The sequence below is a fragment of the Corynebacterium casei LMG S-19264 genome (assembly GCF_000550785.1).
Taxonomy (GTDB): Bacteria; Actinomycetota; Actinomycetes; order Mycobacteriales; family Mycobacteriaceae; genus Corynebacterium; species Corynebacterium casei.
The window spans coordinates 3,041,503-3,099,173 of the sequence record NZ_CP004350.1 but is presented as its reverse complement, the minus strand read 5'-3'; the positions used below and the strand labels follow the sequence as shown (position 1 = coordinate 3,099,173).

Genomic DNA, 57,671 nt, shown 5'->3' with positions numbered 1-57,671 from the left:
CCGCGAACCGCGTTGCTGAGTTCCTAAGCGTTGAAGAAGACAAAGAGACTAATCCTGAGAATCTTGATGTTTCTGGGTCCACCTTCATCGTGGCCAATCCTGACTGTCTCACTCTGCCGGAGCAGCATGAGGGCGCGCTTATCGTGCCGCATGCCGCGGACGTGTTTGAAGGAACCATCCGTTCCAATATCGCCATGAACCATGATCCGGCAGCAGTAGTTGATGATTCCGTCCTGGCCGCCTCTGGTGCCACCGATATTGTGGCCGCACTACCCGACGGCTTGGACGCCCAAGTGCGGGATTCCGGCAGCAACCTTTCCGGTGGACAACGCCAACGCATTGCACTAGCACGTGCCCTGCACGCTGATCCTGATGTTCTGGTTCTCGTTGATCCGACCAGCGCGGTGGATTCGGTGACTGAAGTCAACATCGCGCAGGGAATCCGCAAGTACCGCGCGGGTAAAACCACCATGGTGCTCAGCACCTCCCCAGCTTTCCGCCACATCGCAGATCGGGTGATTGAATGAGTATCGTATTGCCCTCCGCACGCCCCAAGCGCGCGTTTTCAGTAGCTCTCGCGGAGCTCAAACCCCATCGCTTAAAGCTTGTCGGCGTGCTTATCCTGGGCCTGCTCACTGCGGTCGCAGGTCTGATTGGCCCGTGGGCTGTTGGCATTGTGGTGGACAAGCTGCTGGTCAGTCCGGACTTTGGGCAGGTTGTCATCTATGCAGTACTTATTGTCACCGGTGGCGTGGTTGCGAGTGCCGGCACCTGGTGGGGTGCGGTGCTCCTGGCACGCGTGCTGGAACCTGCGATCGCTTCCTTGCGTGAATCCGTGCTGGATGCAGCGTTGAGCTTGGACGCGCACACCGTGGAACGCGCTGGGCGTGGTGACTTAGTCTCCCGCGTCGCAGATGACTCCCGTGAGGTATCGACCGCGGCAAGCACCGTGATGCCATTGGTGGTGCAGGCAGGTTTTACCGTCATCGTCTCCGCTATCGGTATGACCGCGGTGGATTGGCGCCTGGGGCTGGTTGGCCTGATTGCCATTCCTTTGTATTGGACTACCCTGCGGGTTTACTTGCCGCGCTCTGGGCCGATGTACACCAAAGAACGCGAAGCTTTTGGCGTTCGCACGCAGCGGTTGATCGGTGCCGTTGAAGGTGCGCAGACTCTTCGCGTTTACCGCGCGGAACAGCTGGAGCTCAAGCGCGTTGATGACGCTTCTGCCCAAGCCCGCGATATTTCAATCTCGGTATTCAAGTTCTTGACTTGGGCGTTCTCGCGCAATAACCGCGCGGAGTGCATCACGCTCATTGCCATCATGGCCACGGGTTTTTACCTGGTCAATGAAGACCTGGTCACCGTCGGTGCGGTATCCACCGCCGCGCTTATCTTCCACCGCCTGTTTGGTCCCATCGGTGTCTTGGTGGGCATGTTCGCTGATATTCAATCAGCAGGTGCATCTCTTATCCGCATGGTTGGTGTCATTGACACCGCAGGCGAGCAGGTCCGTGGTGAATCCCCTGCCCCGCAGAACCCGACGTTGGTGCTGGACAGTGTCCACCACACCTTCGATCAGAACCCCGTCATTCATGATGTCTCACTGGCTATCAAACCCGGTGAGCACATCGCCTTGGTTGGCGCGACTGGCGCCGGAAAAAGCACGCTTGCGTTGATCGCAGCAGGGCTCTTACGCCCGACTGCTGGGCGGGTGCATCTTTCTGAAACCGCGATTGATGATGTTGATCCGCAGCAACTACGCGGTTCTATCGCCATGGTCAGCCAGGAGATGCACTGCTTCCGCGGCACTGTCTTAGACAATGTGCGCATGGCCAAGCCGGAGGCTGGTGATGATGAGATTTTCGCAGCATTGGACACGGTCGGTGATTCCTGGATTGAGCGCCTCCCCCAAGGAATCAATACGATGATCGGTGATGGTGAGTTCCGTCTGCCAGCTGTGGAAAGCCAGATGTTGTCGCTCGCGCGTGTGGAACTCGCGGACCCTGACTTGGTGGTGTTGGATGAGGCCACGGCTGAAGCCGGCTCTGATCACGCGCAACGTCTCGAACGCGCCGCGAATGCAGTGGTCGAAGACCGCGCTTCCCTGATTGTCGCGCATCGTCTCGATCAAGCAGCCCGCGCCGACCGCATCATCGTTATGGAGGCTGGAGCTATCAAAGAATCTGGAACCCACGAAGAACTCCGCGCACTCGGCGGCACCTACGAAAAGCTCTGGCAGGCCTGGTCTGCATAGTCTCGGGGAAACAAAGCGAGGGCCTGAAACCGAAATGATTCGGAATCAGGCCCTCAATTTTATGAAGTTATTGCGGTGAGAGATTCACCGCGAGGAGAACTTAAGCGTTCTTGATTGCAGAACCCTCGATCTCGATCGTGACCTTCTCGGAAACCAGAACGCCGCCGGTGTTCAGTGGAGCGTTGAAGTTCAGGCCGAACTCGGTGCGGTCGATCTTGGTGGAAGCCTCGAAGCCAACGCGGGTGTTTCCGAATGGGTCCTCAGCGATGCCCTCGGTCTCAACGTCCAGGGTGACAGACTTGGTGGTCTCGCGGATGGTCAGGTCGCCGGTCAGGGTGCCGTTGCCGTTCTCGTCGATGTTGAAGTCGGTTGCCTTGAAGACCATGTCTGGGAATGCTTCAGAGTTGAAGAAGTCATCAGCGCGAACGTGGCCGTCACGGTCAGCGTTGCCGGTGTCAACGGAAGCGGTCTTAACTACAACCTCGACGTTGGATTCTGCTGGAGTCTCAGCAATCTCAATCTTTGCGTCCCACTCGTTGAACTTGCCGCGAACCTTGGTAACCATTGCGTGGCGAGCTACGAAACCGATGACGGTGTGGGTTGGGTCCAGGGTGTAAGAACCAGTGAAGTTAGACATTGGGTACTCCTAAGTAGTTGTTTGAGATGTTCTCAAGTTTAGCTTCGGCATCAACCTTTGTTGACGCAACAACAATGATTATGGCACCAGTTGCCTGTTACGTCAACCTTTAACTAAAAATACTTTGAAATTGCAGGTAGAACGGCTATCAATATTATATTTTGACCGAAAACTGCAATGGCACCAGTCGGAATCTGTCGTTTACTTAGTGAATTTCGCTCGCGTTGATGCGCTGCACGGCAGCATGGCGGCTCAAGCGATCTTCACACGGCTTGCCCGGGTGCGGGAAGCCGTGCCACCTAGCCTAGTGGCGCAGACCTCAAGTTTCAGTGCGGGACAGATTCTCACAGCAAACATAAAGGCCGGCTCCAAGCTCGAGTTTTTCTCGTGTGCTTGGAGCCGGCCTTTGTCGCTTTTGGTTTCTTCAGCGACCTTTGGATCTATTCTTCTTCGCTGACGGCCTCTTCAGGGTTGTCGGTGGAGGCGGTGCCGGTGATGACACCGGTGAGTTGGACTTCGGTCAGGTCGACTTTATCGCTTTTTGGAAGTTCTTTGACCCAGATGATGACGGAGTCAAAAGAGGTTGGGTCTTCGTCCAGATCGATGGCGGTGCGGCCACGGGACAAGGTGCCTTTACCCAATTGGGTGAGCTCCTCAGCGTTGAACTGGGCGGGCACGAAGTCGGCGGCGTTAGCGCCGTAGATAACAACTTCAGCGCCGTTGGAGCCCTGGTGAGAGATAAGAACATCGCGCAGCTGCGCGGAGTTCTCAGAAGTGACAACAATGCCCACGCTGGTCTCATCGGCGGTCCATTCGGTGTCACGGTCTTCGTCGACAGCCTCCGGCACAATCTTGCCGGAAGGAACCTCAATCGCAGCCTTCATTGGCAACATCACCGGTGGTGCAGTCGCAAGCGTCGGAGCCTCAGCGGTGGTACTTTCCTGAGAACCTGTTGTCACTGGATTGGCCGTCGAATCCTGACCAATCAAAGAAGTTACCCAAGTGGTCAACGCGGCCATGAGAACCACGAAGAAGATGACAGAGATACCAATGATGATGGCAGAAGAACTGGAATAGTTCCGGGCGCCGAAGCCCGCGGTTTCCTCAGGGATGTCCTCACGTGCCAGGGGTTCTTCAGTGACTGGCAGTGCCTCAATTGGCTCCTGCTCCTCTTCCTCATCGGTCTCCAGTGGTGCGTAAGCACGAAGGCCAGCGGCGATATCTTCGAGGGACTTGTCAGAATCCTTAGCCGCAAGTTCTTCAAGGACTTGTGGGGTTGGCAAGGTGGCATCGACAAGCAAGCGAAGTGCTGAAGACAGTGACTTACGGTCGGTCTCTTCCGTGGCCTCATTGAGCACCGCCGGGAAAGCCAGTACAGCGACACCATCGGTGGAAATGCGGATGCGTGAACGGTTATCAATACCCACGGCCAAGCCCTGGGTGTGCGCGGTGGTGGAATCTTCCATCAGCGGAGCTAGTGCGCGCGCCACAGCATGTGGATCCAAGCTGCCAGATTCGGCCACGGTTGCAAGGTCTGAGCCCTCCACCCAGTCAGCTACAACTAAGCAACCGGAACGGTAGCCCAGGATTTCCACGCGCGTTGGCATGGTGTCCAAGTTGAGCTCAGCGAGCTTGCGGGTATTGCGGGAGACCAGCGCCGAACGACGCGCGGCCTCAGCTGGTGGTGCTGGCGCTAGTGGTGCCTGGGAAGTAGTGTCCACGAACGTCAATGCCACTGTACGGCCTGTGTCTTGCTCACGGGCCTGCCAGAAGCGCGCGCCCGGCACGGAACCGCAGTCACTCAGTAGACGGAAACGACCATCAGAAACTGGTGCGCCTGGAACCAAGCGTGGGCCACGGACGATACCCGCGGACATCGGTGGTGGCACCGGTGAAGAGTTAAACGCGTCCAGGCCGTAGATTGGCTGGATTTCTGCAACCTCTGGCGCTTCGACGTTGATGCCGTCTTCGGTGCGCACGCGGATGACGCGGCTGACACCAGGAATGCGCTGCAGCGCACGGCCCAGGTTGACCACCTCAGGCAGGTTAGAACGGCCAAGAACTATGCCGGTGACGGCTACGAACACGACGCCAATGACAGCGATCATCACTAGATAAGCCACGGTTGGCGCTGGATCTGGCAGCAGCATGTTCATGACCCACATCAACAATGTAGCCGGGATTAAACCAACCACAGACGCGCCCACGGCCCAGTAGGTGGTGGCCATGACTTCTTTGCCACCCAGGTTGCCCAGCTTGCGGCGCAGCAAGAAAGCACCAATAACGGCACCAGCGATAAAGCCGAAACCATTGGAAGCAGCGAGCAGAATAACCACACGTTCCGGCGAGCCTGCTACGAGCGGCGACAGCATGGTCAGCACAACCTTGGTGAAGATGGTGCCGGCAATGATGTAGGTAGGAATCCAGGCCTCTTCACGCGCGTAGAACACGCGCAAGTGCAGCAGTACCAAGGCATAGGGGATCAGGGTGAACGCGGAGAAGGACAGCGTAAGGCCGAGCAGTTCAGCATTCTCAGCGGAGAACTCGTTGTACTGGAACAGACCGCGCGCGATAGGAACACCGAAAGCGGTCATGAAAATGACGATTGGAATCAGCGCAATAAACGTCAGCTTGGTGCCCAACGTCAGGTCACGCACCACAGCTTTGACGTCACCGTCTGCGGCATTGCGCGACAGGCGCGGCATAATCGCCGTGAGCAAGGTGACGCCGATGATGCCATAAGGCACCTGCAGTAACAGCCATGCCTGCTGGTACGTAAACGGTGCGGCTTCATCAGCCAAAGCACCAATACGTGAGGTGACAACGTAGCCGAACTGCGAGATTGCCACGTAAGCGACAATGGCTACGGCCATGCTGCCGAACTGCTTCAAACGTGCATCCACGCCCCACAGCGGCTTGAGGTTGATGCCGGCCTTTTTGATAAACGGCAGCAAGATTGCACACTGCACAATTACACCGAGGGTGGTGCCCACGCCGAGCAACAGCACATGCGGGTCTACAACTGGTGAAGGTTCCGCCGGATGAAGCTGGCCGGGAACAAACTGGTAGGCAAGCAAAACCGCGATGGAAATGAAGTTGTTGATCACCGGCGCCCAGGCGGCGGGGCCAAAGATGTGCTTGGTATTGAGCACCGCTTGGAACAGCGCGAACAGGCCGTAGAAGAAGATTTGTGGCAGCAGCAGATAGGCAAAACTGGTGGCCTGAGTGGTGTTGACTTGGCCGGTTTCGGGCAGCATCATTTCTGTCAGCTGCGGCGCGAAGATAATAGATAGTAACGTAATACCGCCCAGTAGGGTCACTGCCAGGGTGAACAGTCTTCGTACGAAGGCTTCGCCGTGGTCAGCGTCTTCCTTTTCAGCGCGCACCAGCACCGGTACCACCAGTGAGGTCAGCACGGCGCCCAGCACGATTTCCGTAATCAGGTTCGGCAACTGGTTGGCGGTAGTAAACGCTGACGCTATGGCCGCACCCAAAGAGGAGCCGATCAGCACGTTGCGGATAAAGCCCGTGATGCGCGAGAGCAACGTCGCTACAGCCATGGAGCCCGTTGCGCGCACAACGTCGCGGTCGCTGGCGTTCTCCGCCTGGGCTGACTTTAACGTGGACTTGTCTTCCACCGCCGGTGGCACCGGCACAGGCTTCTTCAGCGCCGGCACGGGTGCCGGCGGAGAAGGTTTCACAATGCGCTGGCGTAAGCCAACAGAGCCAGCACCAGATTCGGCGCCGTTGGAAGCCTCGCTTTCCGATGCTTCCTGCTCCGCCTGAGAAGCATCCTCAAGGCCGGGTTCAGGTACAACCTCGGGCCGGGGGATAGGCCGGCTGTCGAGCTGGCCGTTGAGGGCTGGCAAATCAGCAGCCGCTGCCGCAGTGGCGGCTGCCTGCTCCTCATTGAGAGAAGGGCTGACAGGATTCGACGGAGAAACAGGTTGATCCTGCTTCTCCGTCGAGCTCAGAGATTTAGGTTTGTCGTCCACGTTTCTTCTTCCGACTAGTCTTCACTACCAAAGCGAAGACAAAGACCAATGCAGCAGCGATGGCTGCGCCATAGATGTTCACGATACCGCCTCGCGTCTGCACAGCAATGTTGACAGGCTCAGATATCGTTGCGCCGTCTTCGGTGGCAAGCCACATAGAAATATTTGTTCGCTCCTGCCTCTCCGGCATGGAAGCAGTCAGTGACACCGTAATCGAACCCTCCGCTGGAATGACAATGTCATCAGATGTGTTGAGCCGAACTGCATCGATGCTGTCATATTCCAGCTTGGCGCGCACCGGCAATGGTAGCGAGTTTTCCGCCACTACCAGCAACGGTGATGCATCTGAGGTGCGCGTGTACACATTGCCCGGTGGGATCAAGGTCACTGCATCACGTAAAGTGCGTAGCACCACGTTATCTTCTTGCAGGCGATGATTAGCGGTCTCTGTTGCCTCATCGTGGCTATGCAACGACACCCGGTCGGTCATCGACAACGCCGCCAAAAGATCCCGGCGCAGCGGAAGTGTGAAGCCATAACGCGTCATGGCGATGTCTTCACTGTTTTCCATCATCAACGTTAGCTCATCCGTGTAGCGGGCCTGCTGCGCGATGCGCTGGACCTCTGGGTCTGTAAACGCCGTCGGATCAGACAACATTTGCTCGCCCCTATTATCCAGCGGCAAGCCTGGCTCCTGATCGGTGGTTTCCAATTCGACGTCTGTAATCGGGCGCAGCTGCGGAAGCTTATCCACCGCATCCAGCACTGCCTCAGCTGTCGACGGCTCCAGATAGTTCGGCAGCTTAATCACGGTCGGGCTGGCTTCAGCGCGGTTGCTGCCCGTGCTTCCGGTGTCGCTGTCAGCATCATCTTGTTTGCTGTCACCCGCGCCGTTGGACAGGAAGACTGCAGCGGCGGCGGTGAGATCGCGGGCATGTATGGAATCGGTGTTGAAGTCATATCGCAACCACGGGTCGGTATAGGCCGTGGTCTGTGGCTTTCTACCGGTTTGGGCTAGCAGCGCCGCTTGGTTGGCATCGAAAGTCGCGGCATTGCCTTCCCAACCGGTGTTATCCGCCAAAAGTAAAGGCATCTCCGACTCGGATGTCTGATCGGAGTAACCCGAAGCCGGCACCACAATGTCAGAGGCGACCTCTTTGCCCGTAATGCTGCGGATGGTTTCCGCACCACGCTCAATGGCCTCTACCTCGAGCCAATTATTGCTCACGCGCGAGACCGCATTCGGATCACTGTTTGCCCATGGCATAGCGATGATGCAATCCAGATCAGAAACCCGCTCTACCCACCGCTCTGCGTCCTCAGCACCTGTGCCAGGCACGCCCGAGTCATAATCATTGCCGCGGAACCAGGAATCACGCAGACGCTTACGTTCCTTCACAATCGGCGGATGCTCCGCCGCCACGTTGTAGCCCGCGCTCATGCGCTCCACAGTGTCCAACAACGCCGGATCCAGCGCCACGCACGCGCCCTCGCCCAGATTATGGCCTTCGTACACGTCTAAGAGGCGGTCCAACCGGCCACCATCGGCAAGCTGCTCTGCCAACGACTCATCGCTGAGCACCAGCGGGTTATCGCCAACCTCACCCGGGGCAATATTTGTTTGCGCGGTGATCGGATAAACCAACGTCGAGGCCGTAGCCGCCCCACTGTCTTCCGGCATCTGGCCATTGGCCTCGGTTACGGTGAGCAAAAAGCGATCATCGGCAAGAGCAACCGGTTCCCCATTCACCGTGCCCGTCAATGACAACATGATGGGATAAAATCCCGGCTTATCAATCGCCAACGTCGCCGAATCATCCAAACTCGTGGCGATATCAATATCCCCAGTGGTCTCCTCCCCCGGTGCCAAAGAATCCGGGAACAAGGTTGCGCCATAAAACGGGAAGTCGCCGTGCGCGAGCTGCTGCTGCGCTTGCTCTGCATCCGTGACCTCTACGCCGCGGCGTGCAGTGACCTGCACATTCTCGATCGCGTCTTCCGTGCTGTTGGTAATTTTTAGGCCAACATTGAAGCGATCATTCACGCTCACACTGCCTGGATTACCAGTTAGCTCAAAGCCCACCCGATCGGTACGACGGCTGGAATTGGCCTCCCAACCAGGATGCTGTGCTTCCTCGGCCTCTTGAGCAGATGCTTCTTGCGCCGCTGCCTCCTGGGCTTGTGCTGCCGGAGTCAACACTGCTTGCGCACCAAAAGCTAGCGGCACCGTGAGCGCTGCGGCGGCAGTAATACTTGCCGTGCGCATCATCCGGGGCCGCCACGCGGACTGCTTGAATGTCACCGCGGGGTTGCCTTTCCTGCCGCGGCTTCCTTTCGTGCGAGATCGGGAAGCTGATCATGAGCAATACGTGCTAGCTTGCGTTCATCTGCATAGGCCAAATGTTCAATCAGCGTGGCCACTGGAATCCAAGACACTTCCGTAACCTCTGGATCTTCATCATTCAAAATGCCGTCAACAAAGCGCAGCAAGAAATGATGGACAGTCTTGTGAATACGTACGCCATCAGAAACAAACCAGTAATCAATAACGCCCAGTTCGGAGAACACCTCACCGTGAATGCCGGTCTCTTCCCACACCTCACGCTGCGCGGTCAGATCCTTGGGCTCACCGTTTTCAACGTGGCCCTTCGGCATGGACCACAGCAGGCGGCCACGGCGATCAAGCCTGCCGATGAGGGCCACATAGATGCGGGTCAGATCCACTTCCCCGTCTTCGCCCACTGCTTCAGCTAATCCGGACACAACCAAGCCACCCGCTGAGGTTTCATCGCGGGTTACCATCTTATTTGTCGAGCGCGTCTGGCGTTGCGGCCGTTGCGCTGGGCGGCGTTTGCGCCGCTTCCGGTTAGCGTGGTTAGTCATCCCTGCTTATCGTAGTAGACTCCAAGGCGTGGATTTACAGGACACTCAGCTAATGGGGCTTCTCGCCCGTGCAGACTCGACCGTTGCAGGCTTAAGTGATCTTTTATCCGGATTAATATCTGAATTTTCGCACCGTGGACACTCCCTTTACTTAGTAGGCGGCTCCGTTCGTGATGCCCTCTTGGGACGTTTGGGCAATGACCTGGATTTCACCACTGATGCTCGGCCCGAGGTAGTTCATGAGATCTTGGACGGCTGGGCTGAAACTACGTGGGATACCGGCATTGAATTCGGCACGGTCTCTGCGGTGTATAAGGGCCAGCAGATTGAAATCACTACCTTCCGCGCTGATCTTTATGACGGGGATAGCCGTAACCCGGAGGTCACGTTTGGCAATACGCTTGACGATGATTTGATTCGCCGCGACTTCAAAGTCAACGCGATGGCCATCGAGCTGCGTGCTGATGGCACCCGTGAATTTTTCGATCCGATGGAAGGCTTAAAAGATTTACGGGCCGGGATCATGGACACCCCGGACGCCCCAGAGCTTTCTTTCCGCGATGACCCACTGCGCATGCTGCGCGCCGCACGCTTTGTCTCCCAGCTGCAATTTAGTGTGAGCGACCGCGTGCGCAAAGCCATGACAGATATGGCAGAAGAGATCCGCCGCATCACTGTTGAGCGCATCCAGGTAGAGATGGACAAGATGATCCTCGGTGCGGCGCCGTGGGATGGCATCGACCTGCTGGTGGAGACCGGCCTGGCGCAGATCATCTTCCCCGAAATCCCTGCGATGGCCATGGAGCCGGATGAGCACGCGCAGCATAAGGATGTCTATGCGCACTCGCTCACGGTTCTTCGCCAAGCGATGGAACAAGAAGAAGACGGCCCCGATCTGGTATTGCGGTGGGCCGCGCTGCTGCATGACATCGGCAAGCCTGATACCCGGGATGTTACTGACGGCAAGGTTAGCTTCCACCAGCATGAGATCGTCGGTGCCAAATTAGCTCGCCGGCGCCTGCGTCAGCTGAAGTACCCAAAAGCTACTATTTCGGAGATCTCCGAGCTAGTGCGCTTGCACATGCGTTTCCATGGCTTTGGTGAAGGTCAGTGGACGGATTCTGCGGTACGTCGCTACGTCAACGATGCCGGTGAATTGCTCCCGCGGCTCCACAAGCTAGTGCGCGCGGACTGCACCACGCGCAACGAACGTAAGGCGCGGCGCCTGCAACGCACCTATGATCATTTAGTAGAACGCATTGCCGAGATTCAAGAAAAAGAAGGCATCGCTGCAGTCCGTCCAGATTTGGACGGCAATGAGATCATGGAAATCCTCGATCTCAAGCCTGGCCCCGAAGTTGGTCAAGCCTGGGCGTTTATGAAAGATTTGCGACTCGAGGTCGGCCCGCTGTCGCGGGACGAAGCTATTGCGGAGTTGCTGAAATGGTGGGAGTCTAAGAAATGATGTACGCCGATAGATTATTCAACGCCTTAGAGCGCAACGAGCCGGGCCCTGGCCAACTGCTGGTCTCTGCGCCCGGCACGATGTCCCCGCACTTTAACCGCACCGTTTTGCTCGTCGTTGAGCACACCGATTCTATGAGTTTCGGCGTGGACCTGACTTCCCGCAGCGAGGTCGCGGTATTTAACGTGCTTCCGGACTGGCTGCCGGTCATCGCTAAGCCGCAAGCTCTTTATATCGGTGGTCCACTCAACCAGCAATCCGTAGTCGGATTGGCCATGACCAAGACGGGCGTGAATATAGATGCTCAACCGCATCTCAACCGCCTTGCGCCTCGCCTTGCGCACGTGGATATGCGCACTGATCCGGAAGAGCTCGCCAACTACGTCGACGGTGTGCGCCTTTTTGCAGGCTACGCGGAATGGGGTCCGGGACAGCTTAACGATGAGATTGATCGCGGCGACTGGTTTGTCACCCCTGCCCTGCCACAAGACGTAATTACGCCGGGTTCGGCGGACCTGTGGGGCGATGTCATGCGCCGCCAAGACATGCCGCTTCCGCTCTATGCCACCTTCCCGGAAGATCTCGAGGTCAACTAGCCCTCAACGCCCGCCCTTTTCTGCTGGAAAACGGCACGTCAGCGCACGGAATCCCGAGGTGAATTCTGCGGTGAATTCCGGTGCGCTGAATTAGTTTTGCGCTGATAAGGTATCTGCATGCACGTTGAGGAGATAAAGAAGGGAATCAAGGATTCCTGGGCGGTGGGCATCGGCCTAGTTCCGCTGGGCCTAGCTTTTGGCCTGTTGATGGTCCAAACTGGTTTTGACTGGTGGTGGACCCCAATTTTTCCATCGTGGTGTATGCCGGATCGATGGAATTTTTGGCCATTCCCATGGTGCTGCAAGGAACAAGCGTTGCGGCGTCTGTGATTACCGGCTTCATGGTGAACTTCCGCCACCTCTTTTATGGGCTCACATTCCCGCGTCACCGCGTGCACTCCGCTGCCGGCAAGATGTACTCCACCTATGCTTTAACGGATGAATCATATGCCATCGTCTCGTCTATGCCGCGCGATGTGCAGCTATCCGGACCTCGTATCGTTGCCATTCAGCTGTTGTGCCAATTCTCATGGGTTGCCGGCGGTATGGTCGGCGCCCTTGCTGGGCAAGTGATCCCGCCGAATGTAGAGGGTTTGGAATTTGCGCTCGTCGCGCTCTTTGTCGTGCTGACGATGGACTCTTTCAAGAACAATCCGGATTACTCCCTGCCACTGACCGCCGTGGTTTTGGCATTATCGCCGCGATCAACTTTCCCAACCAGATCTTGATGGTGGCGCTGACGGCCTACCTCGCGGTACTGCTGCTGCGCTTCTATTCGCCACAGATCGATGAAAAAATGGAATGGCGAAGGGGGTCGAAGGATGCCTAATGGTGTTGATTTAGGGATGATCCTCGCGGTCATCAGCCCTCTGTTTATCGTGACGGTCGCCCTGCGCGCTCTTCCCTTTAACTTGCTGCGTTATCTCAAAAACAGTGAGTTTATGACCGTCTTGGGTCGCACCATGCCCGTGGGAGTAATGACGGTACTGGTGGTTTACACCTGGTACGGGCAGCGTGAGTCTCCCGGTGGTTTCGTGGCGGTGGCCATCGCAGTGGCTGCTACTTATCTGTTGCACAAGTGGCGCCGCGATGTTGGTTTATCCATTTTGGGCGGAACTATTACCTATATGTTGTTGGTCAACCTGGTCTTCTGAATAATGCCCCTGCAAAGTTTCACGTGAAACCTTGCAGAGGCATTCTGTTGCTTTGAGGGCGACGCTTTCGTGTCGTGCTTACAGGCGTGGGAAAAGCGCCTGCGCTTCCGACCACAAACCTTCGAATTCCTGCGAATCGATGTAAGTCGCTTCAATATCTGGGAATTGGTCATAGGTTTCCGGGTGTGGAACCTGCTTGGTGGGCATATCAATGTTGCCTTCACGTGCATCGCCAGCTGCTGCGCCCACGATGGAATTATTGGGGTTCAAAGCAATCAAGCGCAACATCTCGCACACTTGGCTATTGAGCTCCTTGAGCTCGGCGATGTGGATGGCCATGCCTGCGCCGGGAATCGACAAGGTGGTGCGTACATAGTGAATGGTGTCCATGGTCTGACAGTCTATCTAAGCCGCTGGCTCGGTTTCTTCCTTGCCATAGTGCGCGGCGAGCCATGAGCAGATCATCAACTGAATTTGGTGGTAAATCATCAGTGGCAAAATCAGCAGACCTAGTGCGGCGCCCGAGCCAAACATGACCGATGCCATGGGCAAGCCTGTTGCTAGAGACTTCTTGGAACCACAAAACTCCGCCGCGATGGTATCGCCCCGATTAAAGCCTAAGCGCTTGCTGATTACGCGGGTAAGAAAGAGCATGAAGCAGACCAGCACGGCGGAGAAGACAACGAGGAAGATAACTTCTCCGACAGAGATTTGCCCCCACACTCCGGAGACCACGCCCGAGGAAAAGGCTGAGTAGACGACCATGGCAATGGAGCCGCGGTCGACTACTTTGGTGGCTTTATTCGCTGCGAAATTCTTCACCCACGGGCGCACGAGCTGGCCCAAGATAAACGGTGCGAGAAGTTGAAGCGCAATCTCGCCGAAGACCGAGGCATCGATGTGAATTCCGCCGGCGGAATTCATCAAGAGCATCACCAGCACTGGGGTGGCGATAACGCCGACGAGGTTGGAAGCAGATGCCGCCACGATGGCTCCGGCTACATTGCCGCGACCTATGGAAGTAAAAGCCACCGAGGACTGCACGGTTGAAGGAACCAGGGTGAGGAATAAAATACCTAGGTACATCTCATCGGTAATAAATAACGTCAGTGGCCGCAGGGCTAGTCCGACGATGGGAAAGAGCACGAAAGTAAACATCAAGATGGTCAGATGCAGCTTCCAGTGCTTTAGGCCATTGAGCGCTTCTTGCGTGGATAAACGTGCCCCATAGAGAAAGAACAACACCGCGATCGCGATACTGACCAGTGTTGAAAACACTTCGGCGAACTGCCCCCGGGCCGGGAAGATAATGGCGATGATGACCGCCGAGACAATCAAAACAATAAGTGGGTCGACCTTTTTCAAGCGCTCAAGCATGAGTGTTAGCTTACGCAGTGCACTCGCTTGGGGCGAGAATTAAGGACAAGGGGCAATACATTTGCCCCTTGTCCAGTCTGTTTATCGTTCACAGAATCTGCCGTGGTGTCTAGGCTGCTGCGACTTGTTGTGTTTCACGTGGAACTGGATTCTCGCTCGTCACTTCTGGCTTCAGCACTGGGCGCAGAAGCAGCATCGCGATGCCAATGACGAGCAGGACACTAGCCTCGTGGACCAGCATGCCAATGGACATGGTCACGCCACCCAGGAGCACGCCTGCTAGCAGAACTGCGACGGTTGCCAGCGCGATGCCGATGTTGAGCGTCATGGTTCGCACGGTGCGTTGAGCCAGGTGTAGCGCATAGGGCAAGCGTGGTAGCTTATCTGCCATCAGCGCGATATCCGCGGTTTCAATAGCGGCGGGTGAGCCTGCCGCGCCCATGGCGACACCGATGTCTGCTTGGGCCAGGGCTGGCGTGTCATTGACGCCATCACCGACCATGGCCACGACGTGGCCGCGGCTTTGTAGTTCCTTGACCAAGTCCAGCTTGTCTTCCGGCATCATCTCGGCGTGGACTTCATCCACACCTAATTCGCGGGCAACGTTTTCGGCAACGCGCTGGGCGTCACCAGTTGCCATGACAACCTTGATGCCATTGTCATGTAAGGACTTCACGGCGGCAGGTGCATCACTGCGGATGGTATCGGCAACTGCGACCAAGCCAATGGCACGGCCATCGACGCCGACGTACATGGCGGTCTTGCCCTGAGCATTTAACTCCAGGACGCGATCCTCGTTAGGGGTTTTATCGAGAAGCTCTGCGGAGCCAACTGCGACTGCGTGTCCATCAACTTCAGCCCTAATCCCCTTACCCATCACTGGTTGTGCGCTTTCTACGAGTTCCACCTCTAGACCGCGGGTCTTGGCTCCGCGGATGATGGCATCGGCAAGCGGGTGCTCGGAGGCGGTTTCCGCGCGCGCAGCAAGCTGCAGAACCTCGTTGGCGGTATAAGCAGGGTCGAGTACTTCGACGTCAGTAAGTTCTGGTTGTCCATTGGTTAAGGTGCCAGTCTTATCGACGACAACGGCGTCCACCTTCGCGGAGGCCTCCAGGTATTCCCCACCCTTGATGAGTACGCCATCTTTCGCCGAGCGACCAATGCCGGCGACGATGGAGACTGGAATGGAGATAACCAGAGCACCTGGACATGCGATAACCAGCAAGGTCAGTGCCAGTTCTAAGTTTTGGGTGATGAGGCCGACCGCTAACGCCGCGATCATGACACCCGGGGTGTACCACTTGGAAAAGCGCTCTAAAAATGTCTGCGTCTTTGCCTTATCGTCCTGCGCGTCTTCGACGCGGTGGATGATTTTCGCCAAGGTGGAGTCTGATCCCACCGCTGTTGCCTCGACGCGGAGTACGCCACTGAGTAGCCAGGTTCCCGCGAAAACTTCAGCACCTTCAGATTTTTCCGCGGGAACGGACTCACCAGTAATGCTGGCTTCGTCCACTCCCCCGAATCCGGATATCACCCGGCCATCCACGGGGATTTGTTCGCCATTGCGAACCAGAACCTTTTCCCCGGGCATTAACTCCCAAACTTCTACCGTTTCGGTAGAGCCATCGTCGTGCAGTTTCGTTGCCGTTTCCGGCGCGGAATCTACCAAGTCGCTCAAGGCCTTGCGGGTGCGATTCATCGTGGCCTTTTCCAAAGCCTTACCCAAGGCGAAGAGGAATGTGACGGCTGCGGATTCCCAGTAGTTGTTGACAAACAGTGCGCCGATGGCGGCGACGACAACCAAGAGATCGATCGAGACCATCTTAATCCGTAGTGCCTGGATCGCGGAGATAGCAATATTCCAACCTGCTACAACTGCAGCAGCAATCATCAGAGCATCTGCGATTAATGATTCTGCGGGGCTTAACCAGGACAGCGCAATCAGCAGCGCTGATACGCCAACCACTCCCCACGTCTTCCACGTTTTCATTGTTCTCAAGTTCCTTCCCTCACTGGTGTTGTGATGTCACCTTTAACGTTATGGCGAAGGCAGTTGGGGTTCCTTGATCCAGATCAATGTTCGCGATACTGCTTTTCGTTGGTATGCGCACCGCAAGTACAAAAAGCCTGTTCCTGATGATGGTCAGGAACAGGCTGTGCAATGAGCGGTCAGTAATTGCGGTTTCTCCGCTTACTGCCCGGTGGTTGCTTAGATAGCGGATGGCTTAGCCGTGTATCCGACTTCCGCCACGGCGTCGACGAGGTCGCGGACACTCGCCTTTTCGGGGTCGTGTTCCACAAGGATGCGGCCCGAGGAGAACTTCACCTCTGCAGACTCCACACCATCGAGGCTGCGTAGCTTATTCTCGATTTTCGCGATGCAGCTTGGGCAGGTGAATTCATCAGAGCGCAGGGTGGTCTTCTTCAATGCGGTTGGGGTGGTCATGGCTTCTCAGCTTCCTTTCACTTCTCTTCGTGCTTGCAATTACTACGTTAGGACGAAGTAAGGAAAGGTTCTTTGACGCAGATCAAAGAGCGTAGAACTTGTTATTCACCATCGACAATGCGCTCTAATGCTTGGGCATCGATGATGGACACCCACTCCCGTCCAGAGTCGATGAGTCCATCTTTTTTCATTTGCGACATGGCCCGCGAGGTGGACTCGAGCGTTGTCCCAGCCATCCCGGCGATATCGTCGCGTCGAAGGCGTACTTGCAGCAAGCTGCTGCCGTCTGGGCGCAAGTCCCCCAATTTGGCATCGAGCCTAAGCAGAACGGTAGCTACGCGCTGCACAACGGTCTTGGCGCTTTGATTGACATCTCTATCTCGTGCTTGCGCTAAGCGCGTGTGTTGCATCTGGACAATTGCTACTGCCAAAGCCGGGTGCTTAGCGATGACTTCTGCGAGACGGTCTGCTGGTAGGTACAACGCACAGGTAGTTTCCATTGCCCATGCTGAATCCACCGCATACGAAGGATTCGTCTCTAGCGGTCCAATGATATCTGGCTCTTCCGTTTTTAGAGTGCGTTGATTTTGTGGGTGAGCTGTCCGGAGTGGATGAGGCATCGAAGGATGTAGTGGGTGAGGTTGCGGAATCCAAGCGCGATTCCGCGGAGGTGTTCTAGGCGTCCATTGATGGCTTCGACTGGTCCGTTGGAGACTCCTACGTCGAAAAATGCCAAGACATCACTTAGGCGTTTATCTAGACTGCGGCCAAGTTGTGCAAGTTCTTTATTCGTGGACGGAAGTTTGCATAGCGCGTTGATGATATCGCGCATTTGCGCTTTGGCCTTGCGTTTATCACTCATCTGATAGCAGTCAATAATGCCCTGATACGCAAGCCACGCCATCTTCAATGTCCCATAGTCTTTGTCATAAGCCCAGAGCTCATCCAGGCGGGCTTGCTGCTTGTCTGTTAGCCATTTCTGCGTGGTCAACAAGGTTTTCCGGTTCTTGTACAACGGGTCGTGTGTGAGTCCGCGGCGCTGGTATTTCTCCCGCTGGAGTCGTTGCCGGCAGGCGGTGAGCTTATCGCCAGCTAAACGCACAACATGGAACGGATCCATAACCCGCCTGGCGTTGGGCACAAGTTCTTTGCTGGCCGTGGCATAGCCCTGGAATCCGTCCATGGCGACGATGCGTACCTGACGGCGAAACTCGGGTGTTCGTGCAGCAAGCCAGGTACGCAACGCATCAGCACTGCGGCCTTCGACCACACCCAATAAACGTGCTGGGCGCTTGGTGTTGTGGTGATGGTCAGTCATGTCCACAATCACGGTGACAAAGCCTGCACCATAAGCGTTGCGATTGTGAGACCATTTATGTTCGTCCACGCCGATGACCTGTACATTATCCAGGTGGGTCGGGTCGTTGTAGATCAGTTCATGACACATGTCCAGCGCTAGCTGGCAGGTGAGATCCCATCCGATTCCGAGGGCTTTCGCAGTAGCGGAAATGCTCATCCGGTCAATGGCTAGGCGTTGTAGTATCCAGCGGGTGACCCGGTGGGTGACTTTCTTACCTGGATCTGCACATGCCAGTTGTGCTTGGAAGTACTTGACTGCGCAGTTGTCATTGGTGCAGCGATAGCGTGGCAGGCGGATGCGTAGCTTGGTGGGGAAACCAACAATCGGCAGATCAATGAGAGTGCGATAGGCATGATCCCGAAACTGCCCCGACATAGCGCAGCTACTGCACGAATCGGCAAAAGCGGTAGCGGTGGCTTCGATGAACGTGAAATCTCCTGCGTCCATGGCACCTGTAATGGCTAGGCCAAGTTCGGCGGTGCGGCAGATGGTGTCAGCGACGACATTGCTAGTAGAATCCACGAGTAAGAGCCCCTTGTTGGTAAGTGGATAGATTCGACACCTAAACCATTACCGACAAGAGGCTCGTTTACTTATCTGCCACACCCACAATGCACTCTAAAAACGGAAGAGCCTGATATCTCCTGGCGAGGCAATGTCGACGGTGATCTCACGGCCATCGATAGTATCGCGCACTACCCGTACTCGACCTGCCACAACGAGATAAGAACCCGATACCTTCTGCCCTGCCAGCATGAGCGGATCACCCTCCGACCACGCCCACGACGTGACGAAGGAATCCAGATCTAGATGTTCTTCGGGCTTGAGTTCACGTGTAAGCGGTGAACGCGCCATGGCATCCAGACGGACGTCTAAAGAACAAGAATGCGGACGCGCACAATTGGGACGGACAGGGTTAGCGGACATGATTTCATTTTACCTGGTCTCCAGGAGTATTTTCCGCTGTAGGCTAGTCGACGCGGTTTAGCTTTCGATGAGCTCTACGCTGAGATCGCGGGATGGGATTCCGTCGTCTTCCCCGCGGTCATGCTCTAACTCAACATTTCCGAGAACGGTGTCCTCATCTTCCCCGGCCTCGATGCCCCAAGTCTGGATTTCATCCCACGATGCCCCACCGAAGTCATACTCTCCGAATGCAGTTCCAACATCGGTCAGGATGGTTTCAAAGTGCTGATCAAGATCGTCATTGCCCTGGACTTCAACGTCTACGGAATCATCATCGATATCGACGTCGTAGATGATGGCGCCTTCGGTCTTGGTGCAGTCATCATCGTCATCGCACTGGTACCCCATGCCTTCTAGTTCACTCTTGAGAGCGGATTCATCGAATCGACCGGAGCTCAATGCAGTGGTGGTGGTTGTTTCAGAGCTGGTCTCAGAAGTTTCCGCTGAGGTCTCCTCCGTGGTTTCCGGAGACTCCTGGGTGGCGGTTTGGGTCATGGCGCCATTGTCCGTGCTGTCGTCATTAGACGCTTCCGTAGAACAGGAAGCTAACGCAAGGGCGGAAACGGCGAGTGCGGTAATAGCTACGGACTTATTCATGTCTCCATCGTCCCTTACTCAGCGGTAGATATCTTCCTTATTGGCTACTTGGACAGGAGATTGGCAGAAACCTTTATATTGTTACGCAGTTAACTCTTTTGCTCGCTAACCCCGCTGCTCTAAGCTGTGGAGGTTGGGGCTGTTGTTGTTACAGTCTTCTCGTGTAAAATAACAACGTAGTAATCCAGCGCCCGCCGGGAGCGCAGTCACACGTGGCGTGCATTCCGCAGAGAATTTCTACTCGACGACTCCTCGGACCATCCATAGATGTTCTTTAGAATAGGACAGTTACTCCTTGGACGAATTTGAGTATAGAACGCATTAATGGTTGAGTAATCCCATTAAATATAACCCTAAAGATCGGATTGCCAACGAATTCGCGCGTCCTCCCCTATAGTGGGCGGTTTTGTCATGATATGAGTTATTCAATCATGGCTAGAACCTATAGTTAACGTTATGAAATAGCTAAATTTTCTTGGTTTGAAAGGCGGTGGTAGTCCGTGCTCAATAGCGTCACAGTGACGCTATTCGAGCGGGTTAGTACCTCAGCCCTGTTCGCGTGAAAATCAATTTTTCCTGTTGTGAAAGTCTACCGGCTGAGGAATTCGATGCGCTCATACAACAGTGAAATGCCACGCCCGTACTTGGTGTACGCAGCGTGGCATCTTCTTTGGGCCCAATATTGGGATGGCTGTCAGTCAGTGTTAGTACCGGATCGCTACCCGACCGTCGATCTGGCCGTTACGCATTCGCTCAAAGACATCGTTGACATCATCAAGTGAGCATTCAGTAACGGTAGGTTTAATTAAACCGCGAGCAAAGAAGTCCAACGCCTCCGTCATATCTTGTCGAGTGCCTACCAGGGATCCGCGGATAGTTAATCCTCGGAACACGATGTCGAATACAGATGCAGGAAATTCTCCAGGTGGCAGGCCGTTGAAGACGATTGTGCCGCCGCTGCGTGCCATGTCCAGCGCTTGCCCAAAAGCTGCTTCGTGGACTGCTGTAACCAATACGCCATGGGATCCGCCCTCGGTGTATTTCTGCACAGCGGAGCCAGGATCTTCGTCACCCGCGTTGACGGTATATTCAGCACCGAGTCTAGATGCTAGGTCTAGCTTTTCGGTTGCAATATCTACTGCGATAACACGTAGCCCCATCGCTACGGCGTATTGCACAGCAATATGCCCTAAGCCGCCAATGCCGGAAATGACCATAAATTGACCTGGGCGTGCCTCGGACTGCTTGAGGGCTTTATAGACGGTCACCCCAGCGCATAGGATGGGAGCTGCTTCTAGGTAGTCGACTCCCTCTGGGATGCGGGCAGCATAGCGCGTGTCGACCAGCATGTACTCGCCAAAGGAGCCGTTCTGAGTATAGCCTCCATATTCGGCATCGGGACAATGGGTCTCTCGACCTGTAATGCAGAATTCACAAGTGCCACAAGCGGACCATAACCAAGCGTTGCCGACGATGTCTCCAACCTTGACGTCATGCTCCCCAGGGCCAAGTTCGACTACTTCCCCGACACCTTCATGTCCAGGTACAAATGGTGGTTCAGGTTTTACCGGCCAGTCGCCCTCAAGCGCGTGGAGATCCGTATGGCAAATTCCAGAGGTAAGCACTTTAACCAGTGCTTGATTGGGGCCAGGTTGTGGGAGGTCAATCTCTTTGACTGTGACTTCCTGGCCAAATTTTTCAACAACAGCAGCATTAAAAGTTTGGGATTCAGCGGCAGACATCGGGCCACTCCTATCTGACTTTCGGCGTCTTCTTGGTGAAGTTGTGGTTGTCGCGAATTTGATACCCCGGCTGTCGAGGTATCACGCCAACTATAACACAAATGTTATCTGCGTCACTGCGGATTTGAGATTGTATGTGTGTCCTTGTCATTAGTGTGTATACGAAGTGTTGTGATTCCGAGGTCGGGATCAAATTATCCCGATACAAAGTACCGGGATAATTTTTCGAATGTGTTGGGGCGTATTAGACGCCTTCTACATTTTTGACCGCGTTGCGGAGTGCATCCATATCAACTTGTGGAGCTCCTGCAGAAGAACCGCATCCGCCGGAGCCACAGCTGCAGCCACCTTCGGAACTGCAGCCGCCGTTCTCCTCCTGATCTTTAAGCGTGTACAGGTGGGCTGCCCGCGCGCCAAGGTTAGAACCGACCGAGATTGCAACAATTGCGATGAGAACGGTGGCGACGGGGATCAGCCACATCCAGCCCGAGGCGCGGAATGCAACGAGTGCGCCAAAGAGGAAAGAAACGCCAGCGAGGATCCAGACTGGGCCAGCCACGACGTGCGAGCCGTCCCAGGCTTCTTTCGACTTGCGTACATCTGGGATACGCAGACCAAAATACTTGTTTCCCGGTAGTCGGCGGGCGGTAGCTAAACCGCCAAAACCCAGCCAATACACGGCGAAAATCAACATGACAATACCAACAGCGACCATGATGGCCATTCTAATCCCGGATCGGCGAAAATACCCAAACAGTAACTGTCGGAAAGGTTCCGGCGTGGGCTAAAGTTAGTGCCGTGTCGCTTGACAGGTAATACAGCCTGTTAGCGGCGAGCCCCTGTCGAATAGTTGTGAGTAGGTAGATCCCCGCCGCAGCACGTTTAAAGAATTGAAAACAATGTCTAAGTCAAAAGTGACAGACTCACTGTTGTTCAAGATCATCATCGCGATTGTTCTTGGCATTATTGTAAGTCTTTTTGCCCCAGAATGGCTAGGGCGCATTTTCGCGACATTCAATGGGCTGTTCAGCAACTTCCTGAACTTCTTCATTCCGGTCTTGATTTTTGCGCTCATCTCGCCAGCGATTGCTGGTCTAGGAAAAGGTGCCGGAAAGTGGTTGGGATATACCACTGCTATTGCTTATGGTTCGACCATTATTGCCGGCGCCACTGCGCTCATTACCGCAAAGCTGCTCTATCCACTATTGCTTGGTAACCAGTCGCTCGGATTGGATGTATCCGACATCGATGAAGGCTCGTTGACACCTTACTTCGAAGTCGAAATGCCTGCACCTTTTGAGGTTATGACTGCGTTGCTGCTGGCTTTCTGTGTCGGCCTTGCAATGACTGCAGTCACAGCAGAGACCATTTACAACGCTTCGCGCGAGCTGGAAGCTATTGTCATCAAAGTAATCTGGGGATTCGTCATCCCACTATTGCCAATCTATATCTTTGGTATGTTCCTCGGCCTGGGTATGAATGGCAACCTGCTCGATGTGCTTTCTGCCTTTGCGAAGGTGCTAATCCTGTCAGTCGTCATGACCATTGCGTACCTGATCTTGCAATACGTTGTGGCAGGCGCAATTGCCAAGCGCAACCCATTTAAAGCATTGCGCATCATGTTGCCTGCGTACTTTACCGCGTTGGGTACTTCTTCATCTGCAGCTTCCATTCCAGTTACTCACGGGGCCGCACTGAACAACGGGATTTCCAAGCCGATTGCCGGTTTTGTTATTCCTCTGTGCGCGACCATTCACCTATCGGGCTCGATGATCAAGCTGACGTTGTATGGCTTTGCAGTCGTCTACCTGGCTGGACTGAATGTTAGCCTGACGACGGCAGCAGGATTCATTCTGCTGCTGGGCGTAATGATGATTGCCGCACCGGGTGTTCCAGGTGGCGCAGTCATGGTGGCAGTTGGTCTGATGCAAAGCATGATGGGCTTCGACGATTCCATGGTTGCTTTGATGATTGCCGCCTACATCGCGGTCGACTCCTTCGGCACCGCAGCGAATGTAACCGGTGACGGTGCAATCGCCATGATCGTTGACCGCTTTGCTAAGAATAAGATGGTCGACGCTGATGACCCAGAGAACTTCCTGGGTGGAGAAGGCTACGAGGCTGAGTTTATTGAAGGCGTTGATGCTGAAACTGGCTCTGGAAAGCACGCGGAAAAGTAGCTCTTTAGGGTACAGGTCTGATCGAAAATCGGCATAATAAAAGCCTGGTTCCTTCCTCTTGAAAGAGGTAAGAAGGAACCAGGCTTCTTTTTTATTTCTTGGTCGCAGCTTTCATCGCGGAGACGTATTCCGTGATTTCTTTCTTCAGAGCTTCCATGTTGGTAATGACGGCGGGAGAATCCTCTGTTTCACGTGAAACGTAACCGTTGACAATCTTGGTGATTGCTGAGCCGGTAATCGCGCCAGCGGCGCCAGCGGCGATCGCTTCGGCAACGTGCTCTGGCGTAGAAATACCAAAGCCGAGAAGAGCTGGGGCACCGTTATAACGTTGGATATTGGCAACTACCTCGTCGAGGCCAAGAGTTTGGGACTCTTGCTCTGTACCGGTTACTCCATCGCGGGAGACAGCGTAAATGTAGCCCTTAGAGTACTTAGCAACGCCTTCCAGGGTGCGCTCTGAAGCACGGGCCGGAGCGATGAATACTGGAGCTACCCCAGCCTTCTCAGCAGCGGCGGCAAAGGGTGCGCCTTCTCGGACTGGAACATCCGGGATCAGGATGGCATCAGCGCCAGCAGCACCGAATTCCTCGTAGAACTTATCTAGCCCACGGGTAAAGGGAACGTTGCCGTAGATGAGCATGCCGACGGGAGTATCAGGGAACTCTTCGCGGATTTGGCGAACTAGGTTCAGGGAATTATCAACGGTTGCGCCATTGTCCAGAGCGCGGATGTGTGAGCCCTGAATGGTTGGGCCGTCAGCAACTGGGTCGGAGAAAGGAACGCCAAGTTCGAGAACGTCAGCGCCTGCTTCGACGACGGTGCGGATGATTTCCATGCTGTCTTCAGCTGTCGGGTCATTGAGCATGAGGAAAGGGACGAATGCACCTTCGTTCTTCTCATCAAGTGCAGCAAATAGTGCTTCAAAACGGCTAGCGCCATCACGGGTTGTAGTCATGGTTAGTTCTTCTCCTTGATGACAAGCTCAGGGTGTGCTTCGAGAGTCTGGCGAACGTGGTCGATGTCTTTGTCACCGCGACCGGAAAGGGAGACCAGAATGTTGATGTCTTCGTCCTTGCGCTTGAGCGCATAAGCCAGCGCGTGGGAAGATTCGAGTGCTGGAATGATGCCCTCTTGTTGGGAGAGCAGCTGGAAAGCTTCAAGTGCCTCAGCATCGGTAATGCCGACGTACTTCGCGCGACCGGTAGCGTGCAAGTGCGCGTGCTGTGGGCCTACGCCTGGGTAATCCAGTCCGGCGGAGATCGAGTAGGACTCCTCTACTTGGCCGTCGGTATTGCGCATGAGGTAGCTGCGAGCGCCGTGCAAAATACCGATGGTGCCATTGTTGATGGTCGCACCATGCTTGCCGGAGTCGAGGCCTTCTCCGCCGGGCTCAGCGCCGACAAGTTCCACGCCTTCTTCATCAATAAAATCTGCGAACATGCCAATTGCGTTGGAACCGCCACCCACACAAGCGACGACCAAGTCTGGCAGACCGCCGATGCGTTCAAGCATCTGCGCCTTCGCCTCAGTGGAGATGACGCGGTGGAATTCACGCACGATGGTTGGGAATGGGTGCGGGCCGGCGGCGGTACCGAGAAGGTAGTGCGACTCATGGAAGGTGGCGGTCCAGTCCCGCAATGCTTCGTTGACGGCGTCTTTCAAAGTGCCGGAGCCGGTGTCAACGGGTACGACTTTGGCGCCCATCAGTTCCATGCGGAACACGTTTGGTTGTTGGCGCGCAACGTCTTTAGCACCCATGTAGACAACGCATTCAAGGTCTAATAGCGCACATGCAAGAGCTGTCGCGGTGCCGTGCTGTCCGGCGCCGGTCTCCGCGATGATGCGAGTCTTACCCATGCGCTTAGCCAACAGTGCTTGGCCCAAGACCTGGTTGGTCTTGTGGGCACCACCGTGAACAAGGTCCTCGCGTTTGAGGAAGATGCGCGCCTTGCCGCCGAGCTTGTGGACTTCAGTAATCGGGGTTGGACGGCCCAAGTAATCACGCAGGAGGTCTGCGAGTTCCTTTTGGAAAGACTCGTCCTCCATGGCATCGACGAAGGCCTTTTCGAGTTGGTCGAGGGCAGGGATGAGAGATTCTGGGACGAATTGTCCGCCGAATTCGCCGAAGTAGGCCGGAAGGAGTGTCTCTCGGGATTCGTTCGTAGTAGAAGTTTCAGTCATGTCTGATGTTCCTTTAAGCGTGGAAATTTCTAATTGTCGCAAAAGTGCGCGCGATGAGTCCAGTGTCCTTAACGCCCTTGAAGGTCTCCAGTCCGGAATTGAGGTCGAGGCCGAGGGTGCCAACACGAAGAGCTTCTTCGGCATTATCGGGGCCAATTCCGCCTGCGAGGAGCGCGGAGGAAAGAACGGATTCAGGAACAGTGGACCAGTCGAAGCTCGTGCCGGTTCCGCCATCGCCGGAGTCGAGAACAACGCGGTCGACTGCTTTGTCCGCGATAAGCGCCTGGGCAAGAGCGGGGCCGTCGGCATAAGTCATGGAGACAGCGCGCCAGATTTGTAGACCACTCTCCTTCTCTGCGCCGAAGTCCAGGTCTTCATCCTTGGAGGATGCGACGGCGATACCGGAGTCGCGAACTTCTTGTACCACAGCGTGGATGTACTCGAACTCGGCTTCGAAGCTGCCTTGGTACGGCGCGTGCAATTGCAGTGCTTCCACGCCATCGATGGCAGCTAACTCGGCCCAGCCTTCGGTACGGCGGGATACCGCAACGTAGTCCAAATCAGATTCGTGGGCAATAATGTCTTCCGCTGTTTCACGTGAAACATTGCGTGGAGATGCTTCTTCGAAGACCAGTCCGCCGTAGACAGCCCCAGCGGCGCGAGCGGCTTGGGCAGCAGACCAGGTAGTGAGTCCGCAGACCTTGTTGTGGCCATAGACCAGCTCACGGGCGGCGCGGTCAATGTCCGGGGTGGAGGTGAGTTGAGAACCCACCAGGAAACCATTGGAGTGACCGCCAAGAGCGCGCACGGTGGCATTGTTGCGAATGCCGGATTCGGAGACCACAACAGAGCCCTCAGGAAGCAGAGAAGATAGAGTCTTGGAGCGGCTCAGATCGATGCTGAGATCGTGCAGATTACGGTGATTGACGCCGAAGATCTTCGCACCCAAACGGATAGCGCGCTCGACTTCATCGGTGTCAATGACTTCGGTGAGCACGTCCAGGCCGAATCGGTGGGCTTCACTTTGCAGGCGTGTGTACTCTTCATCGTCTAGCACCGAGAGCATCAATAAGATGGCGTCGGCACCGAAGTAGCGTGCGGCATGGATTTGAACTTCATCCACAATGAAATCTTTGCACAGCACAGGCAGGTGCGAGGACAGGGCAACGGTTTGCAGATGGTCATAGTCCCCACCGAAACGCTCAGGCTCACAAAGCACAGAAATACCGGCGGCATAACGCGAGTAAATCCGGGCGATGGCACCTGGCTCATAGTGCTCACGAATCAACCCGAGGGAAGGAGATGAAGACTTGCACTCCATGATGAACGCGTTGGTTGCGCCATGCAGGTTGTCATACAGGGAGCGGGTTGAGCGTGGCAGGTTATCTACATCAACGTGCGCAATTCGCTTAGCGATGCCTTCCAGATGCCCCCGGCGGGTCTCAACAATTCCTTCGAGAACTGTCGGAAGTGGATTCTTATTTGGCATAGTTTGCCTCCTCGTGGCGCTGCAACCAATCTTTCACCGTGGCATCGGCAAGCAAGCCCAAAGCCTTATCCGTGCCCTCTTTGAAGCTGTCTGCATGCCCGGTGAGATAGAACATTGCGCCGGCATTCGTGGCGATGGCATCGCGATGAGCGGCCGGTGCGTCATTGTCGAAGACCTTGCGCAGAGCTGCAGCATTTTCCACACCGTCACCACCAGTGAGGTCAGAAAGCTGGTGGGTGCCCACGCCAAAGTCTTCCGGATTCAGCGTGTATTCCTCAATCTCACCATCACGCAGCTCCCAGATCTGGGTTGGGCCGTGAACGGCAATTTCATCGGTGCCCGCGCCGTGCATAACAATCGCGCGGCCGCGGCCCAGCTCCTTGAAAACCTCGGCGATGGTACGGCCCGATTGTGGATTAGCAACGCCCATGATCTGGAACTCTGGGCGCGCCGGGGAAAGGATGGGGCCGAGTGAGTTGAAGATGGTGGGCACCTTCAGCGCGCGGCGCACTGGCATAACGTGCGCGACGGCAGGGTGGTACGCCGGTGCGTAGAGGAATGTAAAACCTGATTCTTCGAACTGGCGGACGGCGCGGTCAACATCCAAGTCGAGCGGAATGTTGAGTGCCTCCAAGGCGTCGGCGGAGCCGGACTTGGAGGAGACAGAACGGTTGCCGCACTTGATAACTTTTGCGCCGCCAGCGCCGACGAGCAAGGATGCACCGGTGGAAATGTTGATGGTGTTGGTGCCATCACCACCTGTGCCGGCGGAGTCTAGAATGCCCTTGCCGGTGATAGGAAACGGGCGGGAGGCGTTGATGAAGGCCTTTGCCGCGCCAGCCAGGTCCGCGAAGGTTTCACCTCGGGTGCGGATGGTGGCCAACAGTGCGGCGATGTGGATATCGTCATAATCACCGTTGGTCAGTGGGTAGAAGACCTCTTGGGCCTCCTCCACTGTGGGGGCGGGATTGTCCAAGTACTTCGTTAAAGCGTTCAATGGTGCTGCCATGACGGGCTTCCTTTCTAGTTACTAATAGATACTGTAATAAATAGTGTTTAACATGCGGTTAATGGTCTGCTTAGAGCAAGCTTTTTAGCTTTTCGATGCCAATTGCTCCACGCAACGCTCCAACATGATCGGACCCGTTGGGGTAAGCACGGATTCGGGGTGGAACTGCAGACCCAGCGCGAGGCCGTCTTCGGTTTCTGCAGCCATGACGATGTCATCGATGTAGCCCAAAGCGCGCAGTCCCTGAGGCAAGCTGACGCAGCCAAGTGAGTGATACCTAGCGATGGGAACTTGGGTGCCCACATAGTCCGGCTGGTCTGGTTCCACATCAGTGGTCAGCCCCTTGAACACGGGGTGTTGGGTTCCGGCTTCGGTAAGAATCATCGTGTCGGTTGAACCGTGGACCGGACCGCAGGGCGCCACTTCCCCACCGTGGTGCTCCAGCAAGGCTTGGAAACCAAGGCAGATTCCCAGCAGTGGAATCTTGCCCAAGAAGGTGTCGATGAGTTCCATCATGCAGCCGGCTTCGGTCGGGTGACCCGGGCCTGGGGAGAGCACGATCATGTCAGGCTGTTGCGCGAGCACTTCCGTCACTGTGACGGTATTGCGCATGACTACGGTGTCATAGCCGGAGAGGGCATCAACAAGGTTGTAGACGAAAGAATCATGATTATCGAGCAACAAAACCTTCGGCTTGTTTTTAGTCTTGTTGTCAGTCTTGTTTTCTACAGTGCTCATCGGATGACCTCCAGGGTGGCGTTGTTGGCGGCGGCAATCGCGTGCAGTACCGCGTAAGCCTTGTGCAAAGTTTCATCGGCTTCAGATTGTGGGACGGAGTCACGGACAACGCCGGCACCGGCTTGGACAATAGCCGTGTCATTTTTAATGAATGCGGAACGGATAACAATGCAGTTATCCATGGAGCCGTCTCCGCGCAGATACCCCACTGCCCCACCGTAAGAGCCGCGGCGCTTATTCTCGGTGTTGCGGACAAGTTCCATCGCACGTAGCTTCGGTGCACCGGTCAGCGTGCCCATGTTCATGCACGCACGGTAAGCATCAATTGCGTCGAAGTCTGGGTGCAGTTCTGCCACCACCCGGGAGACCAAGTGCATGACGCGGGAGTAGCGGTCTACTTGCAAGAGATCTGCCACGCGACGCGTGCCAGGTACCGCGACGCGGGCGAGGTCATTGCGCGCGAGGTCCACGAGCATGGTGTGCTCGGCAACTTCCTTGGTATCCGTGCGCATATCCAGCTCATTGCGGATGTCTAATTCGTGGGTTGCACCGCGTGGGCGCGTGCCAGCGATTGGGTAAAGCTGTACCTCGCGGGTATCAGCTGAGAACTTCAAATTAGATTCCGGTGAAGCTCCAATTAGTTCATAGTCCGCACCGCGGATATAGAACATGTAAGGAGAAGGATTAGTCTCCCGCAGCTTGCGATATGCCGCGAACGCGTCTGGGCATTCCATGGAAAAAGAGCGCGCCGGGACAACCTGGTAGATATCGCCCTCGTAAATATTCTTCTGCAGGTTCACCACATGCTTGCGGAAGTCCTTGTCCAAGATATCTGCGGTGACGGTGACGGTCTTTTCATTTGCTGCCCCGGAAGTATCAGTGGCATCGGTGGTGTCGGCCGCGGGGGCATCGAAAAGCTCTTGTGCCTTAGCCAGATGCTTATCCAGCCGTGCCTCTAGCTCTGCCGCATCCACATCAACACCGTGAAGAACAATGCTCTGGTTCAGGTGATCCACGTGCAGCAGGGTCTGCGCCACCACGAATTCATAATCCGGGTACTCATTTTCCCCATCACGAACCTCAGGCAGAACCTCAAAAGTATCGAGGTAATCATAAGCAAAACCGCCGCCTAAGAAAGGAAGCATTTCGTGTGAATAACCTGCATCTAACTGCAGTTTACGCAGAACCTCTGCATTCGAAATGGCTTTCAGGCGACGGCGCTCATCAATATCCGTGGAAGGCTCAAATGCGAACTCCCCCGGCGCAACCAGGTAGTCAGCGAGCTGCTCCTCAAGACGGGCCAGCATGGCCTGACCCGCTGGGGTCAGTACCTGGGCGCGGACACGCTGCCCGAGGCACGTGACCTTGAGCGCAGCATCAACCACCGCCAGGCACTGCACGTTTTTCTTAGATTCAATATCGGCTGACTCCAGCAGCATTGAATCATGTGTGGTGGCTAAGGCATCAAATAACGAGGCGGCGTCCGTGGTGTACGGCAGCGCCCGTGATGCAGTAATAAATCCGGTCATAGCTATCTGTCTTTCGCGAATGTGTTGGTTTAGAGATTAAAAATTTTAACCTCGCAGTCCGCGGGTCTATACCGGTTATGTCCCTTAAGACAACGAAAGGCCCGCACACTGCGAGCCTGGTTTTAGGGAAGCTTTAAAGAAGGAAGCTTTAAGTAGGCCCGCGAGTTACGCGCGCCACCACCAAAGATTAACGGTGCTCAAGTTCTTCATGAAAGACACTGTAGCACCACAGTTCAAAAAATGGGATACAGATCCCGAAATTTCATTCTCTATACCCCCGAAGTATTAAGTGGAGTACTAAGTACTGAGCTCAGGACTTAGTACTCCCCACGGCAGTGAAAGGTGTGAAAATGTCGTTGTAGTGCACTTATGCAAGCATAGTACTATGTTGAGTGTTATGTCCTTTCCGGACCGGGTGTTGGGCTGCGATTAGAGAGCCAACAGGGCTATTGCGGTAACGAGCCCATTATTGGCGGCATGGACAAGGAATGATCCCCACAAGCTTCCGAACCACAAGCGCGCAAGAATCAAGGAAGTACCCAAAAACACTATATAGAGCATGATGGCTGGTGAGATGTGGGCGGCGGTGAACGCTACCGTCGTTACTGTCGCTGCAATCCAGGTAGAGAATCGGGCATCAAGCCAGTCCATGAGCACGCGTCGGAAGACAATTTCTTCGAAAAGGGGCGCAAGGATTACCGTGATGACAAAAATCAGGATGCTCGCAACGATGCTGAGGTGGAAGCCGGCCGTCTCGGAGCTTCCGCCGCTCGGGCTTAGGCCCAGTGCAGTGCCGATGAGCATGGCTCTAATGCCGCCAGCTGCAATTGTCGCGGGGATCCACCAAGTTAAGTGCCAAAGTGAACGGGTAGGTCGGGTGAATCCAAACTCTTGCCAACCCCAACCGTAGCGACGCACTAACCCGAAATAGAGAACTCCACCACCAGCAAGGACAAAGCCTAAGAAGGCCCCTAGCGTGATGAGATCCCCGACTGGGCCGCGTGTGCTTTTGGCTAAGAATCCAGCTGCGAATCCACACCCGGCCGCCCCGAGCATCCCTGCTGCAAACATTTGCAAAAGCCCACGCGAGGTGGGCTCCGGTTGGTCGCGGTGTAAAACCGGCATAGCTTATGGTGTCTTGTCTCAAACTTCCCCCTCGTGTGTGGGCCGCGTGGCCGACTGTTGGTTATTTTCCTACCGCGGTAATAGGGAGAGGTTTTATAGTGCACAAGGTGCTGGAGAACGAAGTGCGAGAATCCGGCGCGCATCTTTGATACCCCCAGGTGGGGTTGAGATTAAAAGCACTTACCGACCGTTAAGACAGTTAAAGCGGGTTGTGAATAAAAGAATGACATAGCCATGAGCTGCATGTTATGTGACTTGCATTACGCAAGCCGTGGGTACGGGTAGAAAATCGGATGGAACAAGTTTGCAGAAGAGGTATTGAAACCCCTGCTTAACCGCTATATTTAGAACTACCGTACTGGTTTTGCATAGGGAAGCGATGTGGCGCGTCTATTGGCGGCCGGCGTTTCCTGTGAACTCCCTTCGACACATAAGGAAGCTCTCAACATGAGAATTAATCGAATCTCCAAGCCCTCACGCATGACTTCAGTCATTGCTGCACTGTCTGCGACCGCACTGGTGCTGGTTGGCTGTTCATCGGAAAGCGGCGATGACGCTGCTGGCGATAGCACTGGCGGCGATGGTGACGCAGCGGAAAGCTACTCCATCGGCATCAACCAGCTCGTGCAGCACCCGGCACTGGATGCCAGCGCCGCAGGCTTCAAGGCCGCGTTTGAAGACGCCGGCGTCGAAGTGGAATGGGATGAGCAAAACGCCAACGGCGAGCAGTCCACCGCGGTGACCATCGCGCAGCAGATGGCGAACGCTGACCACGATCTGTACTTGGCTATTGCTACCCCAGCGGCGCAGGCCATGGCGCAGTCCATCAAGGATGCTCCCCTGCTCTTTACCGCAGTCACTGACCCAGAGGCAGCAGAGCTGGTAGATTCCAACGACGCCCCAGGCGCAAACGTCACCGGCACCTCTGACATCGCACCGATTTCGGACCAGGTGGATCTGCTCAAGGAACTGGTTCCGGATGCGAAGACCATCGGCGTTGTCTATGCCTCCGGTGAGGTCAACTCTCAGGTGCAGGTGGATGAGCTAACTACTGTGGCTGGTGAATCTGGCATGGATGTCACTACGCAGACCGTCACCTCCGTGACGGAGATACCGCAGGCTGTGCAGGCGCTCGGTGATGTTGATGCCATCTACGTGCCAACCGACAACATGGTTGTGTCCGGCATTGCTTCGCTCATCAACGTTGCCAATGACAACCAGATTCCAGTCATCGGCGCTGAGGCCGGCACCGTTGAAGGTGGTGCGGCCGCAACCTTGGGTATTGATTACGAGCAGCTGGGCCGCCAGACCGGTGAGATGGCTCTGCGCATCCTGCAAGATGGCGAAGAGCCTGCTTCTACCCCAGTGGAGACCGCGAAGGAATTCACCTACGTGGTGAACCCAGAAGCAGCGGAAGCTCAGGGCATTGAAATCCCAGAGGCAATTTTGGAAGAAGCTGAGACCGTATGATCGGTGCAGTTGAGCTCGGACTCCTTTATGCCGTCATGGCCGTAGGCGTCTACCTCACCTTCCGAGTTCTAGATTTCCCTGACCTGACCGTTGACGGCAGTTTCACCACCGGTGCGGCTGCCGCCGGCGTACTCATTACCAATGGCGTGAACCCCATTATCGCGACGGGCGTGGGCTTTGTTGCAGGCTTTATCGCCGGCATTATCACCGGTCTTTTGCACACGAAGGGCAAGATTGATGGCCTGCTCGCCGGTATCTTGACCATGATTGGCCTGTGGTCCATCAACCTGCGGATTATGGGCGGCGCGAATATTCCGCTGCTGAGCCAAGATTCTGTGTTTACGCCACTGGATAAGATCAAGAACGACTGGTTTGTCGTGGGCCTTTTGGTCGTCGGTGCGGTTGCTTTGGTCATGCTCATCGTGTGGTTCCTCTCCACCGACCTGGGCCTGGCGCTGCGTGCTACCGGTGATAATCAGCAGATGATTACCTCTTTCGGTGTCTCCACTGACTTCACCAAGACGCTGACCCTCGCACTGTCGAATGGTCTGGTTGGTCTGTGTGGCGCGCTGATTGCTCAGTTCCAGGGCTTCGCGGATATCTCCATGGGCGTTGGCCTCATCCTGGTCGGCCTGGCATCTGTCATCGTCGGCCAAGCTGTTATCCCACAGCGTCGCCTGTGGCTCATTGTTGGATCGGTTGCGTTGGGCTCCGTCCTCTACCGCCTGATCATCTACGTGGCGCTGACGGTGGGCCTGAACCCCAACGACATGAAGCTGATTACGGCGGTGTTGGTCATCGCCGCGCTACTGCTGCCGAAGCTCACGGGACGGACTCCGAAAGCTGCCGGGAGGAAGGTAGCCAATGCTTAAGATCGATAGCATTTCCAAGACCTTTTTCGCCGGAACAGCTAACGAACGCAAGGCGCTTGTCGATGTCTCACTGCATCTCAATCCTGGCGATTTCGTCACGGTGATCGGTTCTAATGGCGCCGGCAAATCCACCTTGCTCAACTCGATTTCGGGTCGGTTAATTGTTGATTCCGGAACCATCTCCATCGAGGGCAAGAACGTCTCCCGGCAACCTGAGCACAAACGTGCCAAGGTTGTGGGCCGCGTCTTCCAGGACCCGATGGCGGGTACAGCACCAAACCTCACGATTGAAGAAAACCTCTCCCTCGCATACTTGCGTGGCAAAGGCCGTGGGCTGTCATTGGGGCTTAACTCTAAGCGTCGGGCATTCTTCCGCGAGCAGTTGGAGAGCTTGGAACTCGGTCTCGAAGACCGTATGGGTTCTAAGGTAGGTCTGCTGTCGGGTGGCCAGCGTCAGGCACTGAGCCTTCTCATGGCGGGCTTTACCAACCCTGATGTCATGCTGTTGGATGAGCACACCGCGGCGCTGGACCCACAGCGTGCCGAGCTTGTCACTACCCTGACGGAACGTATTGTCTCCCAAGGCAACCTGACCACCTTGATGGTCACCCACAACATGGCGCAAGCCATCCAGGTGGGCAACCGACTCATCATGATGCACGATGGACAGATCATCTACGAAGCTTCCGAGGAAGAAAAGAAGAAGCTCACCGTGCGAGACCTCATGTCCGAGTTCGCGAAAATTAAGGGCGCTACCTCCGACCGCACACTGCTGCAGTAGAAGTCAGAAACGCTCGCACTTTAATCCAGCCTCCGCTCCTCCCTAACGAGCGAGGCTGGATTTTCTATGAGGTGCTTTCCAAGGCCGCATGCAGGCGCAGTGCGGCGTGCAGGCAGGTGCACTCCCAGCCATCGTCAAGCGTATTGGCGGGCATCATCTCCCGTGCCTTCTCCAGCCGGTAGTGCAACGTCGCGCGGTGGATGAACAGCCGTTCCGCGGTGGCGGTGACATTGCGGGCATTGTCCAGATACTCCATCACCGTGCGCCATAGTGTTTCAGAACCTTCGGATAGCAGCGCACTCGCGGCCGGTGAAAGAGCCGTCACGGTTGCCCGGGTGAGCTCCCAGCCCAGCAGCAAGCGCCAGGCACCGGCCTTTTCCCACGTCAGTGATTCCAAGCCCTGAAGTGCTGCCACCGTCGCCATAAAACTCGCGCGCCGGGCAGTATTGCGGGCGCCGCTAAGTTCATTCATTGTCGATGTTCCACGTGAAACAATGCGCGCGCCTACGGCGATGGCGGCGGCTTGGAATTCATCGAAAAGCAACTGCGACGCATCCAAACTTTCGGATCGCTCGATGATGGTTAGGCCATCGTGATTGTCCGTGACCAGGAACGGCCGACGGCGCCGGAAGCGCAACAACTCCATCATGAGACGCTCCGGGGCATCTTCCTGGTGCGCGTTGTTGGCCTCAGTGATGGTGAGTTGATGCACGCGAATAGTGCCGCGGCGTGGCAGAAAATTGTTATCCACTGCCTGCGCGAGGGAGCCATCGAGTCCGAGCGCGACATCACGCGTTATCTCCCGCATCTCCGCGACCCGGCGCACGAAGGTCTCATCCCGCGCCACCATGTGGTTGATAATGGGCTCCCGGAAACTGGTGATAACTTTTAAATCTGCATCCGATAATTCCGGCGAATCAATGACCCAAATGTGCCCGCACAACCGCTCCCCGTCCCATAGTGGAACGCACAGACGTGGCAAAAGATCGAGTTCTTCATGCGCTGGCAACCGCACAGGTTCGCGGGAATCCTGCACACCGTTGTCCACCAACCACGGAATGGGTTCCGGATTGGGTTCCCGGTGCAACACGTTGAACACGCGCGCATTATCCACCTCGCCGTACTGCGGGCTAGAGCAAAAAGCGTAAAAAGCCGGGGTGTCCACCTGGACGGAACGCTGCAAACGGCTGGCCAAGGAATCCACCAGGGTCTGGATTTGGCCGAGCTGCGCCGCCGTTGGGGTTGGTGAGTCTGACATGAATTTAATTCTGTCACACTTCGACATATGTCGAAGAAAGTCGCGTGTTTTGTCTAGTGACATTGAAAGTGATGTGAAGCACAATAGAGTCTAACGAGCGATGTAAAAGGAGAGAAAAATGCGCACTACCGTGGGTGAATTCATTGTCAGCCGGTTGAAAGACCTCGGAATCAAGCACCTCATTGGTGTTCCGGGAGACTTCAACTTAAGTTTCATCGAGCAAGTCAACGAGGCCGAGGATATTGAGTTCGTCGGCGCTTGCAATGAGCTCAACGCCGCCTATGCCGCCGATGGCTACGGCCGCCAGCATGGAGTTGGTGCATTGTTAACCACCTATGGCGTTGGTGAGCTTTCTGCCCTCAACGGTATTGCCGGCGCACGCGCGGAGCACGTTCCGATGGTCTCCCTCGCGGGTTCGCCGCCGCTGTATTCCACCGAGTACCGCTGGAACCTGCACCACTCTTTGGCTGATGGCGACTTTGAAAACATGCTGGACGCAATCGTTCCTTTCACCGGCGCCGCGGTGCGCGTCACGCCGATGAACGTGGTGGAAGAAATGGACCGCGCGCTGCACATCTGCCTGCGCGAAAAACGTCCGGTGCACATCCAGATCCCTTCGGATATCACGCACCTTGAAATTGAGGTACCGGAAGAACCGTTTAACACCCAGCTTCCGGGCTCTGATGAGGAGCGCCTTGAGGCAGCGGTGACCCGTGTTCTGGAGCGTCTGGCCGAGGCGAAAAAGCCGGTCTTCCTCTTTGACCAGGACACCGACCGCCATGGCTTTACGGAGAAGTTCCGCACCTTAGTGGATAAGCTCCAGATTCCTTATTCCCAGCTCACCTCCGGCAAGGGCGTGCTCTCTGAGCGCGACGGCCTCTTCCTGGGTTCCTACAACGGCAAGGCTTCCGCACCGGGCGTGCAGAAAACCGTTGAGTCTTCTGACCTGCTCTTTACCACCAATCCGCGGTTTATTGAGGTCAATTCCGGTTCGTTTACGCACCATTTGCCGGATGAGGCAATCATCAACTTGGGCGACCAGCACGTCAACATCGGTGGTGAGTTCTTCCTGGGCATTAATACGCTAGAGCTTCTCGATGCCTTGATTGCCCGCACCAAGACTTCCCACAAGAAGAAGAAAGAACCGTTTGTCTACGATGAGTGGGAAATTGAGAAGGAAGCACCGCTAACGCATGCGCGTATGTGGCCTCGTTTTGCTCGCTTCCTCAAAGAAGATGACACTGTCATCGCGGAATCCGGCACCTCGCACATTGGTCTCACCCCTGAGCGTTTGCCTAAGGGTGCGCGCTACATCAACTCCCCTATTTGGGGCGCGATTGGATTTACTCTTCCGGCACTGTTGGGTAGCATGCTGGCCAACCGCGACCGCCGCCACGTGTTGTTCATCGGCGACGGCTCCTTCCAGCTGACCGCGCAAGAGCTGTCCACCATTTTGCGCGAGGAGCTCAAGCCCATCATCGTGTTGGTTAACAACAAGGGCTATACCATTGAGCGCTACATCCTGGGCATGAATGACAAGTACAACGATATCGCCGACTGGCAGTATGCCGAGCTGCCCAAGGTATTCGTGCCAGGTACGGACATGGTGTCCTACCAGGCGCGTACCGAGGGTGAACTGGAAGAGGCGTTGAGCAAGATTGAGTCTTCCGATGCCGGCGCCTTCCTGGAAGTCCACCTTGATCCGGAGGATGCCCCCGCAGGTTTGAAGGCTTTCGGCCCGATGACAGCAGAGTTTGATTTCGGTCCCCGCGGTCCACGTAATCCATAAATGTCTGCGGACTAAGATGGTTTCAATTGCGGTTTAAGAGAAAGAAAAGGTAGCACCTGATAATGATCCGACCAGACCTGGATAATCTTCCGGCCTATGTTCCCGGCGCACGCATGGATGATGCGGTAAAGCTGTCATCGAATGAGTCGTCTTTTGCCCCACTTCCATCGGCAGCCCAGGCGATGGCTGACGCCGCCGCTGGCGTTAACCGTTATCCGGATATGGGCGCGGTGGAACTGCGCACGCAGCTGGCACAGCACTTGGGTGTGGACTTTGAGCAGACCGCGGTGGGCACGGGCTCATCCGCACTGTGCCAACAGCTGGTGCAGGCCACCACCACGGCTGAGAATGAGGTCATCTTCCCGTGGCGCAGCTTTGAGGCTTATCCCATCTTCGTGCAGGTTGTTGGCGCTACCCCAGTTCCAGTTGCGCTGACCCCTGAACAGGGCGTGGACCTGGACGCAATCGCTGCGGCGGTAACGGATAAGACCAGCTTGATCTTTATCTGCAACCCGAATAATCCAACGGGTACCACCATTAGCAATGACGAATTTGAGGCTTTCATGGCCAAGGTTCCTGCGCATGTCGTGGTCGGCCTGGATGAGGCTTACTTCGAGTACAACCGCGGCGAGAACCAGCCGGTAGGAACCGACGTTATTGCTAAATATGACAACGTTGTGGGCCTGCGTACTTTCTCCAAGGCTTATGGTTTGGCCGGCGCGCGTGTGGGTTATGCCTTTGGCCCGCGCTCGCTGATTGAGGCTTTGAACAAGGTGGCAATTCCTTTCTCCGTGAACTCTGTGGCCCAAGCCGGTGCCGTGGCAGCGTTGCAGGCGAAAGAAGAGCTTAAAGAGCGTATCGATGCCGCCGTTATCGAACGCGACCGCATCACCACCGCCTTTGCCGCCTGGGGTGCCATTTCCTCCGAAGCGAACTTTGTGTGGCTTCCGGCCGCTTCCCTGCCGAAGCAGCCACAGGACATCGCCGCTGATTTTGCTGCAGCCGGTGTCTTGGTGCGCGCATTCCCAGAGGGCGTGCGCATCACCGCGACCACGGCCGAAGAGACCGAGGTTTTGCTCAAGGCATTTGAAACCATCTAAACCCTATTCAGGGTTGGTGATACATCACATATATAGGGTGTAGGGGAATAGTTCCGTCAGGTCATTCATTGGAATGATTAGACCAAGAACACCACAAAGATATTAAGGAATCTCCCATGACTGCACCCTCAAACCCCATGCATGATTTCGGCTTTGACCAAGGTCAAGGCCTAGAAATGGGCATTTATACACTCGGTGATCATCTCCCTAACCCGAAGGATGGTTCCCGTGTTAGCGCGGGCGAGCGTGTACACGAGTTCATCCGCTACGCGCAGGCTGCTGAGCAAGCGGGCCTGGCGTATTTCGGGTTGGGTGAATCCCACCAAGAGTACTTTGCCTCCCAGGCGCACGCCGTAATTTTGGGTGCCATTGCGCAGGCAACGGAGAAGATCCGGATTGGTAGCTCCTCCACAATTATCTCTACCTCCGATCCGGTGCGCGTGTATGAGAACTTCTCTACCCTCGATCTGATCTCCAATGGCCGCGCTGAATTAGTAGCCGGACGCGCATCCCGTGTCGGCCTTTTTGAGCTGCTGGGTTATGACTTGCGGGATTATGAGGAGCTTTATGAGGAAAAGCTCGAGCTGCTGCTGCAGATTAACCGGGAAGAGTCCGTGACCTGGTCGGGTAACTTCCGTGCGCCGCTCAATGAGGCCGAGGTTATCCCACGCCCTGCCGAAGAGCGCCTGCGCATTTGGCGTGCGGTCGGTGGTGCTCCAGGCAGCGCTATTAAGGCTGGTCTTGCTGGTGTTCCAATGGTCATGGCACACCTCGGCGGAACCACCTCCGTCTTCCAGCGCACCGTTGATTCCTACCGTCAAGCGGCTGAACATGCCGGTTTTGATCCGGCAACACTGCCCATCACCACCGCTGGCTTCTTCCACGTGGCAGAGACCTCACAAAAGGCTCTGCAAAATACGTACAGCCACATGAACGAGGGCATGATCCGCACCAACGGCCAGGGCATGCCGAAGCAGATGTATGCCCAAAGCGTGGACCCGATGAGCATTGCGAACCTGGGTAGCCCACAGCAGGTTATAGAGAAGATTCTGCACCAGCATGAGGTCTTTGGCCACCAGCGTTACATTGGCCAGATCGATTTCGGTGGTGTGGAATTTGCTGATGTAATGAAGCAGATCGATATCATCGGTGAGGAGATAATTCCGGCAATCCGGAAATACACGGCTTCTAGCAACCAGGGGGATAAATAATGCGAGTAGTACTAATTTCGGGCTCTAATGTCGGAACCAAAACCAAAACGGTGGCGGAGTATTTAAAGCAGGCTTTTGCGGAGTACGACTCTGATATAGACGTCGAAATCATCGACTTGGCCGAGGTCGACATGGTCTTCTCTGATGGCCGAAACTACACCGAATACACCGGTGATACAGGAGAAATCGCGCAGAAGATTATGCAGGCTGATGCGCTAGTCATCGGCACGCCAATCTTCCAAGCCTCGATCCCAGCAGCGCTGAAGAATGTCTTCGACATCCTTCCTACCAATGCTTTTCGTGACAAGGTCGTCGGGATGTTTGCCACGGCCGGTTCGTCTAAGCATTACCTCGTTTTAGCGCAGCAGCTACAGCCGATTGTCACCTATATGAAGGGCCAAGTCGTGCAACCTTATGTCTTTGTTGAAAGCGCCGATCTGCTGCGTGGCGAAATAGTAAACCACGATGTCCTCCAACGATTAGATCGTTTAGTAGAAGACACCGTGGTGTTGACCCAGACCTATCAAAAGATCCGGGATGAAAAAGACGCCGCTTATGGCTTCTAGTGCTCGCCTTCTGCGAATTCCTCGATGATCTTCGCATTGAATGCTGGAAGATCATCTGGAGTGCGGGAGGAGACTAGCCCGTTATCGGTGTGTACTTCCTCATCCACCCAGGTAGCACCCGCGTTGCGCAGGTCAGTCTGGAGGCTGGGGAAAGACGTTAGGGTACGCCCCTTGAGCACATCGGCATCAGCAAGAATCCAGCCGCCATGACAAATAACGCCAGTTGGTTTCCCAGAGGCAAAAATGACTTCGACGAACTTCACTGCGTGCTCGTCCAGGCGAATCTGATCGGCGTTGCCGGTGCCGCCCGGAAGAAGCAAGGCGTCGAAATCGTCTGCCTTGGCTTCCTTCGATGTCAGATCTACCTGTACTTCTGTGCCATTCTTGCCGGTGATTGGCTGGTCCTCAGTAGAGATGATGGTAACTGTTGCACCGGCTTCTTTGACTGCATCCACTGGGCTAGTAAGTTCCGAATCCTCGAAACCGTGGGTTGCGATAACTGCTACTTTTCGATTGCTTAGTTGTGCCATTGCTATTCCTCCTTGAGGAGAGACGATGAGCGTACAGTTCCCATCCTAACTACATCATCTTGGTCTTTGCCAGAGCTTTATTTAATCCCGAGGTGTAGTTAGCCAAAGGTTTGCGCAATACCACGCCGAGAATTAAAGCTGGGATGATAAAGAGCAACAGGGTAGCTAGTGCAATCCAGTAGTCAGCACCGTAACTGCCAGCGAGCGCCGACCTGAATGCACGGATGGAATAAGTTGCCGGAAGCCAAGGACTGGCGCTTTGGAACCAGTGCGGCAAAAGCTGCAGTGGGTAGGAGCCACCGGCGCTGGAGATTTGGATGACGAGTAGGAATACAGCCAATGCTTTGCCGGCATTACTCAGAGCCACAGTTAATGCGTAGACCAACAGCATGAAAATACATGATGAGACCCAGCCGGCCAGTACTAGCAGGAACGGATGCGCTGGCTCGAGCTTAACGAAGAAGATAAGGCCAAGGGTTAACAATGTAGATTGTGCAAGGCCAACGAGCGCGAAGGTGCCATAGCGCCCAAAGTACTTTGCGAATGGCCCGATCTCCTCAGGTTCTTCTGGTGCCTCGGACGGAATCTCTGCCGTGTCGTCTTCGGTCTCGTTTTCAAGGTCTACTTCCTCGTCGAAGCGGTTTGGGCGATGCTTGGTGAGCTTAGCTGCGACATCGGTGCGCAACGCGACCGCAGTGAGGAGTGCCCCAACCCATAGCGCAAGAGTGGTGTACAGCGGAGCCATCCCTACGCCAAAACTAGCAACAGGGTAAATAGCTTGGCGTTCTACTTCCACGGGGGCGGCAAGCGCTTGGGCAAAGGCTTCTGGATCATCGCCAACAATTGCAGCGATCTCCGATAGATCGCCGGTCCTGCTGGCGGTGTTTATCCGGTCGAGTAAGTCGTCGAGCCTATCCGCGTTTTGGTCTAGGGTGGCACCGACATCGTCAAGCGCTGCACTCGCCCCTGCTAAGGAATCGGTGTTGAGCTGAATATCGCCTTCGGGCAATTCGATGGTGTCGCCGATGCCGCGCAGGGTCTGTGCCAGCTGACTGACTTGGTCACGAATGCCAGAGTTACGCACATCCTCAATGGCGCTGGATGCCCGGTCTAACGACGAGAAATCAGGACGCTCTGGGCTATCTGAATCCGACGCAGCGCGCAGACGATCACGCACGCTTTCTTGGGAAGCTATAGCCTCGTCTAATTGACCGGTGAGGGTCGCGGCTTCGGCCGGAGCTAGCGGGCGAATTCGGGTATTTACGGTGTCCTTGAGCCCTTCGTAAGCATTGATATTGAGTTGGACATTGTCGGCCAAGGTATTGAGCGTTTCGGAACGCGTTTCTCGAGAAATGTTGGCTGTCTCGTAGAGTGCATCGATGCGGTCGCCGACGATGGCATAGCTTTCGCGGGTGGCAGATAAAGCACCATCTAGGGCGTCGGAAGAAGCAGAAATATCCGTGATGCCATCGCGAGTGGTGTCAGACAGTGATGGCCTCGGGGTATCAATAATACGCTGAGCGCTTTCGAGAAGGGGGATAGCGGATTCCGTTAAATCGCCCATTGTTCGCGCGGTTCGCGCGCCATTGCGTAGCTGAGACTGTAGATTTTCGGCACGTGCCTCAATACGGCTGAGTGCATCTTGAGTGTCACCTTGGTCTAAGAAATCAGACAAGGAAGTCACCAATCCCAATGAGACATCACCAATGGTGCGGGTAAAAGTCTCCGAAATATTAGCCGATATACCCTCGGCGCCTTTATTAGCAATGGTTGGTGCTAGCGCATTCTTTTTCTCGTTGGTGTGCAACGCGATTTGGGCAGGCTGAGAACCATCGGCGTAAAAGGTCAGCATGTCATCGCTGAAAGTGGAGGGCAAGATAATTGACGCGTAGTATTCCCCTGATTTGGTTCCTTCAATGGCATCAGAGGGATTCGTGATGACCCAGTCCATTTGTTCGTTCGCGCGAAGTTGCGACAAGACCTGGTCTCCCGCATTGACCTCGATGGGGAAGAAATCACTGGAGTAGCCATCATCTTCACTGGCGACGGCAATCTTTAGGTCTTTGGTATTACCGAAAGGATCCCAGGCAGCCAATACGTTAAACCACGTAAAAAGCAGGGGAATGATGATAAGAAAGAGCAACAGGCATGTCGCCATGACACTGCGGCGGACTTTGGAGAAGTCATTTTTAACAACAGACAGGGCATCCCGCATTATTTCTCCCCTTCCGTAGTCTCTGAAGCTGGTGATGCCGCGATGGTGTGAAGTCCGCTGGCCTGGGCAGAAACAGACTTGTGCAGAGTTTGGTCATCCATCTGAATAATTTCCTCGGATTGTTTCAACGACTTACGGATGTAATCGAAAGCAATCACCAAGCCCATGAGCAAGAGTGTCCAGGCGGTCCACAAGCCCAAAAGAAGGGCCTTAGCATCGGGAAGCGCCCAAGCGGCAATGGTGAGTGCGATGATTCCGACCACGCCAATGCCGGCGGTGACATGAATGCGACGGGTGTACCTTTCAGCTTCGTTCTTGATGCTTTCGGCAAATCCTTCGCGATCTTCCAACGCGCGAACGATGTCGGCCAAGCGGTAGCCATCGCCGACAACTTGAACGTTTTCGAACTCGATGAGCTCGCTTTCCGCCATCTCATGATTAAAAACTGTGCTGAAATGCCCGAGGTTTTTACGCAGAATGATGCCGAGGAAAAAGGCGACGCCGCCCATGAGCGCGAGCATCCCCATGAACTGCAGGTAATGCGTGCCGTAGAAACCGCCAATGGTTTCGCGCAAGGCGTCAATGCCATAGGAAAACGGGAGGAAAGGATAAATAGCCTTGAAGAATCCGGGCAGAAGCTCAATGGGATAAAGGCCTGATGCGCCGGGGATCTGCATGATGACCAGCAAGACGGCGATGAACTTACCCACCAGCCCGAGAGTGGAGGCTAAGGCATAGATGATGCTTAGATATGCCAAGCCCACTAGGACGGCGGTGCCGATGAAAGCCAAGGCATTGACGGTTTGCACACCGATGATCAGGTTACCTGCGGCAACGATAATTGCCTGTAACGCGACCATAATCGCCATTAGGATGAATCGTCCCACATAGGCTTGTGGGACGGTGACGCGCTTGAAGCCTTCGGTGTCAACTTCGACGCGGAAGACCACGATGAGCATGAAGGCGCCAATCCATAGCGAAAGATTGGTAAATAGCCCGGCCATAGCAGAACCATAGGAGTTGACCTCATAGACCGGTTCGCTATTAATCGTGACTGGGTCGGCAAAGAATGAGCCAATTTCATCGGAATTAAGGTCAGTGATGGTCTGGAGCTTTTCGGAATTGGAGCTTGCCGTCAACGCAAGGATATCGCTGCGGACATCGCGTACGCCGTCCTCTAACCCAGCTAAGGTGATATCAAAATCATCCAGTGCGCTGCGGGTGGATTCCAACTGTGACACCACCCCATCGATGAGGTTATTGGCCTCGCCGAGGGTGGCTCGTTGACCTTCTAAAGACCCAGCGAATGAACCTGCGATGGTGCTGAGATTGCTCAAAGTTCTATTTAAAGACGGGATTCCATCGCCGACGGCGTCGCGTAGTGCTTGTGTAGCCGCGCTGGTATCTTGCGCGGCTGAATCGATGGCACCAGCGGCCTGAGAAATAGCATTGGCGGTATCGGCAGTCTCGGAATTCAGGCTAGTGACATCACCCAGCAGGCGCTCGCTGGCGGCATTGCCGGCTTCCAAGCGTTGCAGCGTGTCTTCTAAAGGTGCTGCCAGTTCGGGGCTTAGCGCGCTGTCATTGAGTAAGCCTTGGACTTGTTCGATGGCAGATTTACCAGCCTGAATGGCATCGTTAGTTTGCTGGCCTGCAGTATCTAAGCGCCCGCTGGTTTGCTGCAAGGTGGCATTGATATCGGCGATGGAAGCATTCGCGTTGGCGGTGCCTTCCGCGACGGCGGTGGTACCATCGACGAAAGCCGAGGTGGTCTGGTCGGTGAAGTTGGTGACTTCGGTTTGGATTGACTCTGCTAGATCTTGAACCTGCGCGAGGGCATCTTGACCTTCGATAAGAGCCTGGTCGACCTGCGCGACGGTGTCCTTAGCTCCAGTCATTGAAGCCTCGGCCTCGCTCAGACGGGCTTTAAAATCATCCAATCCCCCGCGTGCGGATCGAAGATTTGCGGCGGTTTCGCCGAATGTTGTATTCGTGGTGTCGCGGGCATCCAGGATGGCATCTTCTAAAGATTTTCCCTCATCGCTGATGGTTTTCGTTGCAGCAGTGGCAATTTCTTGTTTCAGTGCGGCGGTGATGGCCTGATCTACGGCCGTGGCACCTGTATCAGTGATCTGCGGCGCGATGGCGCTGGATTTCTCATTGACCCGGTATTCCAAGGTGGGCTGGGTCAATGTACCTTCTGTGATCGCCAGAAGATCCGCTGTGAAGTTCTTGGGTATGATGATGCTGGCGTAGGTTTCCCCTCGCCGCAACTGATCTTCTGCGGTGTCAGCATCCTGTAGCTGCCAGCCTAATTGATCATTCTCAGCCAGCTGTTCGGTGATTTGCTTACCGACATCCAAGTGACCGGTGGTCTCAGAATCACCTCCGAGATCCTCATTGACTACGCTAACTTTAATGTTTTGCGTATTGCTATAAGGATCCCAGAAGGCAGCAATGTTGAACCAAGAATATAACGCTGGAACAAAGAGCAAGCCAATTAAAATGATCCACGCTTTGGGCACTTGTCCTAAGCGTTTAACGTCACGAGTAAATATCTTCCAACTTTGGCGCACGCAGGCGAGTCTACTCAGGGATTCTAGCCTTGTTAAACCCGACAAACCTCAAAGTGATTTTACCGATGAATTACTTTTAAGAGAGACCTACTGGGCAATGAGATTGTTCGCAAAGTAGGCATCGACAAGCTCTGGCTTATCCAGAGGCAAGACCGCACCGACGTACTGATCAGGGCGCACAATAACCACAGCGCCATCACGAGAGATTCCGCGGGCATCAAAAATGTCCTGATCCTTGTCCGCATTCCATACGTTCTCCCAGTTGGTGATCTTGTACCTACCGTTGAGCGGGCGGAAGATACGTGGGGCATCCGCATGCTCATAAGTATGGTGATGCTGCTGGTAGATGACCTTGACATCAACCAGAGCATTTTCATCGGCACGCTCTGGGGTGTACTTGGCAATAGCCTCGCTGACAACATCAGCCCACTGCACCACCGGCGAGTTCTGATTGTCTGCGCTTGGTGCCGTCTGGTCGGCGAAAACATAAATGCGGTAACGGCCATCGGCAAAATGTTGGTGGCCGAGGTGCAGCAGACGTGCATCCGCGCGACGCTTCGCAACAAAAGACTTAAAGCGCTTACCCACCGGGAAGCCAGTTGCCAGATCCTGATAGGTTGTATCGCCCACGATGGCATTCGATGCATACTCAGTGAGCATGCCCGCAGCAAACTCTTCCGCAGCCACGTAGTACTTCTCCACTGCCTCCGGATCTTCCAATTCCTCAACTGGAGTCGCCATCAGAGTGGACCATTCGCGGTCAAAGTTAATAAGGTTCTGCGCGGCTGGCTGGCGCTCACCGTGGTAAGTACACAGCAAATCTTCCGGCGCACGGCCATCAAGCACATGCCCAAGCTTCCACGCAATATTGAAACCATCCTGCATCGAGACATTCATGCCCTGACCCGCCTTCGCGGAGTGGGTATGGCAGGCATCGCCGGTGAGGAAGACGCGAGGAGTCTCATCATGATCGTGGAAAGAATCCACCAGACGGTGACCAACTTCGTAGACCGAATGCCACGCTACTTCCTTAACATCGATGGTGTACGGCGCATAAATCTCGTTTGCCTTGCCCACGATGGTGTCAATGGTGGTCTTGCGGATCTGACCATTGTCATCCGCCGGAACCTCGCCCAAGTCAATGTACATGCGTGAAAGGTAGCCACCCTCACGCGGAATGTGCAGCGCCGAGCCAGCCTTCGAGTGAATAGCAGCCTTGGTGCGCCAATCCGGGAAGTTAGTTTCCACCACAACATCCGCCACACCCCACGCATGGTTCGCCTTATCCCCCGTCATTGTACGTCCGATGGACTTACGCACACCGGAATGCGCGCCGTCGCAGCCCACAACATACTTGGTGTGAATAACGTGCTGATTGCCATCGGTATCCTCCACCGTGACAGCCACCGGGCGCTCACCGTCTTGCTCAACTTCCAGGCTCACAAAAGACCAGCCATAGTCCGGAGTGATGCGCGCCGGGCCGTACTTGGCAAAGCGAGCAAAGTAATCCAACACGCGCGCCTGGTTCACAATCAAGTGCGGGAATTCGGAAATGCCAAATTCATCATCAAGCGGGCGTGCACCGCGAACGATGTTCTCTGGATTCTCAGGATCCTTATTCCAGAAAGACATCTCCGTGATCTCATAAGCTTCATCCGTAATTTCAGTGGCGAAGCCGAAAGCCTGGAAAGTCTCCACGGAACGCGACTGAATGCCGTCAGCCTGCCCAAGCTTCAAACGATGAGGCCGGCGCTCAATGAGGCGGGTATTAACGTTTGGGAACATAGACAGCTGCGCCGCCGCAATCATGCCCGCCGGCCCGGAACCAACAATGAGCACATCCATCTCGTCTGGAAGCTCGGTGTCGCGGTCTACGCCATAGCCTTGGGCGGGTAGGACGCGTGGATCTTCAGATACATAGCCATTGTGGTGAAACTGCATGTGGTTCTCCTTGTGCACTCAATCAGTGAATCTTTTGCCGGGGGTATTTCGCGTGTCAATCAATGTGAGACTTCAACGCGGCAAACGTGACTGGGCGCTAAACCGCGGTGAGATTGTGACGTAGACCCTATGTGGCGAATCATATATGATGTTGCCACTTCAGGCAATAGTGACACGTCAAACAGGGAGGGAAATATGTCGCGCGTTTAACAAAGATGCTGGTACCCGCACTAGGGGTGCAATTCCCGTGGGGAGCGCTTTCCTAGCCTGTTCCGTGTGGTGTATTCACATGGAATTAGGTTTTGGCGTCCTCCAAAGTGGGCATCGATAGACGTTGTGGACTTACAGGCGCAGAGAAAAGCCCCGCCGATATCTGATGTGGATACCGGCGGGGCCGTTTCAGTGCTTTTGGAAGAAAACTCTCTGCCAAGAACTAATCGTCGACGATTAGTTCTTGCTGAAAATGAAGTGGTTCTTGGACTGCTCTTCTTCGTGGTCGGATGCTAGTGGGATGCCCTTGCGCTCACGCAGGAGGAAGGCGCAGATGAAGCCGATGACACAGGCGCTGACCAGGTAGATGGATACAGCAGTGGTAGAGCCGGTGGCTTCCACCAGGGCAGCGGCAATCATTGGGGCAAAAGCGCCACCCAAGACTGAGCCGAGCGCGTAGGTGATGGAAACACCGCTGGCGCGGATGGAGGCCGGGAAAAGCTCGGCGTACATGGCGGATTGCTGGCCATAGGTCAGGCCCAGGCCGATGGTCAGGGCGATGAGTGCGAAGTACAACAGGCCGAGGTTGGCGGTGTTGACCAATGGGAACAACGCGGCGGCAGCAATTGCCTGCAGCGCGAAGCCAATCAGGTAGGTGGTGCGGCGGCCAATCTTGTCAGAGATGAATCCGGCAAACAGGGTAAACAACATCCAGGTCACTGCAGATAGGGTGACGGCGTTGAGAACGTCGCCGCGTTCAAGACCGACTGGGCCATTCGGGTCGGAAGCGTAGGACTGGATGTAGCCGCCGGTGGTCATGTAACCCACGGTGCCGTTACCAGCGAAAACGAGAGCTGCGACGATAACCAGCGGGGTGAACTTCTTAAACAGCACCTTGGCTGGGTTTTCTGCTTCCACTTCCTTGCGCTCAGCCATCTCTTCGAAGACGGGGGACTCATCAACGCCCATGCGGACGAAGTAGCCAACCGCTACCAGCACGACTGAGAGCAGGAATGGTACGCGCCAGCCCCATTCCATGAAGGCATCGCCGGGGGCAATCCAGTTCATGATGGACAAAACGCCCGAGGACAGCAGAAGGCCGATTGGTACACCAATCTGGGGGCCCGCGCCGAACAATCCGCGCTTTTCCTTCGGTGCGTGTTCCACCGCGAGCAATACCGCGGAGCCCCATTCGCCGCCGGCTGAAATGCCTTGAATAATGCGCAGCAGGATGAGCAGCAATGGTGCCCAATATCCCAGCGTGTCATAGGTGGGAAGTAAACCGATCAAGGTGGTTGCGCCACCCATGGCAAACAAGGTCACCATGAGGACGAAGCGGCGGCCCAGACGGTCACCATAGTGCCCAGCTAGAAATGCGCCCAAGGGGCGGAAGAGGAAGGAAATGCCCACGGTCAAAAAGGCAATAATGCTGGCCATTCCGCCTTCAAGGGGACCGAACATGACCTGGTTAAAGACCAGGCCAGCGACTGCCGCGTAGAGGAAGTAGTCGTACCACTCGATGGCTGTGCCGATGGTGGTTGCCGCGAGGACTCTGCGGCGCTCGCGACGCGAAACGTCTTTGGTTGTGGTGGTCGAGGTCATTAAAACCCCTTTCAATCGTGTGGTGCTGCTTGTACTTTCTAGGCATTTGTGAGGTGACGCACTTGCCCAACGCGATCAAATGATATACGATTTGAGTCAAATAGCAATGAGCAGAAAGGAATTATTCGTGGCCGTTCCTTCGTTCCTCCCGGATTTTCCGGGCAAAATGATCGCTGTCCATGTGGCATTTGAGTCCCGTGCGGCACAACGCGGACGCCGGCCTAAGTATCCGAGCTACTTCATCAAGGCAACCAGCACTCTCGCCGAATCAGGCGGAGTTGTTGAGCGTCCAGCTGGCACTGAGTTGCTGGCGTTTGAAGGTGAAGTCGCTTTGATCATCGGCAAGCCTGCGCGCAATGTCCCCCTTGAAAATGCGTGGGATCACGTCGCCTACGTGACCGCCTCCAATGATATTGGTTTGTATGACTACCGCGCGCAGGACAAGGGATCTAACACCCGCTCCAAGTCGCGTGACGGCTACACCCCGATTGGTCCAGATCTGATTGATGCGCAGACGATTGACCCTAAGGGTCTGCGTCTGCGCACCTGGGTCAACGGTGAAATTGTCCAGGAAGATGGCACCTCGGATGAGGACCTCATTTTCCCACTCGCACAGTTTGTGGCTGACCTTTCTCAGCACATGACCTTGGAAACCGGCGATATTATTTTGACCGGTACCCCAGCGGGCTCCACCGTCATCGTCCCAGGTGACATGGTTGAGGTTGAAGTTGATGTCCCAGGTGGCGTGACTTCGGGCCGTTTGAAGACCACCGTTACTGAGATTGAAGCATCATTTGACCCGGCTGTTGGTCAGCTTCCAAATGTGGACGACAAGCAGCGCGAGGATGCTTTCGGTGACCGTGAATCTGCTGGTCTTCCACCAGTTGAAGATAAGCAGAAACTGCCATCTGCGCTGAAGGCAAAGCTGCAGGCAGCGCCAACAGCTGGTCTGTCGGCGCAGTTGCGCAACCGCGGCAACGTGGACTGCTTCATTGAAAGGGTCTTCCCACAGACCACCGGCACCAAGCTGGTCGGCGTGGCTCGCACTCTGCGTTTCATCCCCTTCCGCGAGGACCTGTTTCAGTCCCACGGCGGCGGCCTGAATGAGCAAAAGGCAGTCTTTGATTCCGTGCGCGAAGATGAAGTCATTGTCATCGAAGCTCGTGGCACGCGCGAGGCCGGCACCTTGGGTGACATCCTGGCATTGCGGGCGCAGGCCAACAAGGCTGCTGGCGTGGTCACTGATGGCGCGGTGCGTGATTATGAAGAAGTAAAGCGCATTGGCCTTCCGGTATTCAGTCAGGGTCCACACCCATCAGTGCTGGGACGCAAGCATGTGCCATGGGATTCCGACATCACCATCGCTTGTGGCGGAGCAGCCGTGCAGCCGGGCGACATCATCGTCGGTGATGATGACGGTGTGCTGGTCATCCCACGTGATATCGCCGAAGAGGTTGTGGACGCAGCCTTGAAGAAGGAACACGAGGATGAGTGGGTTGCAGCCCAGATCGCCAAGGGCGCAAGCCTGGACGGCATGTTCCCGCCAACCGGTAAGAACAAGGAAGCCTACCTGGCTTATGTTGAGTCCAACCCGGTGCCGAATCCAGCTGAGAATGTAGCTGAGTCCGATGGCGACGCAAACAATTAGCAAGTCGAAGGCGGAAACGGCCTACGCGTGGATTCGGGAAAGAATCCGAACCCGCGAATATGAGCCCGGATATCGCCTGGTGCTTTCCACGATTGCGGAGGCGCTGGAAGTCAGCGTCGTCCCTGTGCGAGAGGCCATCCGGCAGCTGGAGGCAGAGGGCCTAGTCACCTACGAGCGCAATGTGGGCGCCCGGGTTTCTACCTACAACCAGGATGTGTACTTCGAAACCATGGAGACCATCGCCGTATTGGAAGGCAGGGCCACCGCCTTGTCCGCCCCGCTGTTAGAAACAGAGGATTTGGCGCAGGCGCGGGCGGTGAACCAGAAGATGCGCGATTTGCTCGAGGATTTCGATCCGATTGAGTTCACACAATTAAATAAAGCTTTTCATCGAGTGTTGTTTGGCAAGTGCCCGAACGCCAGGTTGGTGCAGTTGCTTTTCGATGAATGGGAGAACCTCGAGTACTTCCGCGTTTCCACCTTCAGGTATGTGCCGCAAAGGGCGCAGGACTCCGTGGAAGAGCACGAGAGGTTGGTTGCACTCATCGAAGCAAAAGCAGACAAGTTCTACATCGAAGCCCAGGCCCGTAACCACCGACTTGAAACCTCCACCACCTACCGTCAGCGCTTGAATGCGGAAAACACCGCAGACAAAGACAACTAGTACAGCAAGCACAGAAGCTTAAGGAGCTAAAACATGACTAATAATGATGCTGCAAAGCCACAGGACCTGCCAGAGAAAATTCTTCACTACATCAACGGTGAGTTTGTTCCATCCGTCGACGGTGATGAGTTCGAGGTCATCGACCCAGTCACCAACCAGACCTACATCAAGGCCGCCTCCGGTAAGCCAGAAGACATCGACAAGGCAGTCGCCGCGGCTAACGATGCCTTCAAGAACGGCCCTTGGTCCTCCATGCTTCCTCGTGAGCGTGCCCGCGTGCTGGACAAGATTGCAGACGTCGTGGAATCCCGCGCTGAGGTTCTCGCAGCCTGGGAGTCTTTCGACTCCGGTCTGCCCATCACCCAGGCCACTGGCCAGGCAAAGCGTGCCGCGGAAAACTTCCGTTTCTTCTCTGACCTGATTGTCGCGCAGGCCGATGATGCCTACAAGGTGCCAGGCCGCCAAATCAACTACGTTAACCGCAAGCCAATCGGCGTCGCGGGTCTGATTACCCCATGGAACACGCCGTTCATGCTGGAGTCCTGGAAGCTTGCACCTGCTTTGGCTACCGGTAACTCCGTTGTGCTCAAGCCAGCAGAGTTCACTCCGCTGTCCGCTCAGCTGTGGGCTGGCATCTTCGAAGAAGCAGGCCTGCCAAAGGGCGTATTCAACCTGGTCAACGGCTTCGGTGAAGAAGGCTACGCTGGTGACCCACTGGTGAAGCACCCAGATGTTCCACTGATTTCTTTCACCGGCGAATCCCGCACCGGCCAGATCATCTTCGGCAACGCAGCGCCTTACCTCAAGGGCCTGTCCATGGAACTCGGCGGCAAGTCCCCAGCTATCGTCTTCGATGACGCTGACTTGGACACCGCGATTGATGCCACCATCTTCGGTGTATTCTCCCTCAACGGTGAGCGTTGCACCGCTGGTTCCCGCATCTTGGTTCAGCGCGGCGTCTACGACGAGTTCGTTGAGCGCTACGCAGCACAGGCTAAGCGCGTCAAGGTTGGCCTGCCATCTGACCCTAAGACTGAGGTTGGCGCACTGGTTCACCCGGAGCACTACGAGAAGGTCACTTCTTACATTGAAATCGGCAAGCAGGAAGCAAAGCTGGTTGCTGGCGGCGAGCGCCCAGAGGAGTTCCCAGAGGGCAACTTTGTTCAGCCAACCGTCTTCGTCGACGTTGACCCAGAAGCACGCATCTTCCAGGAAGAAATCTTCGGCCCAGTCGTAGCCATCACCCCATTCGATACCGATGAAGAAGCTCTTGAGCTGGCCAACAACACCAAGTACGGCCTGGCTGCGTACATCTGGACTTCTGATCTGAAGCGCTCCCACAACTTCGCACAGAACGTTGAAGCCGGCATGGTCTGGTTGAACTCCAACAACGTACGTGACCTGCGCACCCCATTCGGTGGCGTCAAGGCATCCGGTCTGGGGCATGAGGGTGGCTACCGCTCCATCGACTTCTACACCGACCAGCAGGCTGTTCACATCAACTTAGGCGAAGTCCACAATCCAGTCTTCGGCAAGCAGACTGACTAATTTTCAACACCCCTTCCCTTCCTCTCACCTCCCCTTTTTCCTTTTGACCACAAGGAGTCATCATGACTGAAGTACAAGCCCCAGATATTCTGCGCTGCGCATACATGGAGATCGTTGTTACCGACTTGGCAAAGTCCCGCGAGTTCTACGTGGACGTTCTCGGCCTCGTTGTTACCGAAGAAGACGACAATGAGATCTACCTGCGCTCCATGGAAGAATTCATTCACCACAACATCGTGCTGAAGAAGGGCCCTGAAGCCGCCATCGGCGTATTCAGCTACCGCGTTCGCACCCCAGAAGATGTGGATGCAGCGGAAGCTTTCTACAAGAACCTTGGCTGCCGTACCGAGCGCAACAAGGATGGCTTTGTCAAGGGCATCGGTGACTCCGTCCGTGTGGAAGACCCACTGGGCTTTCCTTATGAGTTCTTCTACGAGGTAGACCACGTAGAGCGCCTCGCGTGGCGCTACGAGCTCTACAGCCCAGGTGCTTTGGTTCGTCTGGACCACTTCAACCAGGTGACCCCTGATGTTCCTAAGGCTGAGAAGTACATGGAAGACTTGGGCTTCCGCGTCACCGAAGCTATTCGTGACGACAAGGGCACCACCTACGCTGCATGGATGCGCCGCAAGCCAACCGTGCATGACACCGCGATGACCGGTGGCGATGGCCCTCGTATGCACCACATTGCATTCGCAACGCACGAGAAGCACAACATCTTGGCTATCTGTGACAAGCTCGGCGCACTGCGTCGCTCGGATGCAATTGAGCGTGGCCCTGGCCGCCACGGTGTCTCCAACGCTTTCTACCTCTACCTGCGCGATCCAGACGGACACCGCGTGGAAATCTACACCCAGGACTACTACACCGGGGATCCTGACAACCCAGTTGTTGTCTGGGACGTGCACGATAACCAGCGCCGTGACTGGTGGGGCACCCCAGTTGTACCTTCTTGGTACACCGACGCATCCCGCGTTCTGGACCTGGACGGCAACCTCGTTCCACTGGTGGAGCGCACGGATGCTTCCGAGCTGGAAGAGACCATCGGCGCAGACGGTTTCTCCTACACTCGTTCTGACGAGGGAGAAGAGTCCATGCCAGAGTGGAAGCAGGGCGAATACAAGCTGGGCAACCAGCTTTAATCCCCGCAACTATGCTCAAGCCCAAGCGGGGATCCTCGCTTGGGCTTGTCTCCTTTTAAACAAGGTTCTATGTCGAGTATCTATTTAAAGGTTCCAACCAAGGAGAAACCTGTAAATGCTAGATAAACAACAACTAAAAGATATTGCTAAGCAGCTGCATGAGGCGGAGAACAACCGCACCATGATTCCGCGTCTGACCGCGACTTACCCGGATATGACTGTGGAGGATTCCTACGCGGTCCAAGGCCAGTGGGTGCAGCGCAAGATTGATGCGGGTTCCAAGCTGGTCGGCCGCAAGATTGGTCTGACTTCCAAGGTTATGCAGGAGGCCACCGGCATTACTGAGCCAGATTATGGCGCAATCTTTGAAGATCAGATTTTTGAAAACGGCTCCATCATTGAGCATGAGCAGTTCTCCAATGTGCGCATTGAGGTGGAGCTGGCGTTCGTGCTCAAAGAGGACTTGTCTGGCCCGAACGTCAACATCTTCGACGTGCTGCGCGCAACGGAATACGTAGTGCCAGCGCTGGAGATTTTGTCTTCTCGCATTGAGATGGAAGGCCGCACCATCGTGGACACCATTTCTGACAACGCGGCTTTGGGCGCGATGGTTTATGGTGGCAACCCCGTTGCACCGGATGCGGTTGACCTGCGTTGGGTCTCTGCCCTGCTGTACCGCAATGAGTCTATTGAGGACACCGGAGTGGCCGCGGCCGTGCTCAACCACCCAGCGATGGGTGTTGCTTGGCTGGCTAATAAACTGCACGCGCACGGTGAGACCCTCAAGGCCGGGGAGATCATCCTGGCAGGTTCATTTACCAAGCCAATGTGGGTTTACCCAGGCGATACTGTCCACGCCGATTATGGTGAGCTAGGAGCAATCACATGCCGTTTCCAGTAGAACTACCAAAGCCGTTTAATGCACAGCTTGCCGATGCCTCGCGGCCGCAGGTCGGCATGTGGATCTCTTCCGGCTCTTCTGTCGCGGCAGAGATTGTTGCCTCCGCGGGCTTTGATTGGGTACTCGTCGATGGTGAGCACTCCCCTTATAGCCTGGAGACCATTACCACCTTGCTGCGCGCGGTTAGCGCTTATGATGCAACGCCGATGGTGCGCTTGCCGGTTAATGACACCGTGTTGATTAAACAGTATCTTGACCTGGGTGGGCAGAACTTGATGATTCCTATGGTCGATTCCGCCCAGGAAGCCGAAGCTGCGGTTGCAGCGATGCATTACCCGCCGCGTGGCGTGCGTGGTGTGGGTTCTGCACTGGCGCGTTCTTCGCGCTGGAATGCGGTGCCGAATTATCTCACCACCGCGAGTGAGACCCTCAGCCTCACCGTGCAGATCGAGTCAGCCGAAGCGGTGAAGAACGCCGATGAGATCCTCGCTGTTGATGGCGTCGATGCCGTCTTTATCGGCCCTTCTGACCTCGCTGCCTCTATGGGCCTTATTGGTCAGCAGCAGCACCCGGATGTGGTTGATGCTGTTAATGCCACCATTGCCAAGGCGAAGGAAGCCGGCAAGTTTGTTGGCGTCAACGCCTTCAACTTGGACCAGGCGCAGGCCTACATGGATGCCGGCGTGGACTTCACGCTCATCGCAGCCGATGTCTCCCTGCTGGCGAACCACTCCCGCGCTCTGGCCGAGAAGTTCTGCTCCGAATAGCTACAACTTCCCTGACCAGGCGGAAGAGATAATCCGCGTGATGGATTCTTCGGAAACCTCACGCGGATTTCCATATGAACTACTCAGGACATCCCGGGCAATACGCGGGATGTCCTTCTGCTGCATGCCTAGTTCCTGCAAGGAAGTCGGTGCGCCGAGTTCGCGTGCGAGCTCCCAGAAGGACCGTGCTGGATCAGTAATAGTAGAACGCTGTGCGGATCCGAGCGCGCGTGATAGTGCGGTGACCGCCTCGGGTACTGCGGGCTGGTTGAATGCCAGGACATGCGGCAGCATCACCGTATGGGTTTCAGCGTGCGGAAGGTTCAATGTGCCGCCGAGTGCGTGGCAGATTTTGTGGTGCAGTGACATGGTGGTCGAACCCAAGCAGGTCCCGCACAGCCATGCGCCGTAGAGCGCATCACTGCGTGCCTCGCGGTCTTCAGGATTAGCGCGGATACCGAGCAAGGCAGACGTAAGTGCTCGTATGCCCTCTTCGGCCATCAAGGAAATGATTGGTGAGTTATCGGGCGCGTAGAGCGCCTCCACTGCGTGCGCAAGAGCATTGAACCCGCTGGTGATAGATGTATCCACGGGCAAGCCTCTGGTGAGCTCGGGATCATAAATAACACTCTTCGGCAGCACGGATTCATTACGCCCGGTGGTCTTGTGGCCATCGGCAGTCATGCCCCACACCGTAGTCATTTCTGAGCCTGCATAGGTGGTGGGAATCGCGATGGTGGCAAGCCCTGTTTCCATTGCCACTGCTTTGCCCAGCCCAATGGCGGAGCCGCCGCCGATGCTCACGCAACCATCAGCACCGAGAGCCTGCACCTCGGCGATGGTCTCAGCGGCGACCTCGCGCGGTACATGCATGACCGCCTTGGCGATAACGCCAACGCACAGTGAACCAAGGGCACGTGCAAGCGCCTGCCCTAACTCCGCACGCCCCGGCGTGCACAACACCGCCACGCGCTGCAGGCCGAGATGCTCGACTTCCTCGGCAACGACATCAAAAGCTCGCACGCCAAAGCGCACGCGCATGGGATGCGCCTGGTAAATAAACTCCCGCATTCTGTTGCCTCTCCCCTAGCTTTGAAAAACCCGGGCGCGAAACGCGCTCGGTGACTCGCGGAACTCCGTCTTAAACGCGCGCG

The 57,671-nt window shown here is 55.6% G+C and carries 47 protein-coding genes and 2 pseudogenes (2 of these 49 only partly in view); 20 read left to right on the top strand and 29 right to left on the bottom strand.

Going from position 1 to position 57,671, the window contains the following annotated elements:
* Together CCASEI_RS14075 and CCASEI_RS14070 are read left to right on the top strand one after the other, a co-directional pair.
* Positions 1-527: the 3' end of an ABC transporter transmembrane domain-containing protein gene (locus CCASEI_RS14075; RefSeq protein WP_025388366.1), read on the top strand. It extends 919 nt beyond the left edge of the window; 527 of the gene's 1,446 nt are visible here — the last part of the coding sequence; the start codon falls outside the window, past its left edge; it ends in the stop codon at positions 525-527.
* Complete coding sequence (locus tag CCASEI_RS14070) at positions 524-2,257, top strand: ABC transporter ATP-binding protein (RefSeq protein ID WP_025388365.1); 1,734 nt, start codon at positions 524-526, stop codon at positions 2,255-2,257. The genes CCASEI_RS14075 and CCASEI_RS14070 overlap by 4 nt, the downstream gene beginning before the upstream one ends.
* A gap of 100 nt (positions 2,258-2,357) precedes the next feature.
* On the opposite strand, the gene CCASEI_RS14065 is transcribed toward CCASEI_RS14070, so the two are convergent.
* The 4 genes from CCASEI_RS14065 to CCASEI_RS14050 all read right to left on the bottom strand — a co-directional run bounded on the left by CCASEI_RS14065 (position 2,358) and on the right by CCASEI_RS14050 (position 9,772).
* Positions 2,358-2,894 (bottom strand): YceI family protein, encoded by a 537-nt coding sequence (locus tag CCASEI_RS14065; protein ID WP_006822271.1) that lies wholly within the window; start codon positions 2,892-2,894, stop codon positions 2,358-2,360.
* Positions 2,895-3,334: 440 nt separating this feature from the next.
* Positions 3,335-6,595, bottom strand: coding sequence for a murein biosynthesis integral membrane protein MurJ (gene murJ / locus CCASEI_RS14060; protein ID WP_441525848.1), 3,261 nt, complete (start codon positions 6,593-6,595; stop codon positions 3,335-3,337).
* Positions 6,596-6,872: 277 nt separating this feature from the next.
* Entirely contained in the window at positions 6,873-9,191 is a 2,319-nt protein-coding gene (locus CCASEI_RS14055; RefSeq protein WP_081748505.1) for a hypothetical protein, read from the bottom strand.
* Entirely contained in the window at positions 9,188-9,772 is a 585-nt protein-coding gene (locus CCASEI_RS14050) for an NUDIX hydrolase (RefSeq protein WP_025388362.1), read from the bottom strand. Before CCASEI_RS14050 ends, CCASEI_RS14055 begins: the two co-directional genes overlap by 4 nt.
* A 28-nt stretch (positions 9,773-9,800) precedes the next feature.
* Here CCASEI_RS14050 and CCASEI_RS14045 point away from each other — a divergent pair, with 28 nt between their 5' ends.
* The 4 genes and pseudogenes from CCASEI_RS14045 (at position 9,801) to CCASEI_RS14030 (ending at position 12,987) form a co-directional block, all read left to right on the top strand.
* Positions 9,801-11,237 carry a CCA tRNA nucleotidyltransferase gene (locus CCASEI_RS14045; RefSeq protein WP_025388361.1) on the top strand — a complete coding sequence of 479 codons (1,437 nt, stop codon included), beginning with the start codon at positions 9,801-9,803 and terminating at the stop codon, positions 11,235-11,237.
* On the top strand, positions 11,237-11,833 hold the full coding sequence (locus tag CCASEI_RS14040) for a YqgE/AlgH family protein (RefSeq protein ID WP_025388360.1): 597 nt from the start codon (positions 11,237-11,239) through the stop codon (positions 11,831-11,833). The genes CCASEI_RS14045 and CCASEI_RS14040 overlap by 1 nt, the downstream gene beginning before the upstream one ends.
* Before the next feature lie 117 nt (positions 11,834-11,950).
* Positions 11,951-12,662 (top strand): annotated as a pseudogene (locus CCASEI_RS14035) (AzlC family ABC transporter permease).
* Entirely contained in the window at positions 12,655-12,987 is a 333-nt protein-coding gene (locus CCASEI_RS14030; protein ID WP_169731186.1) for a branched-chain amino acid transporter permease, read from the top strand. The pseudogene CCASEI_RS14035 and the gene CCASEI_RS14030 overlap by 8 nt, the downstream one beginning before the upstream one ends.
* A 78-nt stretch (positions 12,988-13,065) precedes the next feature.
* Here CCASEI_RS14030 and CCASEI_RS14025 read toward each other — a convergent pair whose 3' ends face one another.
* The 10 genes and pseudogenes from CCASEI_RS14025 to CCASEI_RS13980 all read right to left on the bottom strand — a co-directional run bounded on the left by CCASEI_RS14025 (position 13,066) and on the right by CCASEI_RS13980 (position 22,190).
* The gene (locus CCASEI_RS14025) at positions 13,066-13,377 is read right to left on the bottom strand and encodes a hypothetical protein (RefSeq protein WP_025388358.1); all 312 of its coding nucleotides are present in this window, start codon (positions 13,375-13,377) and stop codon (positions 13,066-13,068) included.
* A 15-nt stretch (positions 13,378-13,392) separates the two neighbouring features.
* Positions 13,393-14,364 (bottom strand): bile acid:sodium symporter family protein, encoded by a 972-nt coding sequence (locus CCASEI_RS14020; protein ID WP_025388357.1) that lies wholly within the window; start codon positions 14,362-14,364, stop codon positions 13,393-13,395.
* A 109-nt stretch (positions 14,365-14,473) separates the two neighbouring features.
* Positions 14,474-16,354 carry a heavy metal translocating P-type ATPase gene (locus tag CCASEI_RS14015; RefSeq protein WP_025388356.1) on the bottom strand — a complete coding sequence of 627 codons (1,881 nt, stop codon included), beginning with the start codon at positions 16,352-16,354 and terminating at the stop codon, positions 14,474-14,476.
* Positions 16,355-16,573: 219 nt separating this feature from the next.
* A complete protein-coding gene (locus CCASEI_RS14010) occupies positions 16,574-16,810 on the bottom strand; it encodes a heavy-metal-associated domain-containing protein (protein ID WP_025388355.1) in 237 nt (78 codons plus the stop codon).
* A 101-nt stretch (positions 16,811-16,911) separates the two neighbouring features.
* The gene (locus CCASEI_RS14005; protein WP_404825266.1) at positions 16,912-17,310 is read right to left on the bottom strand and encodes a Crp/Fnr family transcriptional regulator; all 399 of its coding nucleotides are present in this window, start codon (positions 17,308-17,310) and stop codon (positions 16,912-16,914) included.
* 71 nt (positions 17,311-17,381) lie between these two features.
* Positions 17,382-18,692: an ISL3 family transposase gene (locus tag CCASEI_RS14000; protein ID WP_025386925.1), complete on the bottom strand. Its 1,311-nt coding sequence runs from the start codon at positions 18,690-18,692 to the stop codon at positions 17,382-17,384.
* Between the two features lie 114 nt (positions 18,693-18,806).
* Positions 18,807-19,025, bottom strand: a pseudogene (locus CCASEI_RS13995) (cyclic nucleotide-binding domain-containing protein); the annotation flags it as partial.
* A gap of 129 nt (positions 19,026-19,154) precedes the next feature.
* Positions 19,155-19,733 (bottom strand): hypothetical protein, encoded by a 579-nt coding sequence (locus tag CCASEI_RS13990; RefSeq protein ID WP_025388352.1) that lies wholly within the window; start codon positions 19,731-19,733, stop codon positions 19,155-19,157.
* Between the two features lie 704 nt (positions 19,734-20,437).
* Complete coding sequence (gene adhP / locus CCASEI_RS13985) at positions 20,438-21,475, bottom strand: alcohol dehydrogenase AdhP (RefSeq protein WP_025388351.1); 1,038 nt, start codon at positions 21,473-21,475, stop codon at positions 20,438-20,440.
* A gap of 244 nt (positions 21,476-21,719) precedes the next feature.
* Positions 21,720-22,190, bottom strand: coding sequence for an SdpI family protein (locus CCASEI_RS13980; protein WP_025388350.1), 471 nt, complete (start codon positions 22,188-22,190; stop codon positions 21,720-21,722).
* Between the two features lie 184 nt (positions 22,191-22,374).
* Here CCASEI_RS13980 and CCASEI_RS13975 point away from each other — a divergent pair, with 184 nt between their 5' ends.
* Positions 22,375-23,655 (top strand): dicarboxylate/amino acid:cation symporter, encoded by a 1,281-nt coding sequence (locus tag CCASEI_RS13975; protein WP_025388349.1) that lies wholly within the window; start codon positions 22,375-22,377, stop codon positions 23,653-23,655.
* A gap of 91 nt (positions 23,656-23,746) precedes the next feature.
* Here the strand turns inward: CCASEI_RS13975 and trpA are convergent, their stop codons facing one another.
* The 7 genes from trpA to CCASEI_RS15510 form a co-directional block, all read right to left on the bottom strand.
* Positions 23,747-24,610: a tryptophan synthase subunit alpha gene (gene trpA / locus CCASEI_RS13970; protein ID WP_025388348.1), complete on the bottom strand. Its 864-nt coding sequence runs from the start codon at positions 24,608-24,610 to the stop codon at positions 23,747-23,749.
* A gap of 2 nt (positions 24,611-24,612) precedes the next feature.
* A complete protein-coding gene (gene trpB, locus CCASEI_RS13965; protein ID WP_025388347.1) occupies positions 24,613-25,836 on the bottom strand; it encodes a tryptophan synthase subunit beta in 1,224 nt (407 codons plus the stop codon).
* A 13-nt stretch (positions 25,837-25,849) separates the two neighbouring features.
* A complete protein-coding gene (gene trpCF / locus CCASEI_RS13960; RefSeq protein ID WP_025388346.1) occupies positions 25,850-27,325 on the bottom strand; it encodes a bifunctional indole-3-glycerol-phosphate synthase TrpC/phosphoribosylanthranilate isomerase TrpF in 1,476 nt (491 codons plus the stop codon).
* Entirely contained in the window at positions 27,315-28,334 is a 1,020-nt protein-coding gene (gene trpD / locus CCASEI_RS13955; protein WP_006822251.1) for an anthranilate phosphoribosyltransferase, read from the bottom strand. Before trpD ends, trpCF begins: the two co-directional genes overlap by 11 nt.
* Before the next feature lie 84 nt (positions 28,335-28,418).
* A complete protein-coding gene (locus CCASEI_RS13950) occupies positions 28,419-29,072 on the bottom strand; it encodes an anthranilate synthase component II (protein ID WP_006822250.1) in 654 nt (217 codons plus the stop codon).
* Positions 29,069-30,601 carry an anthranilate synthase component 1 gene (locus tag CCASEI_RS13945; RefSeq protein ID WP_025388345.1) on the bottom strand — a complete coding sequence of 511 codons (1,533 nt, stop codon included), beginning with the start codon at positions 30,599-30,601 and terminating at the stop codon, positions 29,069-29,071. The genes CCASEI_RS13950 and CCASEI_RS13945 overlap by 4 nt, the downstream gene beginning before the upstream one ends.
* 429 nt (positions 30,602-31,030) lie before the next feature.
* Positions 31,031-31,405 (bottom strand): CPBP family intramembrane glutamic endopeptidase, encoded by a 375-nt coding sequence (locus tag CCASEI_RS15510; protein ID WP_225868411.1) that lies wholly within the window; start codon positions 31,403-31,405, stop codon positions 31,031-31,033.
* 768 nt (positions 31,406-32,173) lie between these two features.
* Between CCASEI_RS15510 and CCASEI_RS13935 the strand changes: the two genes are divergently transcribed.
* Genes CCASEI_RS13935 through CCASEI_RS13925 form a run of 3 tightly spaced genes read left to right on the top strand, consistent with a single transcriptional unit; the run spans position 32,174 to position 34,849 of the window.
* Entirely contained in the window at positions 32,174-33,196 is a 1,023-nt protein-coding gene (locus CCASEI_RS13935; protein WP_025388343.1) for an ABC transporter substrate-binding protein, read from the top strand.
* On the top strand, positions 33,193-34,068 hold the full coding sequence (locus CCASEI_RS13930; RefSeq protein ID WP_025388342.1) for an ABC transporter permease: 876 nt from the start codon (positions 33,193-33,195) through the stop codon (positions 34,066-34,068). The genes CCASEI_RS13935 and CCASEI_RS13930 overlap by 4 nt, the downstream gene beginning before the upstream one ends.
* On the top strand, positions 34,061-34,849 hold the full coding sequence (locus CCASEI_RS13925) for an ABC transporter ATP-binding protein (protein WP_025388341.1): 789 nt from the start codon (positions 34,061-34,063) through the stop codon (positions 34,847-34,849). Before CCASEI_RS13930 ends, CCASEI_RS13925 begins: the two co-directional genes overlap by 8 nt.
* Before the next feature lie 64 nt (positions 34,850-34,913).
* Here CCASEI_RS13925 and CCASEI_RS13920 read toward each other — a convergent pair whose 3' ends face one another.
* Entirely contained in the window at positions 34,914-36,107 is a 1,194-nt protein-coding gene (locus CCASEI_RS13920) for a helix-turn-helix domain-containing protein (protein WP_025388340.1), read from the bottom strand.
* A 118-nt stretch (positions 36,108-36,225) separates the two neighbouring features.
* Here CCASEI_RS13920 and CCASEI_RS13915 point away from each other — a divergent pair, with 118 nt between their 5' ends.
* The 4 genes from CCASEI_RS13915 to CCASEI_RS13900 all read left to right on the top strand — a co-directional run bounded on the left by CCASEI_RS13915 (position 36,226) and on the right by CCASEI_RS13900 (position 40,773).
* Positions 36,226-37,896: an alpha-keto acid decarboxylase family protein gene (locus CCASEI_RS13915; RefSeq protein ID WP_025388339.1), complete on the top strand. Its 1,671-nt coding sequence runs from the start codon at positions 36,226-36,228 to the stop codon at positions 37,894-37,896.
* Between the two features lie 62 nt (positions 37,897-37,958).
* Positions 37,959-38,996, top strand: a complete 1,038-nt coding sequence (hisC, locus tag CCASEI_RS13910; protein WP_025388338.1) for a histidinol-phosphate transaminase — start codon at positions 37,959-37,961, stop codon at positions 38,994-38,996.
* Positions 38,997-39,112: 116 nt separating this feature from the next.
* A complete protein-coding gene (locus CCASEI_RS13905) occupies positions 39,113-40,207 on the top strand; it encodes an LLM class flavin-dependent oxidoreductase (protein WP_081748504.1) in 1,095 nt (364 codons plus the stop codon).
* Positions 40,207-40,773 carry an NADPH-dependent FMN reductase gene (locus CCASEI_RS13900; protein WP_025388336.1) on the top strand — a complete coding sequence of 189 codons (567 nt, stop codon included), beginning with the start codon at positions 40,207-40,209 and terminating at the stop codon, positions 40,771-40,773. The genes CCASEI_RS13905 and CCASEI_RS13900 overlap by 1 nt, the downstream gene beginning before the upstream one ends.
* Here CCASEI_RS13900 and CCASEI_RS13895 read toward each other — a convergent pair.
* The 5 genes from CCASEI_RS13895 to CCASEI_RS13875 all read right to left on the bottom strand — a co-directional run bounded on the left by CCASEI_RS13895 (position 40,770) and on the right by CCASEI_RS13875 (position 49,847).
* On the bottom strand, positions 40,770-41,303 hold the full coding sequence (locus CCASEI_RS13895) for a type 1 glutamine amidotransferase domain-containing protein (protein ID WP_006822239.1): 534 nt from the start codon (positions 41,301-41,303) through the stop codon (positions 40,770-40,772). The two genes, CCASEI_RS13900 and CCASEI_RS13895, sit on opposite strands and share 4 nt — an antisense overlap.
* A 49-nt stretch (positions 41,304-41,352) precedes the next feature.
* Positions 41,353-43,518, bottom strand: coding sequence for a YhgE/Pip domain-containing protein (locus CCASEI_RS13890; RefSeq protein WP_006822238.1), 2,166 nt, complete (start codon positions 43,516-43,518; stop codon positions 41,353-41,355).
* Entirely contained in the window at positions 43,518-46,094 is a 2,577-nt protein-coding gene (locus CCASEI_RS13885; protein ID WP_006822237.1) for a YhgE/Pip domain-containing protein, read from the bottom strand. The genes CCASEI_RS13890 and CCASEI_RS13885 overlap by 1 nt, the downstream gene beginning before the upstream one ends.
* 87 nt (positions 46,095-46,181) lie before the next feature.
* Complete coding sequence (locus CCASEI_RS13880; protein ID WP_025388335.1) at positions 46,182-48,035, bottom strand: FAD-dependent monooxygenase; 1,854 nt, start codon at positions 48,033-48,035, stop codon at positions 46,182-46,184.
* Positions 48,036-48,482: 447 nt separating this feature from the next.
* A complete protein-coding gene (locus tag CCASEI_RS13875; RefSeq protein WP_006822235.1) occupies positions 48,483-49,847 on the bottom strand; it encodes an MFS transporter in 1,365 nt (454 codons plus the stop codon).
* A 127-nt stretch (positions 49,848-49,974) separates the two neighbouring features.
* Here CCASEI_RS13875 and CCASEI_RS13870 point away from each other — a divergent pair, with 127 nt between their 5' ends.
* From CCASEI_RS13870 to CCASEI_RS13845, 6 genes are all read left to right on the top strand, one after another.
* Complete coding sequence (locus tag CCASEI_RS13870; RefSeq protein ID WP_025388334.1) at positions 49,975-51,495, top strand: fumarylacetoacetate hydrolase family protein; 1,521 nt, start codon at positions 49,975-49,977, stop codon at positions 51,493-51,495.
* A complete protein-coding gene (locus tag CCASEI_RS13865) occupies positions 51,476-52,159 on the top strand; it encodes a GntR family transcriptional regulator (protein ID WP_006822233.1) in 684 nt (227 codons plus the stop codon). The genes CCASEI_RS13870 and CCASEI_RS13865 overlap by 20 nt, the downstream gene beginning before the upstream one ends.
* A gap of 33 nt (positions 52,160-52,192) precedes the next feature.
* Complete coding sequence (hpaE, locus tag CCASEI_RS13860) at positions 52,193-53,707, top strand: 5-carboxymethyl-2-hydroxymuconate semialdehyde dehydrogenase (protein ID WP_025388333.1); 1,515 nt, start codon at positions 52,193-52,195, stop codon at positions 53,705-53,707.
* Positions 53,708-53,769: 62 nt separating this feature from the next.
* A complete protein-coding gene (hpaD, locus tag CCASEI_RS13855) occupies positions 53,770-54,849 on the top strand; it encodes a 3,4-dihydroxyphenylacetate 2,3-dioxygenase (protein ID WP_025388332.1) in 1,080 nt (359 codons plus the stop codon).
* A 115-nt stretch (positions 54,850-54,964) separates the two neighbouring features.
* Positions 54,965-55,750 carry a 2-oxo-hept-4-ene-1,7-dioate hydratase gene (gene hpaH, locus CCASEI_RS13850; RefSeq protein WP_025388331.1) on the top strand — a complete coding sequence of 262 codons (786 nt, stop codon included), beginning with the start codon at positions 54,965-54,967 and terminating at the stop codon, positions 55,748-55,750.
* Complete coding sequence (locus tag CCASEI_RS13845) at positions 55,735-56,517, top strand: HpcH/HpaI aldolase family protein (protein WP_025388330.1); 783 nt, start codon at positions 55,735-55,737, stop codon at positions 56,515-56,517. Before hpaH ends, CCASEI_RS13845 begins: the two co-directional genes overlap by 16 nt.
* Here CCASEI_RS13845 and CCASEI_RS13840 read toward each other — a convergent pair whose 3' ends face one another.
* Positions 56,518-57,588, bottom strand: coding sequence for a maleylacetate reductase (locus tag CCASEI_RS13840; RefSeq protein ID WP_025388329.1), 1,071 nt, complete (start codon positions 57,586-57,588; stop codon positions 56,518-56,520).
* 15 nt (positions 57,589-57,603) lie between these two features.
* A protein-coding gene (locus tag CCASEI_RS13835) for an AraC-like ligand-binding domain-containing protein (protein ID WP_025388328.1) crosses the window boundary here: on the bottom strand, positions 57,604-57,671 show its final stretch. The gene runs 868 nt beyond the window's last position; the window shows 68 of its 936 coding nt (coding positions 869-936); the start codon falls outside the window, past its right edge — the gene reads right to left on this strand; it ends in the stop codon at positions 57,604-57,606.

What these genes read in the sequence shown, in the direction of transcription:
- CCASEI_RS14070 (WP_025388365.1), top strand. Translation starts at nt 524, where the DNA reads ATGAGTATCGTATTGCCCTCCGCACGCCCCAAGCGCGCGTTTTCAGTA.
- CCASEI_RS14065 (WP_006822271.1), bottom strand. Translation starts at nt 2,894, where the DNA reads ATGTCTAACTTCACTGGTTCTTACACCCTGGACCCAACCCACACCGTC.
- CCASEI_RS14050 (WP_025388362.1), bottom strand. Translation starts at nt 9,772, where the DNA reads ATGACTAACCACGCTAACCGGAAGCGGCGCAAACGCCGCCCAGCGCAA.
- CCASEI_RS14040 (WP_025388360.1), top strand. Translation starts at nt 11,237, where the DNA reads ATGTACGCCGATAGATTATTCAACGCCTTAGAGCGCAACGAGCCGGGC.
- CCASEI_RS14030 (WP_169731186.1), top strand. Translation starts at nt 12,655, where the DNA reads ATGCCTAATGGTGTTGATTTAGGGATGATCCTCGCGGTCATCAGCCCT.
- CCASEI_RS14025 (WP_025388358.1), bottom strand. Translation starts at nt 13,377, where the DNA reads ATGGACACCATTCACTATGTACGCACCACCTTGTCGATTCCCGGCGCA.
- CCASEI_RS14020 (WP_025388357.1), bottom strand. Translation starts at nt 14,364, where the DNA reads ATGCTTGAGCGCTTGAAAAAGGTCGACCCACTTATTGTTTTGATTGTC.
- CCASEI_RS14015 (WP_025388356.1), bottom strand. Translation starts at nt 16,354, where the DNA reads ATGAAAACGTGGAAGACGTGGGGAGTGGTTGGCGTATCAGCGCTGCTG.
- CCASEI_RS14010 (WP_025388355.1), bottom strand. Translation starts at nt 16,810, where the DNA reads ATGACCACCCCAACCGCATTGAAGAAGACCACCCTGCGCTCTGATGAA.
- CCASEI_RS14005 (WP_404825266.1), bottom strand. Translation starts at nt 17,310, where the DNA reads ATGGAAACTACCTGTGCGTTGTACCTACCAGCAGACCGTCTCGCAGAA.
- CCASEI_RS13990 (WP_025388352.1), bottom strand. Translation starts at nt 19,733, where the DNA reads ATGAATAAGTCCGTAGCTATTACCGCACTCGCCGTTTCCGCCCTTGCG.
- adhP (WP_025388351.1), bottom strand. Translation starts at nt 21,475, where the DNA reads ATGTCTGCCGCTGAATCCCAAACTTTTAATGCTGCTGTTGTTGAAAAA.
- CCASEI_RS13980 (WP_025388350.1), bottom strand. Translation starts at nt 22,190, where the DNA reads ATGGTCGCTGTTGGTATTGTCATGTTGATTTTCGCCGTGTATTGGCTG.
- CCASEI_RS13975 (WP_025388349.1), top strand. Translation starts at nt 22,375, where the DNA reads ATGTCTAAGTCAAAAGTGACAGACTCACTGTTGTTCAAGATCATCATC.
- trpA (WP_025388348.1), bottom strand. Translation starts at nt 24,610, where the DNA reads ATGACTACAACCCGTGATGGCGCTAGCCGTTTTGAAGCACTATTTGCT.
- trpB (WP_025388347.1), bottom strand. Translation starts at nt 25,836, where the DNA reads ATGACTGAAACTTCTACTACGAACGAATCCCGAGAGACACTCCTTCCG.
- trpCF (WP_025388346.1), bottom strand. Translation starts at nt 27,325, where the DNA reads ATGCCAAATAAGAATCCACTTCCGACAGTTCTCGAAGGAATTGTTGAG.
- trpD (WP_006822251.1), bottom strand. Translation starts at nt 28,334, where the DNA reads ATGGCAGCACCATTGAACGCTTTAACGAAGTACTTGGACAATCCCGCC.
- CCASEI_RS13950 (WP_006822250.1), bottom strand. Translation starts at nt 29,072, where the DNA reads ATGAGCACTGTAGAAAACAAGACTGACAACAAGACTAAAAACAAGCCG.
- CCASEI_RS13945 (WP_025388345.1), bottom strand. Translation starts at nt 30,601, where the DNA reads ATGACCGGATTTATTACTGCATCACGGGCGCTGCCGTACACCACGGAC.
- CCASEI_RS15510 (WP_225868411.1), bottom strand. Translation starts at nt 31,405, where the DNA reads ATGCTCATCGGCACTGCACTGGGCCTAAGCCCGAGCGGCGGAAGCTCC.
- CCASEI_RS13935 (WP_025388343.1), top strand. Translation starts at nt 32,174, where the DNA reads ATGAGAATTAATCGAATCTCCAAGCCCTCACGCATGACTTCAGTCATT.
- CCASEI_RS13930 (WP_025388342.1), top strand. Translation starts at nt 33,193, where the DNA reads ATGATCGGTGCAGTTGAGCTCGGACTCCTTTATGCCGTCATGGCCGTA.
- CCASEI_RS13925 (WP_025388341.1), top strand. Translation starts at nt 34,061, where the DNA reads ATGCTTAAGATCGATAGCATTTCCAAGACCTTTTTCGCCGGAACAGCT.
- CCASEI_RS13920 (WP_025388340.1), bottom strand. Translation starts at nt 36,107, where the DNA reads ATGTCAGACTCACCAACCCCAACGGCGGCGCAGCTCGGCCAAATCCAG.
- CCASEI_RS13915 (WP_025388339.1), top strand. Translation starts at nt 36,226, where the DNA reads ATGCGCACTACCGTGGGTGAATTCATTGTCAGCCGGTTGAAAGACCTC.
- hisC (WP_025388338.1), top strand. Translation starts at nt 37,959, where the DNA reads ATGATCCGACCAGACCTGGATAATCTTCCGGCCTATGTTCCCGGCGCA.
- CCASEI_RS13905 (WP_081748504.1), top strand. Translation starts at nt 39,113, where the DNA reads ATGACTGCACCCTCAAACCCCATGCATGATTTCGGCTTTGACCAAGGT.
- CCASEI_RS13900 (WP_025388336.1), top strand. Translation starts at nt 40,207, where the DNA reads ATGCGAGTAGTACTAATTTCGGGCTCTAATGTCGGAACCAAAACCAAA.
- CCASEI_RS13895 (WP_006822239.1), bottom strand. Translation starts at nt 41,303, where the DNA reads ATGGCACAACTAAGCAATCGAAAAGTAGCAGTTATCGCAACCCACGGT.
- CCASEI_RS13890 (WP_006822238.1), bottom strand. Translation starts at nt 43,518, where the DNA reads ATGCGGGATGCCCTGTCTGTTGTTAAAAATGACTTCTCCAAAGTCCGC.
- CCASEI_RS13880 (WP_025388335.1), bottom strand. Translation starts at nt 48,035, where the DNA reads ATGCAGTTTCACCACAATGGCTATGTATCTGAAGATCCACGCGTCCTA.
- CCASEI_RS13875 (WP_006822235.1), bottom strand. Translation starts at nt 49,847, where the DNA reads ATGACCTCGACCACCACAACCAAAGACGTTTCGCGTCGCGAGCGCCGC.
- CCASEI_RS13865 (WP_006822233.1), top strand. Translation starts at nt 51,476, where the DNA reads ATGGCGACGCAAACAATTAGCAAGTCGAAGGCGGAAACGGCCTACGCG.
- hpaE (WP_025388333.1), top strand. Translation starts at nt 52,193, where the DNA reads ATGACTAATAATGATGCTGCAAAGCCACAGGACCTGCCAGAGAAAATT.
- hpaD (WP_025388332.1), top strand. Translation starts at nt 53,770, where the DNA reads ATGACTGAAGTACAAGCCCCAGATATTCTGCGCTGCGCATACATGGAG.
- hpaH (WP_025388331.1), top strand. Translation starts at nt 54,965, where the DNA reads ATGCTAGATAAACAACAACTAAAAGATATTGCTAAGCAGCTGCATGAG.
- CCASEI_RS13845 (WP_025388330.1), top strand. Translation starts at nt 55,735, where the DNA reads ATGCCGTTTCCAGTAGAACTACCAAAGCCGTTTAATGCACAGCTTGCC.
- CCASEI_RS13840 (WP_025388329.1), bottom strand. Translation starts at nt 57,588, where the DNA reads ATGCGGGAGTTTATTTACCAGGCGCATCCCATGCGCGTGCGCTTTGGC.